Here is a 57,671-nt window from a genome sequence, read left to right as displayed (position 1 = left end):
AAATCGTCCTTACTTCTGATACGATGCCAAACGATATGGAGCAGTTCGAAGACCGTCTTCGTTCTCGTTTCCAAGCTGGCTATATTGCTACCATGGAAAATCCAGATTTAGAAACGCGCATTGCTATCTTTAGATCTTTGCTGGAACGAGAATATAAGAAAAATCGCGTTATCCGTATCGATAACGATTCCATCAACTATGTGGCGTTACAATTTAGCGAAAATGTCCGGGTGTTGCAAGGTGCGTTCACCAAATTAATCGGCACCGCATCCATCGATCAACGTCTTGAATCTATCGATCTAGAATACACTAAACAAGCCTTGGCTGGCCTCGTTCATACCGAAGAGGTGAACATGGTCACTATGGAAAGCATCCAGAATTTTGTAAGTTCTTATTTCAATATTAAAAAGCAAGACTTGCTCGGCAAGAAGCGTAAGGCACAGTTCGCATTCCCACGGCAAATTGCCATGTACCTATGCCGCGATATGATTAATGAAAGTTATCCGCAAATCGCAGCAGCCTTCTCTCGTGACCATACGACAATTCTCCATGCGTACGATAAAATTACGAAGGAAATTGAACGAAACGAAGAAACTAAGAACATGATTTCTGAAATTAAACAGAAATTAACAACCTGTGGATAACTCTGTGGATATATTGTGCGTAACTTTGTGGATATCCTAAAAACCGCACTCCGCTGTGAGTATGTGGATAAGTGGTTACAAACTATCAACATAGTTATACACAACCGAGAAATCGCACAGTTAGTAGCGCCAATTCACTTTTACACATATAAACAGGCCCCTACTATTACTACTACTAAAACTAACAAACAATCAAAAAACCAGTAGAAACAGATCTATCGCAGAATATCTATAGAGCATCTACGATAGCAAACATAGAATATTACGAACAAACAGACAAATCATAAAGGAGTTATAAATGCATATTACATTCCCAAAAGCAAATCTCCAAAAAGCAATCAACGTATTACAAAAGGTATCTCAAAATAAAACAAGTTCCAACTTACCAGGCGCTATCTACATGACAACAAAAAATGGTCAAGTAGAATTGCAAGGTAACGACTTTGAACTCGGTATTCGTTTAACCATCGATGGCGACATCAAAGAACCTGGTACATTAGTTGTAGGTTCTCGCTACTTCCAAGAATTAATTCGCAAATTGCCTGGCGATACTATCGAACTTTACAAACCAGAGGACGGTAATTCTTTAACAATCACATCTGGTTCTTCTGAATTTAACCTCGTAACATTGCATCCAGATGATTTCTCTTTAGTTGAACAAATTCACGACCAAGATCATGTGAACATCGATAGCTTTGCTATGAAAGAACTCATCGATTTAACAAACTACGCAGCTGCTACTGACGAAGATCGCCCTGTATTTACTGGTGCTCTTCTAGAAATCAAAGAAAACGAAGTCACTATGGTTGCTACTGATACACATCGCATGGCTGTTAAGAAAATTACTATCGATGAACCAGCAACTACGCCAATGCGCGCTATCATTCCAACAAAAACTTTGGCTGAAGTATCTCGTTTGTTGCCAACAGATAATCCAGCCATGATCAACATCATTTGGAATCGCACACAAATCGTGTTCAACTTTGAATCTATTTACATTATTTCTCGCTTGATCGAAGGCACATATCCTGAATATGAAAAGGTAATTCCTTCCCAATTCGACTCTAGTGCTGTTATCGACCGCCGTGAATTCGCTGGTGCTGTTGATCGCGTATCCTTATTAGCTAAAGACATCAGCTATAACGTAATTCGTTATGATTGGTCTGAAAGTAATGTAACATTGTCTACTCAAAATACTGAAATCGGTATGGCCAAAGAAGACTTAGCTGTTGAATTTAAAGGAACACCTTTCACAATCTCCTTTAACGGTCGCTACATCTCCGACATCTTGCGCCACAGTACAGGCGACAACATCCACTTGTTCTTAAAACAAAACGGTCCAGTTGTCATTCGCCAAGACAATAATCCGAACTATACATACGTAGTAACACCAGTTCGTACGAATAACTGATAATAAAATCACTACATTGTATATTTTACTGAATTAATATACATATTTTTATTAGGTAATGATGATTAAAAGTCATCGTTACCTAATTCCCATATAGTTATAAATTGTCCACTATAGGAGGACGTTATGAAAGAGCAACAGCAGGTACCCATTCATACGGAGTACATTCAAATTGATCAGTTGTTGAAGTTAGAAGGCATCATCGAAACAGGTGGTCAAATTAAATCCTTCATTGAAGAAGGTATTCTTACTTTGAATGGTCAAGTTGTGACAGAAAAGCGCAAGAAGTGTCGCGTTGGTGACGTGATTTCTTGCGAAGGTCTCGATGTAGATCTAGTGATTACTCAAGAGGAGGCATAATCAGTGAGAATTGACTCACTGCAATTATTCCAGTTTCGTAATTATAAGGATGTAACGATTCAGTTCAATCCGGAGATTATCGTTTTGCATGGTACTAATGGGGCTGGTAAGACGAATATCCTCGAATCCATTTATGTGGGTACCATTGGTAAAAGCCATCGAACAAACGATACATCGGATATGCTCATGTTCAATGTTGAGGAAGCAGGTATTGTAGTAAAGTTCGAGAAAAAGGATACGCCACAAAAGGTAAATATTAAGTTATTCCGTCAAGGCCCTAAGGATATTCGCTTAAACGATACTAAAATATCTCAAAAAGAACTGATTGGTACATTAAATACAGTTATATTCTGTCCTGAAGATTTACAACTCATCAAGGGGACGCCGTCGGGACGTAGACGTTTTCTCGATATGGAAATCTCTCAGACGAGTGCTACCTATTATCATCAGTTGATGCAGTACAATCGATTGTTACAGCAACGAAATGCAGTTCTTAAGGAATATAGAGGAAAGCAAAATATTCCTCTTGAAGAATGGGATTTACAGCTAGCAGATATGGCGAGCTTTATTGTAAAGAAACGACTAGAGAGCTTGAAGAAAATTAACCTTCTCATCGATTTGATGAATCGTAAATTGACGGGTGGACTCGAGAATTTAACCATCGGTTATGAACAGCCATATATGGACAATGGATCCTTAGAATATACAAAGGAAGGCTTTTACGAGCGCATTAAAGCAGCGTTGCCACAGGATCGTCATCGGATGACCACTAGCGTAGGTCCTCATCGCGATGATTTACGATTCTTTTCCGATGCGATGGATTTAAAGAAATTTGGATCCCAAGGGCAGCAACGAACCGCTGTACTATCCTTAAAGTTGAGTGAGCTTGAGTTTATCAAGTCCGAGGTTGGGGAATATCCAGTTCTGTTATTGGATGATGTATTGAGCGAACTTGATGAGTCGAGACGAGCGAATTTATTGCAGTTTATTCATAAACGTATTCAAACATTTATTACTACTACAGACATTCATGATTTTAAAGATTTGAAATCTGTTCAATTTATTTCTTGTGAAGGGGGAAAGGTTCAGTATGGACAGCCTTGATCTTTGTTTACCAAAGGCCTTATCAAAACTGAATTTACTGGAACAATATAAATTAAATACCCTCGTTCACAAGTGGCGTGATGTAGTGGGCGATGTCATTGCAGACCATACGAAAATTGTGTCTATTAAGCCTCCAGATATGGTTATCAGTGCAGATAATTCCATGTGGATGCAAGAATTGCAGATGCAAAAACGACGCATCATTGAGGCCATAAACAAGTATTACCATCAAGAGGTGATCAAAGATATTCGCTTTATTATGAAACGTCAGAGCTATGTGAAAGCAAATACTGATACATCGATTTCATTGCCTGATGAACAGATTATTACAAAACGTATTAATTTTTCAGATATTGTGCTTTCAAAAGAAGACGTAGACGCCATCGATAAATCATTAGAGAAAACAGATAACGAAGAATTACGAGCTGCTTTCAGAAAAGTACAAATTACGGCTCGAAAGCGTGAAATCTATTTAGAGCAGCATGGGTATCATCGTTGCGGTCGATGTGGCATGCACATGGAATCTAAAAAAGAAATCTGTCCCACTTGTGAATATGAATTGCATCGCGCTCATATTAAGGACATTAAGGCGGTTATTAGAAAGTATCCGTACTTTAAATATAGCGACTGTCAGCAGTTTATACAGTGTACCTTCCCAGATTTTGCAGAAGCCATGCGGGAATGTATATATTTTTATTTAGACAAAATTTACAAAGGATCTATCAATCGCCGTCATATGTATATGGTGGCTATGCTCATCACTCACAAGAAGCCTGATGAGCTAACAGATCAGCATGTTATTAATTTATGTAACAAATATCGGTCTAAGTTCCTTGCAGAAGAGGAACAGCGAAAAATCGATTCATTAAAGGGGACATTAGAAAAGTAGAGGGGGCATTCCTATGTACGTTCATATTGGGGATACCGTTTCCGTACCTATCGAATCCATCATTACCATGGTACACGCCAAGGGCGGAAAATCCCATAAAAGTCCTATTCATCACTATGAAACGCTAGAGTATATCGCTATGGTACCAGAGGAGCAAATCAAGACCTATGTGGTCACTGATGATTGCGTATATGGGTCTGGTATTAGCATTAAGACTTTAATGAGACGAATTGATGAGTTTTATAGTATAATAAAGAGATAAGATTTATTCTGTACATGTGTTGTACCAAATTTCAATCCAGTACAGTGTGATAGATTGTTAGGAGGAGTTTGTTTCATGCCTGAAGAAAATTATGGCGCTCAGAATATACAGGTTCTTGAGGGTCTTGACGCGGTACGTAAACGCCCTGGTATGTACATTGGTAGTACATCTATTCGCGGTTTACATCACCTCGTTTATGAAGTAGTAGATAACTCTGTTGACGAAGCGCTCGCAGGTTACGCTACACATATCGAAGTATCCATTAATAAAGATAACAGTATTACTGTTGTCGATGATGGTCGTGGTATCCCTACAGGGATGCATGAATCCGGTATGTCTGCGGTAGAGTTAGTATTAACAAAATTACATGCTGGCGGTAAATTTGGCGGTGGCGGCTACAAGGTTTCTGGTGGCCTTCACGGCGTAGGTATTTCCGTAGTAAATGCGTTGAGTGAATGGACTAAGGTTCAAGTATCTCAAAATGGTATCGTTCAAGAGATTTCCTTTGCTCGTGGTCATAAAACTTCCGAGTTACACGAAATCGGTAAAGCAGAAGGTACTGGTACTACTGTTATCTTTAAGCCAGATGCTGAAATCTTTGAAACTACTGTATTCAACTTTGATACATTGAAAATTCGTTTACAAGAATTGGCATTCCTTAATAAAGGCCTTCGCATTACATTGAGCGATTTGCGCCAAGAGGAACCTCGTGTTGAAAGCTTCCACTACGAAGGTGGTTTGAGTTCTTTCATTACCTTCTTGAACGAAAATAAAGAAGTAGTAAACCCAACTGTAATTTACATTGAAAATACAAAAGACGACGTAGTTGTAGACGTTGCATTGCAATATAACGATAGCTACAGCGAAAACTTGTTGTCCTTTGTAAATAACATTAATACTGTTGACGGTGGTACTCACCTTTCTGGTTTCCGTGCTGCTTTGACTCGTACCCTCAATGATTACGGCCGTAAATCTGGCTTGATCAAGGAAAATGAATCCAACCTTTCCGGTGAAGACGTACGTGAAGGTTTGACAGCTGTTGTTTCTGTAAAAGTATTGGAACCTCAGTTTGAAGGTCAAACAAAAACTAAACTTGGCAATAGCGAAGTTAAAGGTATTACAGATGTGATCGTATCTGATGGTCTAAGAACATTCTTTGAAGAACATCCACAAGATGCGAAGAAAATCATCGAAAAAGCAACGATGGCAAGCCGTGCTCGTGAGGCAGCTCGTAAAGCCCGCGACTTAACTCGTCGTAAAAATGCTTTAGAAGTATCCAGCCTTCCTGGTAAATTGGCAGATTGCTCCGAAAAAGATACATCTATGACTGAAATTTATTTAGTCGAAGGTGACTCTGCGGGTGGTTCTGCAAAACAAGGTCGCGACCGTCGTTACCAAGCGATTTTGCCTTTGCGTGGTAAGATCCTTAACGTAGAAAAAGCGCGCCTTGATAAGATTTTAGCGAATAACGAAATTCGCTCCATGATTACCGCTTTCGGTACTGGCATTGGGGAAGAGTTCGATATTACAAAATCCCGTTATAACAAGATTATTATCATGACAGATGCGGACGTTGACGGCGCTCATATCCGTACCTTGTTGTTAACATTCTTCTACCGCTATATGAAACCATTGGTAGAGGAAGGTCATATCTACATTGCACAACCACCGTTGTACCAAATCAAGAAGGGTAAATCCCACTGGTATGTATACTCTGATGCAGAGCTTACAGCTAAGCTTGATGAAGTAGGCCGCGATGGTATTACCATCCAACGTTACAAAGGTTTAGGTGAAATGAACCCTGAACAATTATGGGAAACTACAATGAACCCTGAAAACCGTACGATTTTACAAGTTAGCTTGGAAGATTCCATCGAAGCTGATAAAATCTTTACCGTTCTCATGGGCGATAAGGTAGAACCTCGTCGTAAATTTATTGAAGATAACGCAAAATATGTGCGTAATCTAGATTTGTAAGAGGTGACCCATGGCTGAAAATCAAAATAATAACGTAGAGTTTACCTCTAATAAAGATCAACATTTAAAACGTTCCCTAAAGGCGCGTCATATGAATATGATCGCTTTAGGTGGCGCTATTGGTACCGGCTTATTCGTAGCTGGCGGTGAAGTTGTAAGTACAGCAGGCCCTGGTGGTGCGCTTGTAGCTTACGGCCTCATCGGTATCATGGTGTACTTCCTCATGACATCTCTTGGTGAAATGGCGACGTACTTGCCGATTCCTGGTTCCTTCGGGACTTATGCAAAACGCTATGTAGACCCTGCCTTTGGTTTTGCCTTAGGTTGGAACTACTGGTTTAACTGGGCTATTACATTGGCCGCTGAAGTTTTAGCAGGGGCACTCATCATGAAATATTGGTTCCCTGATGTGCCTGCCATTGTATGGTCTGCTCTGTTCTTGCTCGTTTTATTCGGCTTGAACTATTTATCGACTCGCTCCTTTGGTGAAAGTGAATATGTATTCTCTAGCATCAAGGTTATTACTGTATTCGTATTCCTATTCTGTGGCTTTATGCTTATCTTAGGCATTGGAGGCACATCTCCAGGATTTGCGAACTGGACAGTAGGGGAAGCACCATTCGTAGGTGGTTGGGAATCTATCCTCGCTATCTTCATGGTGGCTGGTTTCTCCTTCCAAGGTACTGAACTTATCGGTGTAGCCGCTGGTGAAGCAGAAGACCCTGAAAAGAACGTGCCAAAAGCGATTAATACAATCTTCTGGCGTATCTTGTTGTTCTATATCGGTGCTTTCATAGTTATCGGTTTCTTAATTCCGTACACTGATCCAAACCTATTGAATTCTAGTGTAGAGAATGTATCTATTTCTCCATTTACACTCGTATTCGACCGCTTTGGTTTTGCCTTTGCTGCTAGCTTTATCAATGCTATCATCTTAACGGCAGTACTCAGTGCTGGTAACTCTGGTCTCTATTCTTCTACGCGTATGCTGTATGCACTTGCTAAAGAAGGGCAAGCACCAAAAATCTTCGGTAAGCTTAATAAACGTGGCGTTCCAGTGCCAGCATTAATCTTAACGACTGCAATAGGTTTATTTGCATTCCTTACAAGCTTTATTGGCGAAGGTACTGCCTATACTTGGATTGTTAATATTTCTGGTCTTTGCGGTTTCATTGCATGGGTTGGTATCGCTGTTTCTCACTATCGCTTCCGCCGTGCCTTCATTGCACAAGGCAGAGATCTTAGTGAATTGCCTTACAAAGCGTGGTTATTCCCAGTGGGTCCAATCTTGGCGTTTATTCTTTGCGTCATCATCATTGCTGGTCAAAACTACTCCGCTTTCACAGGCGATACAATCGACTGGTATGGCGTATCCGTTGCGTACATCGGATTGCCAATCTTCTTCGCAGTATACTTAGGTTACAAATACATCAAGAAAACAAAACTTGTTCCATTGAAAGAGGTTAACCTAGACCGCGATTTTGATAAATAATAACATAATTAGACCTGTTCATTATGAAATAGTGAACAGGTCTTTTTTTTGATTGTATTTATGTGAAAGCCTTGCTATAATTAATCAAAATATATTGTAGTCAATTAGAGAGGATACAATTATGATTATTACTACAACTATGCATATTGAAAACAAACCTGTACAAGAGTACAAAGGTATTGTATTTGGTGAGGTCGTAGAAGGCCGTAACTTTGTGAAAGATTTCATGTCCGGTATTCGCGACATCGTTGGTGGTCGTAGTGGTAGCTATGAAAACTCCTTGATGAATGCACGCCAAGCAGCTCTTGATGAAATGTCTCAACGGGCTTCTAAATTGGGTGCTAATGCTGTTATCGGCGTATCCTTCCAATACAGTACAGTAGGTGCAGAAAACGGTATGCTCATGGTTACATGCAATGGTACAGCCGTTGTAGTTTAATAAGTAATAGACTACGTCAGATATTACTATTAATATAATTCTAAGTAAAATAAGTAAGTTTCAATATATTCATGTAACTAAAAAAAACAGCAGGGTAAAACCCTGCTGTTTTTTATTTTATCTTATACCATGTTGCATACATAACTGGTAGTACGATGAGTGTTAGAATTGTTGCCACTAGTAGGCCGCCGCTAAAGGCGATGGCAAGTGGGCTCCAGAATACAGATTCCATGAGAGGAATCATGCCTAAAATCGCTGCGATAGCAGTTAGCATGATAGGGCGGAAACGAAGTGTAGCGGAGTTGATAATCGCTTCACGAGGTGTTTGTCCTTCTGCCTTGTGGATTTCGATTTGGTCTAACAAGATAATGGAGTTACGAATGATCATACCCGAAAGGGCGATAATACCTAGAATAGCCATAAAGCCCAATGGAGTTCTCGTAATATTCAGAGCTAATACAACGCCGATTAATCCGAGAGGCGCTGTTAGCAAGGCCATGAACATGAGGGCGATACGCTTTAATTGGAACATGAGGATTGTCATGATCACAAAGAGCATAATCGGCATTGGTTTTACTAGATTTTGTACAGCTGTTACGCTCTTTTCAGCGGCCCCATCAAGTTCAATGGTATATCCTGTAGGCAAGGAATCGCGAATGTCTTGTAAGAATTTATAAACTTCTTTAGTTTTCGCATTGCCTAAAACACCAGCATTTACATTAGCGTGAATGCTGATGGTTGGCATCATGTTGCGATGCCAGATGATACCATCCTCTTGAGTCATGGTGATGGTTGCAATTTGGCTAAGCGGTACGTAGGAACCATTGCCTGTTTGAATAGGTAAGGAGGATAGAGCACTTAAGTTGTGTTGTTCATTATCTCCTAAACGGAATGTAACAGGAATTGTTTGGTTACCTTCGTAATATTCCCCAGATTTTGTACCGGATAATAGGCTTTGCAAGTGTAAGGATACGGCATAGCTATCAATACCAAGTAAACGAGCCTTATTAGGATCGATATGAACATTGGCTACTGGTTCCGTATCTGGCCAGTCAAAGGCTATGTTATGCAAATCCTTGTCGCCTTGCATCTTGTCTTTAACCTTGTTGGCAATTTCTTTTACCACCTTTTGATCAGGTCCAGAAACGCGGAGCATAACTGGATATTTAGATGGTGGGCCAATTTGTACAAATTGAGTATTTACAAGGGCAGATGGGAATTCTTCATTTAAGTATGGCGTCAATTCTGCATATAATTTATCACGATCCTCTAAGGATTTAGTAACGATAACGTACTGCAAGAAATTGTTTCGTTGCAATTCCGGTTCCAAGGTGAGGACGAAACGTGGAGAACCTTGTCCGATGTAGGATGTAAATGTTGAAATATGTTCGTTACCTTGTAAGTGTTCGTCGATGATCTTCGCTTGATTTGCAGTATATTCGATGGACGAACTTTGAGGGAATTGCATGGATACGATGATTTCATTACGTGTTGATGATGGGAAAAATTCCTGTTTGATCAATGGTAGTGAAAGTAGGGATAACACAAAGGCACCTAAGGTGATGAGTAATACAACCTTATGATGGCCTAAAGCCCAATGTAATAGTTTTTCAAATTTATCATAGAATGTAACACTGAGCTTGTGCATGATACGGTCTCGTTTGGTCCATTCTGATTCAGGTTTTGGAGCCTTATTTTCGATGATTTTATAACCGAGAACAGGGCTGACGAGAACAGAGGCGAACCAAGATAGGATGAGCGCCATAAATACAACGATGGATAGAGATTTTGTAAACTCTGCTACCATGCCTTCTGCGAGTGCTAATGGTAAGAAACCAGCACATGTAATGAGCGTACCAGATAGCATAGGGAACGCTGTCGATTGGTAAGCAAAGGTTGCAGATCTAAAGTGACCCCAACCTTCTTCGAGCTTAACGCTCATCATTTCTACAACGATGATGGCATCATCTACGAGGAGGCCTAGAGCCAGTATTAACGCACCTAGACTAACCTTGTGCAGATAAATGCCACTTTCATACATCAAAATGAATGTGGTAGACACAACGACAGGAATAGTGAGGGCTACGACCACACCTGTACGCAAGCCAAGGGATGCAAAGCTTACGAGCAATACGATGGCGATAGCTTCAAATAGAGATTGAGAGAAATCGCCAATGGATTCTTTAACAATATGTGGCTGATTTGATACTTGATCGAGCTCAAGGCCTGCAGGAATAGTTTTCTTCAATTCTGCTAGCTTTTTATCGATAGCTTCACCAAATTCTATATTATTGCCACCTGCATCCATGGAGATAGCAATACCGATAGCTGGCTTGCCTTCATAGTAGAATTGAGGATTGCTAGGGTCTTGGTAGGTCATGGTTACATCAGCCATGTCGCCAAGGCGCAAGGTTTGATTATTGATGCGAATTGGCATGTCTTGTACGGCTTGTGGACTATCGAATAGGCCGTTCACGCGGAGATATACATTATTCGTATCCGTTGTAATCATACCAGCTGGAACCATCATACTTTGCTGTTTGATAGCCGTTAAAAGCTGTTGTGTACTGATTTTATAGGATGCTAATTTATCCTTATTAATCGTTACATTAAGGGTTTGTTGTTGCACCCCAATGAGGCTGATTTTCTTAACATTTGGAACAGATAACAACTGACGTTTTAAGTCTTCTGCTTGTTGACGCTTTTCTTCGTACGAGAATTCATCGCCGCTAATGGCGTAGATAATGCCGTATACATCATCGAATCTGTCGTTGATGGTTGGTCCTTGAACGCCTTGTGGTAATGACTTCCATTCATCGTTGATCATGTTCCGCGCTTCTTCCCACGCGGGACGGATTTTATCGGATGGTAGATTTTCTTTTAGATTAATAAAAATAACTGATTTGCTGCCATCTGTGAAAGATTTCGTATAATCGACGCCAGGTAGGTCACGCAGTTTTTCTTCTAATTTGTCCGTTACCTGATCAGACATTTCTTGTGGAGAAGCCCCCGGCCAAGCAACGCCGACCACCATGGTGCGCATCGTAAAGTCTGGGTCTTCCATACGTCCCATATGGTTGTATGAGAAGATACCAAAGGTGAGGAGCACAGCCATGAAGTAGTAGATAATGGACTTATGTTTGAGGGCCCATTCGGCTAAGTTAAATTGTTTCATTGACTCACCGCCGTCCCTTCTTGTAATTGTTGAGTACCTGCGGTGATGACAATGTCACCCTTAGCTAAACCAGATGTGACGATGACGGAGTTCTTACCAAATTCACCTGTCTTAATTGGCACGAGATGAGCTTTTTTGTCTCGAATGATATACACTGCATTATTGCCGTTAGAGTCTTTCACAAGAGCCGTCAATGGAATGGAAATATTGGTGCTATCTGTAGTAGATAGATTAGCATTGATCGTCATGCCTAGTTGTACCTCTTTTGGAGGATTTTGTAAGGTAATTTTTACGGTATACGTTCTCGCCACAGGGTCAGGAACTGGTGAAATTTCACGGACCACACCTTGCACGGTTACATCAGGTAGAGCCCAGAATGTAATAGTGGCAGGGCTACCCACATGAACCTTAGTTAATTCTTGCTCAGGAAGGGCGATGACTGCTTCTGGGTCGCGACCAGCTGCTAAGGTACCGACGCTTTGACCGGCTGCTACGACTTGGCCTGCTTCAATATTGAAAGCTGTAATAATACCTGTATCAGGAGCAGTCAAAGTAGTATAGCTATTTTGATTGCTACTCAAATTGAGGCTAGCCTGTGCTTGTTGTAATTGAGCAGAGGTAGCATTCAATTGGTTTTCTGCTTGGTCTAATTGCAATTTACTAATCGCTTGTTGTGCATAGAGCTCGCGATATCGTTTAGCATTAGTTTCCGCTAATTCATAAGCCGATTGAGCAGCTTTTACAGCACCCTCAGCATTTTGTACTTGCGCTGATGTATCTGAACCATTGATTTGCGCGATAACTTGGCCTGCTTGCACCACATCACCAACATTGACGAATTTATTGATGACGCGACCTCCAATTTGAAAGGCTAAGTTTGTTTCCGTTTTATTATGGATGGTGCCTGCATAGCCAGCGCCTGTAGTACCAGATTCTTCACCGATGGTGATAGTACGCACCTTGAGGCTCGTATCCTCAGGTTGCTTTTCAGATCCACAACCACTTATGACGGCAGTCCCGATTAAGAGGGCTCCTATGGTTGCTATGACTCGTTGATTCATAGAATCTCTCCTTTATACCACACATAAGCCCTATGACACACAACTACATAGATGTAGCATTCATAGGACTCCATATTATGAGAGTAGATCTAAATTAGCCATTAAAATTATAGTAATTAATAGCTCTATTAGGTCTGATTATATATTTTATACAATTTAATAATACTATATTTATATGTAAACGGCTAGGGGGATATACAAAAAAGTGAGTCCTCCGTAGGAGAACTCACTCTTTATAAACTTATGAATCTCATATATTTATGAGATAGTAACTTTTAACTATTAACTATTAATCTTTTTCTTCTGTTTCTTGTACTACAATAGGTTCTTCATAGGTTACAAGAATCTTGTCGATACGAGTATTATCCATATCTACCACTTCAAAGGTATAGCCATTCCATTTTGCTTTGTCTAATTCTTTTGGAATGCGGCCAAAGAGAACGTTTAATAGACCGCCCATTGTTTTGTACAAGTCTTTTTCTTCGCCTGGTAATTCTTCATCGATGTGGAAGAATTCTTTAAATTCATCTACGTCGAGAAGGCCATCTACAAGCCAGGAGCCATCTTCACGTTCCACGATTTTATTTTCTTCTTCTTTGATTTCTTCTTCACCGGAAGGCATGAGACCTACAATTTCTTCCATAATATCATGTAAGGTTACAAGACCGCTGAAACCGCCGTACTCGTCAAGAACGATCGTTTCATGGACGCCTTCTGTACGAAGAACGTTCAACAATTTCATTAGGGTAATGGATTCTGGAATGAGTAATGGTTCTTTCAAACAAGACTCAATAATATCATGAATAGAGCGTTCGCTAGGACGTTGCATGATCTGTACCAATACGTCAGATACAGTTACGAGACCCTTTAGTTCGTCCAAGGAATCGGTACCTACAGGAATGCGGTAATGGTTAGCATTTTTGAGGACTTCCATAATTTCATCCTCTGTGCCATTAAGGTCAATCCATTTGAGCTGCGTACGAGGTGTCATGATGTCGCCAGCATTCATATCTGCTAGGTGGAAGATATTTTCTACGAGGATAGGTTCCTCTTCTTCATAAGCACCCATGGCAACGCCTTCGGTGAGCATTTTGTTAATTTCAGACTCTGTAACAGGAGCCTCTTCTTTCACAGTAACGCCTAATAATTTTAAGAGGAATTCTGTGGAAACGCCTAGAAAGCTAACAATAGGTTTTAATGCTACAGATAACCAGTAAATCGGTTTAGATACAACAACAGCAATGCTTTCAGGACTATTTAAAGCCAATCGTTTTGGTACGAGCTCGCCAATAACGAGGGATAAATAGGTGATAATAGCAACGATGAGTAAGGAGCTAATGGATGCTGCATAGGGCTCAATACTTGGAATATTAGCTGCTAAAATTTCTTCTAATGGACCAGAGAAGGTCGCACCAGAATATAAACCAGTTAAAATACCAACGAGGGTAATACCAATTTGAATAGTAGAAAACATATTATTAGGATTCTCTGCTAATTCAAAGGCCTTTTTAGCACGCTCATTGCCTGCCTCTGCCATTTCTTCGAGTTTACGTTTTTTAGCATTGACGATGGCTAACTCCGTCATGGAGAATAAGCCATTGGCGATGATTAATACGACGATAATTATAAAATCTAAGGTCAGATCACTGTCCATGTAAATAGATTCTCCTTTTATATTCTGCACATGAGAAAAATAGATATATTACACATAGTATACCATATTAGCATCGATACGTGTTTAGATACAACAAAAGCACCTAAGATAGGTGCTTTTGTTGTATACTATAGGTGTTACTGCCCCAGACTGGTAACAGAAAGGGGGTGAAAACGTGTTTGACACTTTGATTTCCTTAATAGTATCCATCGTAGCAGGTGTAACCTGTCACTACATCTGCAAGTGGCTAGATGGTTACTTCCGTCAGTAACTAGCACAAAAAAAGGAGGGCCACCACCCTCCTTTTTTGTTTGCGTGAAAACGTGTCTCACATTGACTTCCTTTGTCATATATTATGATACATGATTACCTTTAATTTGTAAATATTGCTCTAATAAGGGTATAGTATATATAAATATCAATTTAGTATTAAAAATAGGTCATACAATTGGGAATTCATGATGGGATTAGATATATGACAAGTGAACAGGAATGGGAACAGGTTTTACAAATAAAAACAGCAGGCCGCGATGATAGTCGGTCTGATACGGAGCATCATCCTTATGAGCCGACGGATTATTGTGTGCTAGAACGCTTGGCAAATAGTGGTCATATTCGCAAGAAAAATACCCTCATCGATTACGGCAGTGGCAAGGGTCGTGTCAGCATTTTTATGGCGTACCAAACGGGTTGTCACTCCATCGGCATTGAATACGATGAACGACTCTATGAAAAGGCTCTTATCAATAGTGAAAGCCCAGCAGCTCGCAATCGTGTAAGCTTTGTGCATGGTGATGCGGCGCTCTATGAATTGCCAGATCAAGCAGATCGTTGTTTTTTCTTTAATCCCTTTGCGCTCCATACGATTAAGCGGGTCTTAGGAAATATCTTTGATTCCCTGTATCATCATCCTCGGGAGATTAAACTATTTTTCTACTACGTTAACGAAGAGGTAGAAAACTTCTTGAATAACCATGTCCGTTTAGAACAGGAAGAGCCTATTGATTGTAGTGATCTCTTTGAAGTAAATGATGTAAAAGAACGAATTTTAGTGTATTCTGTTAACTTGTTTTAGTATATTCTGTCAGATTATTTTGTCAGCTTATTTTAATGTTTTCATTCCATTTATTTTAGTATGTAAGAAGTATGTAAGAAACCTCAATGTTGAAGGCTTGTTTTAGTGGTTCTAAATTTGTACGACTAGGACATCATTCAAATTGAGGTTTTATTCTATTTTTAAGGAACTTTCACCTAGATTATTAAGGAAAAAGCAGATAAATTCTGATATAATAATATATTAGAGATTATAAAATCAAATTATTTTTTATGGTTCTATACATTGATTCGTATGCACTAAGTTAGTGGATAGGGCTGAGTGTATTGAAGACTGGAGGTACCCGTGGAAATCATCGATACAGCATTGATTGAACGTATTCGCAAGGCCTTAATTAAACGTTATGATCGAGATCAACAGATCCAACAAATGATAGAAGAAATCGGTGCCGAAGAGGGACTCAATGAGTCTGAATTGGCTATCGTTTACCAAGCTTATTTAGAGGTTAAGGAACGCCTTTACTACACATCCTCTCTCGTAGATTTGTGGAATCAAATTGAAGAGGTTCAAAAACGAATGTCCATGTTGCATACCTATGATTCTCTTGAAGAGGATTTATTTGGCAATGTGTTAGGCGACGATCAAGAGGATATTATCATTGCTGATAAATCGTATCTTGGTAAGGGTGCTAGCCATAATAACGATGTGTACGCTATGGAACAGGTTCAATTATCCGATATTCCTGCACAGCACGATTCTACAGTGGGCATGAATCATATTAAATTGAACGAATTACATTCTATGGGTGGTCTTTTTACAGGATCTGGTGAAAGCTCCCAACATGAGATATCGGACCTTGATGAAGACATTGTAGAGCATATGGATGTAAATCCACTAGATGGCGTGGAAAGCTTAGAAGTCCATCACTTAGATGAAGAAAACCATGCAGAAACTTCTGAAGAACAAAATGATATGTCCTCTATTGATCCCTATACAGCAGTAAATGCTTTGTTGTTCGGCAAAGCTGGCCTAGATTCCGATAAAGCCAATAAAAAGATGGAAAAGCTTCTTAAAAAGCAATTGAAACGCGTAGATGATGAATGGGCGCGTATCAATGGGACTGACGAAAAGTCTAAAAAATCTAAGGACCACAAAAAATCCAAAGACGAAAAGATATCTAAAAAAGACAAGAAATCTAAGGATGACAAGAAGTCTAAAGAGGATAAAAAGGACAAAAAACATAAAAAGTCCAAGGAAGATAAACATTCTAAATCCGAAGATAAATTAAAGAAAAAGAAAGACAAGGCTGAAAAGAAGCTTAAAGTCTTAAATGACAAGTTAAAAACAGTCTTTTTAGCTGATACTTTCAGTAAAAAAGATAAGAAAAAAGACAAGAAAAAAGATAAAAAATCCAAAAAGGATGGATCTGAAAAAAAGTAGAAACGATAGTTCCCGTATGGAATAGTAAGGCCCATAAAAAGGCTCAGGAGAGTACTAGTGCTGAGAAATCAGCCAGTGCTGGGACTATCGACCGCGGATGCGGTAAATGCAAGCGATGTAAAGGACCTAAATGTAAGAAATATCCAACATAATTACAGTTAGGTAGTATAGAGTAGTTACGTTATATGAACGAACAGTAAGGGGTTAATGATGAACCGATGGCAACGATTATTTGAAGGCATAAAGACAGAGATTAAGGTATTTATCTTCTTCTCTGCCTTGTTGACTGCATTTAGAATCGTGTTTCTTGCAGTATTCCAATCACAGCTAGCATCTGTGACGATGGAAAATATCCTTACGTCCTTATGGCTAGGCTTTAGATTGAGTCTCAAGACCGTTGGTTCTTTGTGTTTATTGGGCTTTTTGGGAGGCACATTGGTGCATACCTTTGTACCAAAATGGCCATCCTTGCGCATTAAACAGGTTATCTATTCTATTGCAACGGTACTGTTAACCTTCTTATTCTTGGGACGCATTCCGTTCTATAAGATTTTCAATTCCTCTTATAATGCGATGCTCATCAATGGTAAAAACGATGATATCAGCGCCATTGTAAATACGGCCATCAATGAATATAACGCCCTCATGTACATCATTGGGGCCGTTGTGTTGAGCGCAGCCCTATGTTATTTCCTCGTTAAATTCTTGGCGTGGGGTACAAAGAAATATAGAGATTACGCTGATACTCAATTAGTTTGTCCTACTTGGTATCCAAAGACGAAGAAAACGCAGTGGATGACGGGCATTGGGCTCACCGTTGTTATCGGTATACTAGGTCTGTTCTTTAGATTTGGTGGTGCTTTTAACTATACAAATTCCATCAACTGGGAAAGTGCGGCGCGCCTCAGTTCTAATTTGTTAAACGAGACCATCCTCGACGATGTGCAGGCTCTTTATCGTGTTAAAAGCATTGCAAAACGCGCGGAGGAGTTAGAGGTTATCAACTTAACCCCTCAAGAATTGAGTGAGAAAATCAGTGCCATTGGTGGAACATTTAATGGTAAGGATTTTGATGGTTCTTTCACAAGAACTATTACGACAGAGCGTTTAGCGGAGCAACCACAGTCCATCAATATCGTTCTCGGTGAATCTTATGGTTTGTGGCCATTCCTCGCAGAATACAACGAACCTGGTGCGTACCTCGTTGAACAAGGTCGTAAATACGCTGCCAGTCCTCAAGCGATGAGCACGCAGCTCGCTCTTGCCCAAGGTACAGGCACGATGCCTGCTATCAATGGTTTACTCACAGGTATGCCTGACACAGGTCTATATCCTAACTATGAAGGTGAAAGTTTCAAACAACCGTATGGCTTAGGAATTGGTTCTGTTATGAAAAAGCTAGGCTATAAAACTGTATTCTGGTACGGCGGATTTAGTACATGGCAAAATGTGAAGAACTTCGTCTTGTCTCAAGGTTTTGATGAATTCCATGATGCGTCTGAAATGCCAAGTGATGAAGGCAATGCATGGGGTGTAGCGGATAAGTATATGTTTAAAGCCATTTCCGCTTACATGGATCAACATAGAGGGGAAAAAATCCTCAATGTTATTATGACCACATCGAATCATCCTCCATATAGCGTTAATGTCGCTAAAGAAGGCTATGATGTGAACAAGGTAAAAGGCCATTTGCCTGATACAATCGCAGAAAATGACAAGCAATTGAACGAAATGGGTCATATTTGGTATGCGGACCATGTGATGGGCGAGTTCATCGCCAGTGAAGAAAAAGCAGATCCTTCGGCACTCTTTGTCATTACGGGGGACCATAGTGAACGCTTTACCTTTGCTCGTGAAGTAGGTCCTAATGTGGCGTCTACGATTCCGATTATCTTCTACGGTCGCGGCATTCATAAAGACTGGCTCGCTCCTAATGCGTTCGGCATGAGCATTCAAATCATTCCAACCTTGGCAGAACTAGCGGGGCGACCTGGTCAAACCTATGAATCCATGGTACCAAGCTTGTTTACACAAGAGGAATTCGTCTTTAACCATAGACTATATCTCGATAACAGTGGAAAAGTTATGGAACAAGGCACAAATATGCCTCAATCCTATGGGGATATGATTAAAAACATGCGCGAACTCGCAGCATGGCGTATCAAACATGGGGATAGTATTCAATAATTTTTGTATACGATACATATGGTAGATATCATATTTGTATCTACCATATTATCTACATAGTAAATTAAAGGGATTTGTAAGTTAAAGGATGATCTATGAGCACTGTGACGGCTATTATCTTAGCTCGCAACGAAGAAAAACATATTGTAGATTGTATTAAAAGTATTCAATTTGCTGATGAAATATTAGTTATTGATGATGGAAGTACAGATCAAACGATACCTCTTGCTACTAACTTGGGGGCTAAAGTTATACCACATCCTCTGAATGGAGATTGGTCACAACAACGACGCTTTGGTATTTCACAAGCCCAGAGTGAATGGATTTTATTTGTTGACTCTGATGAGCGTGTATCACCAGAGTTAGCAAAGTCTATTCAACGAGCTATCCAAGGTGAACCAAAGGCTTATTGGCTACGAAGATATAATTTGTTCCATCACAATCCAGCTACTCATGGTGTGGTGAGACCTGATAAGGTGTTACGATTGATGCCTCGAGAGGGAGCCACTGTAGAAGGTGCTGTTCATGAAGCTTTTATCAGTCCGTATCCACAAGATACATTAGAAGGCAAATTGTATCATTATACTTATGATAACTGGCATCAGTTCTTTGAAAAGTTCAATAAATATACTACAGCAGCGGCCAATAAGTACAAGGAACAAGGGAAATCTTGTAGTTTTTTAGGGGATATTATATTGCGTCCAACATGGGCATTTTTTAAGATATATATTTTGCAAGGCGGCATATTAGATGGAAAAATAGGTTTTCTATTATCTATCTACCATATGATGTATACCATGACGAAATATGTAAAATTATATTATTTAAACAAATCTAATGGGCAATTATAATCAGTAATTTAGTATAGTAGATTGCTATGGGGAATTATTGTTCTTGAAGTAGATATGGAAGTATGAATGAGTGAACAATTTTTTCTATCCCTACAACAAAATATAAAACTAATGCTTTGGGCTCCTATATTGAGCACCATCTTTCGAATCATATTCATGATTGTGTATAATCCTTACCCCACATGGAAGGGACGCTGGAAATCTGTAGTAGGTTCATTGCGTTATGGCTTTTGGTGGGGCATGGATTTTGATGCTTATGTATTCTTATTACCCTTAGTATTGGTGACGCTCCCTGCATTATTATTTGATGGGTATCACCAAATAGAAGATACTGTACGGTTAGTGGGATTAACTATTTATTCCTGCATACTTTACGCAGCTTTTGCAGGAAAAATGATTTTTTATAAGCATTTCCATGATACGTATAACTATATGGTTCATTATGGAAATCATGCAGAGAAACGTAATTTGATTGATGTATTCTTTAATCAAGATCGAGGAATTCTCGTCATTTTAGGATTGATTCCTATTACGTTTATATCCTGGTACATGGGAGATTTCTTCTTATCCTTGCCATCTATACCTTATCCATCTATTGAAGGAATTTGGCCTACTGTAGCTTGGAATATAGGTCTTGTGGCTGCCTCCGTTTTGGGGTTTTATTGGTTCCGCTATGGTGGAACCTTATCTCACGATGATAAACCAGAATGGGATACGATTCCTACAGTGGTAAAAGAGGATATATTCTTTGCTCGTGCTACAGTGCCAGATCTATGTGCCTTAGAAACGGTGCTAAAACATCCACTTCGTGATGAATATACCGCATCTACTGAGGACATTGATGACGCCATACACCGTATTGTTCCTAAGGAATATAAAGATTCTTGGCAGGATTTGAATACACCGCTTCATGCATTCAAGCGCGTTGCATCAGGTCCTCGTATTGATAAACCGCAGCATATTTTCTTTATTGTTGGTGAAAGTATCCCTCAATGGTCTCTTGATGAACCTTATAAGGATCTCAATATATGTCCTGGTTTATGGGATTTTAAAGATGATCCTCATACGGCACAAGTACCTAATTTCTTGCCTGCTGGTAATGTATCTCGTCCATCCATTGTAAGTCTATTATCCGGCGTCTATGATGCGGGTATGGAAATCAATGAACGGGAAGCCTTTTGGCATGAGCCGTTGCCAACCTCTTTGGCATCTCAAATGAAGCGTTTAGGTTATGATACGATTTATTGGTATGGTGGTAATGCGTCGTACGGTAACTTTAATCACTTTGGTAAGGCTCAAGGCTTTGACCGCGTGGAAAGCGCTTCTGTGTTCTGTGGTCCCGATGCTCCTAAAACTTGGGTAGGCGTCTATGACCATGTCTTTTTAGAACATATTGAACAGGAAATCAAATCGTTAGAACATCCTACATTCCATTTTATTTACACTACATCCAATCATGGTCCTTATAAAATGGAGGATTCCTTATTAGATTATGATCCTGAAAAGGTCATGCCGAACCTTGGAGATGATATAAAATCCAATAAGAAACGGAATAAAGAATTGGCTACCTATCGCTATAGTGATAAGGCGATTTTTAACTTTGTTAATGCTATGAAAGAGACATTTCCTGATAGTTTATTCGTTGTTACCGGTGACCACTCTAATCTATTTGGCTCTTTGAATAATACATCCTTAATTCAACGAGACTATACGTTGCGCGATACATTCTGTACGGTAGGGCTATTACAACATTTTGCTTTCACAAAGGATATGATTACGGCACCCATTGGCACGCATATGAGCCTCATGCCTACCATTATTGAAGCCATTGCACCAAAGGGTTTCGAATATTACTCCATCGTACCGTCCTTATTTGATGAACAGCCAGATACATTAGTTACACCGTATCAATGGATTACGCCTCATATGATGGGCGATGTTCGTATGGATTATGGTGAAAGTAACATACCGTCCTATAAACCGGTTGAACCAATTCGGCCTATTGATAATCACGGAGATGATGCGCGTGATTGGACATTGTTGACCATGTGGCTTATTAATCATGAGGACAGTATGAATAAGTCGTAGTATAATTAAACGATGATAGTCTATTGATGTATATGTAATCAGTATTTCGTATACATCAATAGATGCTACTATATGTGTATTGATCTGTGTATGATAGGAGGAACCTATGTCTATAATCAATGTTGTAGGCGCCAAAATTTGGGGTGGCGGTGAACAATATGTATATGATATTTGTAAGCAATTACAACAACGACATAGGACTGCGTACATCTTAGTGGACCAATCGAATGAAGATATGCAATCTCGCTATGCTCAAGTGGGCCATGTGATGACTGCCAATCTCTATACCTTGAAGGGTTTTCTATCTGTTAATGCGGTGGCTAAACAGATGAAAGAACAGGGGATTAATACGATTGTATGCCACTCCGGTAAATATATCTTATTCTGTATTGCTCTTAAGCAGTTAACAGGTGCTAAATTGGTGTTTATAAAGCATAATCTTGTACCTGGTAAAACAGATATATATCATAGATGGATCAATGCACAAGTAGATGCCTTTGTTTGTGTGTCTAAACTTGTTTATGACGATCTTATGACGCCTGCTATTAAGGATACTAGCAAATACCATGTTGTATATAATGGTATTGATCCGAACCGATTCCAGTCCTTTTCAGATGCTGTTCCCATGAAATATAAGGTTAGAACCTTTGGATATAGTGCGCGTATAACAGAACGAAAAGGTTTGTATCTGATTTTAAGTGCTCTGGAACAGATTCATCAAAACAATCCCGATGTTCGATTGATTATATCGGGGGCTGGTACAGAGGATCAAATTAAGAAATTAAAAGATTATATACATGCACATCAAATGCATTCTTATGTTGAATTTATAGGCTTTACACGAGATATTGAAGGTTTATATAGATCCATAGATTGCTTACTATTGCCAACGATAACGCGTGAAGCCTTTGGTCTCGTTATTTGTGAGGCTATGTATTGCGGTGTACCAGTCATTACAAGTGGCTCTGGGGCTCAGCGAGAAATCATAGACGATGGTGAATCTGGATTTATTGTAGATCCGCTGAACGAACACAACTTACAACAAGCTATGGAACATGTGATGAGTGATGCTGTAGACTTGCCAAATATCATCACAAAGGCACGACAAGTTGTGGAACAACGATTCATTGTTAATCGTGTGGCAGATGAATTAGTTGCGATTATAGATAATTTACACTCCACTGATAAGTAATGATACGGTTTGGTAGTTTTTTAGTGGATAGGAGTTTGAGATGGGATATTTAGAAACACAATGGCAGCGAGGTCGTAAGATTTACGGAAAACGTAGTTGGAGGGAAACGCGACGCACTTTCCTTCATACAATGCGCTCTATCCGCAATAAACGAGAAATAGAGGCACTAGAGAACTATTTTGCAAGCTACACGCCAGATCCAACATTATTAGACCGTCAAGTTGGTCTATTTGAGTTAATGACGCGATATTTCTTGTTTAAAAGCTCAACACCACAGGAACGATTAGAGGCTATTATTAATCATTTTGATTATTTGAAAGATGTATTTACAGATGAAGCCATTCGCGAAATGTACTCTGTAGATCCAGATAATATTTATGACGATGTAAGTCGTATGAATCGTGGTTTTATCGTATGGGAATCAGAAGACCTTGATATGGTGGCCCGTTTATATTATGGACCGGGTCAACGAAAAGAAGGTTTTTTAACCTTGTTGTTAACCTTGGGTAAACAAGGCGTATACCATGCTAACTTCCGCTTTGGTAAAGGTTTTAATGGGGAACCCGCTATGTGGATTGGCACGATTCAAGGATATAAAGATGGCCTTGATAATGCTAAAACAGTTACTAAAAAGATGTTTGGGTATCGACCAAAAAACTTTATTATGTTCCTATTACGCCATATTGCGGTCCTTTGTAAGGTCGAATCTATTTATGCCGTATCTGATGAAGGCTTCTATGCAAATACCCATTTAGTTCGCGGTCATCGCGCTAAGGTAGCTGAGCTAGATCCATTGTGGGAGGAATCTGGTGGTGTTGTATGTAGTGATGACCGTTTCTTCAACATTCCATTAGAGGAATATCGTAAACCTATTGAAGAAATTAAATCACAAAAACGTAGTCAATACAGAAAACGCTATGAATTACTCGATCAATATGAGCAAGAGATTCAAGATTATCTGAAACCATTGTTACGAGTAAAATAAATATCTATACAGTAAATAGATATCTATACAGTAAATAGATATCTATAAAGTATAGATGTTAATATGATGAAAATTAGATTGTAACTATGTAGGTGAAAAGGGGTTAGTATGCAATCTTGGATAATTAAGCATTCTGAAATGATGCTGACCGTACTCATTTCACTGATGATATGTACGACGCGGTCATCTATGGCACTAGGAAATTTAATATATAGCCTTATTATATTGATGACCTTAGTAACTTGTTGGTATAGACGACATGAAATCTCCGTACCACGGTCCATACGCCAATATGGATGGGCCTATGTAGGCATGCTACTATGCGTATTGCCGTCCGCATTAATCAGCAATGATATAGCGGTGACCACAAAATATTTCTTTAATATTTGGGTTTGGAAGGTATTAGTCATCGTACCAATTCTGTTATTTATTAAAAGTTCTGGCAAGTTATACGCCATATTATCAGTATTCTTTGTATATATGGGTATCGATGCTTTATCTGCCTTCGCACAGTATCTATTGGGCTATAATTTAGGTCCAGGAGGTCGTGCAGGTGGTGTCATTCATGGCTCTATGATGGGGCTAGCCATGTTGTTAACATTAGCCTTTCCATTGGCTTTAATTGCCGCTTATGATAAAGCATATCCTTCATATGTAAGAAAATCAGCTGTATTTTCTTTATTTGGTATGTTATTGGGAATGTGGGGCAATCAAAGCCGTGGTTCTTGGTTATTTAATGGTATTAACGGTGTACTCATAACATTACGCTATTGCTTTGTTAATATTCGCTATATATTGGTACTATTTGTAGCCGTTGTAGGTATAGGATATGCATTTAGTAGTAATCAAGCCTATGTAGCTCGTTTTGAAAGTACCTTTAATACGACCACTAATGGTTCTAATTTAGGTCGTATCTATGTATGGGAAGCAGATAAGCAAATGATTATGGACCATCCTGTAACTGGTGTTGGTCCTGGATTATGGCAAAAAACATATCGAGATCACTATAAGTTAAAACAAGAAACACAAGATTTGGGCCATTCTCATAATAATTTATTGCAAATAGCCTCTGAATCTGGCATTTTAGGGCTCGTTGGTTTCTTAGGATTCTCAATTTTTATGTTCTACAAATCGTTGAAACACTATGTGAAGACACGAAACCCTTATGATTTATCAATCCTTGTAGGTTTAATTAGTTACTTATTCCTATTTGGATCTATTGATTATACATGGGGGAATTCATCTGGAATTCGTATGTTTTGGATTGTTATGGGAATTATGCTTCAATTGCGAAGTAATTGAGAATTACATGAGTATTATATTGGAATTTAAGAATGTATTTAATTAAATTTTATGAGGAGTTTATTCCTCATTTAAGTAATAATAAAAAATATATAAAACTACATAAAAGATAGCTAAAATCTATGTTTTTTCATAGTTTTAGACATTTGAATATGATACAATATAAGTAATTATTAGTACATTGTATTCGGATGATAGAAAGGTTGTTTTCTTAAATATTGTATTGAGAAAACAACCTTTTTTTTACAATTTGGGGTATTTGTTTATTTGGGGTATTAGTATGAATAATTGTAATAATAAGCTTTTTATTAGCAAAATTATAGTGCTTATAGCAGATTATGTTTCTATTGTGTTAGGTACATTAGCAGCTTATCATTTGCGTTTAAACTTGCCATTATTACAGGTAAGTTCAAATTTTAAGGTAGATGAAATCTATGTATATGGCATTATACCTTTTGTATTTTTAGCCATATTATTGCTCAATAATGCTTATTCTGTAGTATCTCCTTATTGGGATACGATGAAGAATTTATTCCGCAGTATTACTATTGGTGTCGTTGTATCCATTGTACTAATGTACACAGGTCATGTAATCAACGATGTATCTAGACTCTTTGTTATCTTTGCTTATCTATTTATGCTGCTCTTTATCTTTAGTAGTCGTTTTATTGTAGGTAAGATCCTTTCAAAAGCAGGATATTTAAATATACCAGTTCTTCTCGTTGGGGCAGGTAAAACAGCAGAGCTCGTAAAGAAATCCTTAGATCGCATGCCAATTGCAACCTATAAGATTATTGGTTATGTAGATGATAATCCTAAATCCTCTACCATTGCTAAAGAATATTCATGTTTAGGTGCTTTTTCTGATGTAGAAAAAGTTATTAAAGATACAGGTGTACAAACTGTTCTTATTTGTGCACCAGGCCTTGAGTCTAAAAAATTAGTAGCCTTAATTAATCGACTTCAATTATTGGTAAAACGGGTAGCCTTTGTGCCTGAGTTATTTGGTTTACCAGCAAGTAATATTACGGCTCGTGGCATGATGGAAGAGCAAGCTGTTGTATTGCGTGTACAAAACAACTTGGCTCGCAAATCTAACCGTATTATGAAACGCATTTTTGATATTGTAGCTACAGTATGTGGTGGTATCTTGATATTGCCAATTCTCGCCATCGTAGCTGTATTGATTTATCTAGATTCTCCAGGTCCTATCGTATTTGGCCACAAGCGCGTTGGCCAAGGTGGTAAAGAGTTCCCATGCTATAAATTCCGCTCCATGGTGCCAAATGCACAAGAGGCATTGGAGGTATATTTGAAAGAAAATCCTGCAGCTCGTGAAGAATGGGAACGAGATTTCAAATTAAAAGATGATCCTCGTGTTACAAGAATTGGTAAATTCCTTCGTAAAACGAGTCTTGATGAATTGCCACAATTATGGAATGTTCTCGTTGGCGATATGAGCCTCGTAGGTCCACGTCCTATCGTGCGTGATGAAATCGTGAAATACGGCGACTATATTAATGACTTTTACCTTGTACCACCAGGGATTACTGGTGTATGGCAAGTGAGCGGTCGTAGCGATACTACCTATGAAGAACGGGTGTTAATGGACTCTTGGTATGTGCATAACTGGTCTGTGTGGATTGATATTGTATATTTATTAAAAACTGTATTGGCTGTCGTTAAATCTAAAGGGGCTTATTAATTTTATTATTTTAATAGTAGGAGGATAAAAATATGTATATAAACCCATTAATAAAAAATTTAGAACGTAAATATCCTGATAACAATAGAAAAAATATAGTTAGATTAGATATGAATGAAAATCCTGGAGGTTTACCAGTTGATATTGTTGAAGTAATTAAATCTAGAATAACTCCAGAATTTCTAGCTACTTATCCTAATAAAATTCCATTAATTGAATCTTTGTCAAAATATCATAATTTATCTATGGATAATATAGCAATTACAGATGGATCAGAAATGGCTTTGAAATATATTTTTGAAGTATTTGGTAAACCAAACTCAAATTTTATTAGTATTTCACCTACCTTTGAAATGTATGGTGTATATGCAAAAATGTATGGTTTAAATCATGTAAAAATTGATATAGATAAAAATTTTGAAATAGATTTTGATTTACTTTTAGATAGTATTGATACTAATACTAGCATAGTATCTTTACTAAATCCTAATAATCCAATTGGTAGACCATATAATAATAATGAATTTATAAAAATTGCAGACAAAACGAAATCTGTAGGTGCTTTATTAATTATAGATGAGGCTTATCATTATTTTTATAAACAAACACAAGCGCATTTGTTAAATCAATATGATCATATTATAATTTTGAGAACTTTCTCAAAATTATTTTCTATAGCAGCATGTAGAATTGGTTATGCATTAGCATCTAGCGATATTATTACTATGATCAATAATGCACGGCCAACTTTTGATACAAACTCAATTGCATTATTGTTTGCAAATGAGTTGATAAATAATGAAGATTTAATAAGTAAATTAATAAACGATGAGTTACAAGGAAGAGATTACCTTATAAGCTGGTTAAAAGACAATAACTATGAGTATATATATGATGGTGGGAATTTTATAACAATAAAAACCAATCGTGATGCAGAAGCACTCGCATCCCTTTTATTGAATGAGAAAAATATAGCTATAAAAACTTCTAGTTATGATATTTTAAAAGGTTATATTCGGGTTTCTACTGGCGATATTAAATTCATGAAACTTTTTATTGATGCATTATCTGAATTAGATAGCTAGGTTATACATATTATAAGAATAATTAATTAAGGTCTTTTTGAGGAGTTTATAATGAAGTTGGTATGTCATGTTCATACTAAATTTTCTCATGATAGTATGTTGCCTTTTTGGCTTTTATATAGCTGTTGTCTTTACCATGGTATTACCCATATAACAATAACAGAACATAATAATATAGATGGTGCTATTGCCTTTAAAAAATATTGTGAAAAAAAAGGAAATAAAGTATATGTGATTTTAGGTGAAGAGATTATGACAACCCATGGTGAGATAATAGGGTTGTTTTTAAATAACAATATAAAAGCGGGTTTATCACCTAAAGAGACTATTTTTGAAATTAAAAAGCAAGGTGGAATTGTGTATATTCCACATCCATATGATGAGAAAAGATATAAAACTGTATTAGATGAATGTTATATACAAGAATTTAAGGACTCTATTGATTGTATAGAGGTTCATAATGGTAGAAATATTGACATTAAATATGATAGAAAACAGAATGAAATAGCAGATAAGTATAATTTACGAAAGGTAATTGGTGGTGATATACATACATGGATTGAAATAGGTAAAGATTACATAGAATCTGATATAAATCCAGAGACGCCAACCAAATTTATTAAGGCTATAGAGCAGTCTCACTTTATTTGTTCCCCGGTTGTTCCAATAGCTCATAAGTTTACTGTTATTGATAGATTATTATCATTTATTCAACGGAGAGATATTAATGGATTATATAGAACTATCGTTACACGACTTAAAAAAAATAAGCTATGAGTTGGCTAGTATTGTGGATGAAACATATAAACCAGATTTAGTTCTGTTTATTGCAAAGGGTGGATATTTGATTGGTAAACATATAGGGGATAGATTAAATATACCAATTGTTCCCGTATATGCAGAGAGAAAGACTAATTCCATGAAGACAATGATTTCTCCTATACTAAAACTCTTACCTAAACCAATAAAATTATTATTACGAAAATTAGAATTAAAATCTGGTGTTCATAGTACGATTAAGGAAAGAAATATATCATTTCCTGATTCATCTATTATTAATATATTAAGTAAATCAAATCACTTATTAATTGTTGATGACTCTATAGATACGGGTGGATCTATAATTTCTATTCTGAATGAAATTGATAAATTAGGTTTATCATTTATTGATATTAGAGTTGCTGTATTGAATCTTTTTGAAGAAGCAAAAGATAAAGTACCAAAGTGTTACTATTTATTTAATGATTCAATTATAATGACACCTATGTCAAATGATTCAAAAGAACATAGTAAGTTTATTAATTTATATACTGAATATTTTAATGAGAATTGGACAAAAAATGAAAGAATTAACTATAGAAGAGTTAAAAGAAGTTGAATTAAATATTCTAAAGGATGTAGCTAAATTTTGTGAAATAAATAAAATTCAGTATTTTTTATGTGGTGGGACTTTATTAGGTGCTATTAGGCACAAAGGATTTATTCCTTGGGATGATGATATTGATATTGCTATGCCAAGAGCAGATTATGAAAGGTTTTTCAAGCTTTATAATGGAAATAATAGTAGATATAAGGCTGATTCATTAGAAAATAATAATAACTGGCATATGTCATTTGGAAGAGTTGGTGACATAAACACTGTTTTATATGAACACACATTAAAAAATAAATATAAAAAATATCATGCATTTATTGATATTTTTCCTGTAGATGGACTTCCTAATAATACTATTAAGAAAAAATTATTATTATTAACTCAGAAATTTTTAGGTATCATAGGAAACTCATCAGCTTTTTCATATACACCAAGTAAACACTTTTCAGATTCAAAAGAGAATAATATAGAGTTAAAAAATAAAATTAGAACTTACGTAAAATATATTCTTATAACATTGTGTAAAGGACTAAATACGCAAAAGATTTTTTCTCTTGTAAATAGTATATCTAAAAGGTATAAGATCGATACTTCTGATATTATTGGATTGACAGTTTATGTTTGGAACTGGAAATTTGAAATATTGAATAAATCATCAATTCATTCATATGTTGAATTGCCTTTTGAAGATACTTATTTTTTAGGACCAAAAGGTTATGCAGAATATTTAGAGAATACCTTTGGCGACTATATGATACCACCGCCTGAGGAGCGAAGAGTAAGTCATCATAACTTTAATGTTTATTGGAAAGAGTAGTAGATATTTGGGGTTTTGAGGGAATGTTATGAAAAAAGTAATAACATATGGAACATATGATTTATTTCATGAGGGACATTACAATCTTTTAAAAAATGCAAAAGCATTAGGTGACTACCTTATTGTAGGAGTTACATCTGATTATTTTGATAAATCTAGAGGCAAATTTAATGTTCGTGATTCCTTGATGACGCGCATTGATAATGTGCGTGCTACAGGTTTTGCAGATGAAATTGTAGTAGAAGAATATTTTGGCCAAAAAATAGATGATATCAAACGATTTAATGCAGATATATTTACTGTTGGATCTGATTGGGAAGGATATTTCGATTATTTAAATGAGTATTGTAAGGTAGTTTATTTACCAAGAACACAAGGTATTTCTAGTACTCAAATCAGAAATTCCGAGAATGTTAAATTGGGGATTATTGGTAATGAAGTTATTTTAGATAGATTTTTAGATGAATCTAAATTTGTTAGTGGTATTGATATTATAGGTGGGTATACAGAGGCAGATGATGTTGATACTATCTATAAATCACATCAGTTTAATAATTTACATCAATTTAGTTCCTATGAAACATTGTTAGATAAGGTAGATTCGGTATACATTAACATGCCTTTATCTAAACGTGGAACTTATATCGAAAAAGCACTACAAGCTAAAAAACATGTATTAACAGAATTTCCATTTAGTAGTGACCTTGATGAAACATTACGCTTGATGGACTTGGCAAAATCTTCCAATTTAGTATTGATGGAAGGATTGAAAACAGCGTATAGTCCCGCCTTTAATAAGTTAATTGCTCTGGCTCGTAGTGGGAAGATTGGTAAAATCTTTAATGTAGAAGCTAATTTTACACAAGTTTTAGGTGATGATTTGGCTAATCAAGTTAGAATAGCGGGTGGTAGTATTTTATCCTTAGCCTCCTATCCATTGTTGGCCATCTTTAAACTCTTAGGCTTTAATTATAATCGTGTTGATTTTATAAGTCATAAGGTTGATGATATCGATATTTTATCGAAGATTAATTTCCTTTATGATGATGCGATGGCGTCTGCTACAGTGGCTATCAATGCTAAAGCTGAGGGGGATTTAGTTATATCCGGCTCTAAAGGCTATATCTATGTACCAGCGCCTTGGTGGAAAACAGAATATTTTGAATTGCGCTTTGAAGATGTAAATTTGAATCAAAAATACTTCTATAAATTTGAAGGTGAAGGATTACGATATGAAATTGTTGAGTTCTTGAAATGTATTAGAGAGGACTCTGAAAGCTTTTTGATGAGCCGTCAAGATATGATTGAAGAAGTAAAAGTACTTAATAAATTTATATTTAATGATAGTGTTATTACAATTTAGTGGAGTAATATATGAGTCCTAATTTTTATCAAAAGGAAAATACAAAAAAATATGATAAATTAGCTTTAATTTTTATTTTTTGTATTATTTTATTTATAGGTTTTGGTAATGTAGCGCATCCTAGATTTATTAACATTATTGGAACAAACTTTGCTGGAATGCTTTCTTGGTATTTCCTTGTTGGATTAGGTGTATATACATTATTTTTACAATATATAAAAAAGATACCTATAGTAGATAACTCAAAGTATTTTATTTTTAGATATCTGATGATTTATATTAGTGCTATTATTTTATCACTATTTATTGGGATATATACATATCCATATTTTGATACTAATTATTTTGTTAATACAAGTTCAGAATCTTTTGGATTTATTAATAGTGTTTCAAATAAACTTGGATTGGTAGTTAATAATCAGTTGAGCACAATTATTTCTTTTGTTTTTCGTAATCTAAAAAACTCTATATTAACAATTATATATACCTTTGGTGGTTCATATATTATGTATTTATATATAAAGCGTGATTTTGATAAATACTGGAAGTATGTTAATCTAGCTGTGATAATATCGAGTCTTATAGTTATTATAGTGACAATTATAGAAATTTTATATTATTACGGAAACTCATATGCAAAGGATTTATTAGTTACGATTACCCCGTATTTTCATGTGATTAAGATTAGTGATGGATGGTGGCCTCCATTATTATGGGACAAACAACAAATTAGAAGTATTTTTCCAGAACCTTCTCATATTGGTAATTATATGGCTTTTGTAATACCTTTTATATGGGGAAAGTATTTAGCATCTAATTCAAAAAAATATACGATTTTTTATGGATTCTATAGCCTCAGTTTAGCAGTGATTGTTTTTTTATCACAGGCAAGAACTGCTAATGCTGTGTATTTTGTACTTTTGGTACTACTATTATTTTGGTCTATATTTATCCATAGAATATTTATAAAAAAAGTTTTATCTATTATTGCAGTATCTATTATCGCATTATTTATTTCTATTTCTCTTATTAATGGAATGACAGTAGATGTTAATAATAGTCATGTTAATAATTTACATGTAGAAAAATATTTAGATAGTAATTTGAACTCATTAAATAAAAAGGATACACGTAGTAATGGTGCTAGATTTGGTTTAATTAAAGCTAGTCTCCAAGTATCTAAAGATCATATTCTTCTAGGTGTGGGACCTGGATTAAGTACATTATATATGGTTGATGTATTTGAAAATGAAGATAATGATAATGGAGAAATTAATATGTGGATGGATACTGTAAAATCAAAAGGTGTTTTATCTAAAAATATTAATGCAATGAATGATTATTTGACTAGACTTATGGAACAAGGTGTTATTGGTAGTATTATATTTATAATCCCCTTTATTATTGCTTTATATCGATTATTTTCTAATAGACGAAATTTAAATAAAAGTGATCAAATAAAATTCTCCGTAACACTGTTAACTTTATTAGGTTGTTTGATATCTAATATTAATGAGTCTTCTACTGTAGTTTATTGTACTTGGGTAAGTTTAGCCATAGCATATGCTTTTACTTATAAATTTTCTAAGTTAAATATGTAAAAAGAAGGGATTAATAAATCTAAAATGAATTATTTTAGTATTATCATTCCTGTATTTAATAATACAAGTGAAGAAATAGATCGTTGTTTACAAAGCATATTTAATCAAACATATAATCATTATGAGATTATTATAGTTGATGATGGAAGTAATAAAGAGTGTGCAGCATATTTAGATAATTATAAAAGAAATAATATAAGTATATATCATAAAACTAATGAAGGTGTATCTAATGCGCGTAATTATGGTTTAAAATTTAGTCATGGAAACTATATAACATTTGTAGATATAGATGATATAATCTCTAAAACTATGTTAGAGGAAGCTGATAAAATATTATCTGAAAATGATGTAGATATTTTGTATGGTTTGGTTGAATATGTACATGATATTTCATCTATTGAATTAAATAGGGATTTACTTAATAATTTTAAGCTATTATCTTTAGAAGATAAAAAGATGCTTCATACACATATGTATCATTTGGGTATGAAGCAATTTTGGAGAGGTAATTCTTATGTATCTCGTGGTCCAGTTGCTAAAATCTTGAAAAAAAGTGTTATGGACAATAATCTTTTTAATGCTTCTCTCATTTTTGGTGAAGATGAAGAGTGGAATTTTAGAATATTAGAATCTCAGAACTATAATATGGCAATAGCATATAATACTTGGTATTATTATATATTCACACCATCATCTACATTACATAGATTTAGATTAAATTTTATTGAATTATCTGAGCAACGTTTGAAAACAATGCAGTCATTTATCTGGAATACTAATGACCAAGTTGAACTTATGAAAGAAGGCTTTAGTGTAATAAAAGAAATTTTTTATAGATACTACTTTAGTAAAGAAAATAAACAATCTTTCTTTTCTATAAACGAAGACTTTAATCAATTATTACGTCGTGAAATATGGAAATCAATTTTTAGATTTGATCTAGTAAATAAATTTGATATAGCTCTTATGATAAAATATCTTTTATTACAATTGCGGATATTACCTCTAATATTGTATTTGTATAATATTACAAATAAGAAGGTGCGGTAATATGAATCAAACTCTTTCTACACAAAGAAAACTAGGAACATTATTATCATATGCTATGTTGCTTTGTAATACCATTATCAATTTAGCGTATGTCCCAATTTTATTAACTTTTATAGGCATTTCTGAATTTGGCTTATATAGATTATTAGGATCTATAATTGCATATTTTAATGTTTTGGATTTTGGCTTATCTACTACCATTATTAGATTTTTAGTAAAATACAGAGTTGAAAATAATCAGAAATGTATTGATAAATTAATAACCATGTCATTAATCTTATATATGATAATAGGATTAATACTATGTTTGATAGGTTTGGTATTCTACTATTTTATTCCTACTATTTTTAGTGATAGTTTGACTCCAGGTATGATAAATAGTGCTAAAACTATTTTTATACTATTATTAATAAATCTTCTTATGTTGTTTTCATCAAAAGTTTTTGATGCAATAATTATTTCAAAAGAGCGTTTCGTTTTTCATAGGCTTATAAGTTTATTACAAATTATTCTTCAACCATTCGTTATAGTTGCTACTGTATATTTCTATCCAACAGCATTAAGTGTTGTTATAGTACAAACTTTATTTAATTTAGTCTTAGCAATTGTAAAAATCATATATTGTAAATATAAATTGAATACAGTATTTAGATATTATGGTTGGGATAACAGTATTATTATTTCAATTCGTAATTTATCAATTAGTTTATTTGTTGTTTCTGTAGTTGATCAAATTTTTTGGCAAAGTAGTCAGTTATTAATAGGCATGAAAATAAGTGCAGCTGCAGTAGCTGTTTATGCAATAGCTAGTCAAATTTATATTAATTATATGAATATATCTTTAGCTATATCCGGAACATTATTACCAAAAGTTACAACAATGGTAGCTGAGAATTATGATAATGAATCATTTCAAGAGTTATTTTTACGTATAGGTCGACTACAATTTTATTTGCTTTCTTTTATTACAAGTTGTTTCATTATATTCGGTCATGGATTTCTTCACTATTGGGTTGGTGATGAATTTAGTATAGTATATTCAATTACACTATTAATAATTATTCCATTTACAATAGATTTAATACAAAATGTAGGATTAGCAATTATGCAAGCTAGAAATGTTTTCCATATCAGAGCTATGATATATACATTTGTAGGGATATTAAATATTGTTTTGTCGTATTATTGGATTGATTTATATGGTGTTATTGGCGGAGCACTTGCTACAGGTTTATGTATGTTAATAGGTAATGGACTTTTAATGAACATATATTATCAAAAATATTTAAAGTTAGATATTTTTAATTTTTGGAAAAAAATTTTTCCTATCTTATTTGTATGTATATTAACAACTTTTTTTGGCAATATAATCTTGTCTCAAATAGATTTACAGAAATCAATTTATTTATTTATAAGTAGTATTGTTTTTTATTCTTTGATTTATTTTATCATTCAATGGAAACTTAATTTTAATTCTTATGAGAAAGGAATTTTTTACAGTATTGTATCTAAATTTAATAGATAAGTTCTAACGTTTTTCTAATAAACTTATTATTTAAAATATAATATTCAGATTTTATTTAAAATGAACTGCACCCCAAAAATTGGAAATAATTTTTGGAGGTGCAATTTTTTATATCAAAACATTCAAAAGAAGTAAAAGAAAAATAGTGTTTTATTTTACATGATGAATTGTAAAATATATTGCGACAGATAAAAAACTCATATTGGAGATCTCGTGTAAAATGTAAATAACCACAAATACATGACACAGAGGTCTCTAATATGAGCTATATACATCTTACCTTAGAAAAACGAAGTCAAATAGAAGTTTTAAGAAAAGAAGGATACTCTATTCGTAGAATTGCTAGTTTAATTGGTGTCCATCATTCTAGTGTAGCGAGAGAATTAAATCGAGTTGACGGCGAATATTCTGCGATTAAAGCACAGTAGTTAGCAATTAGTAAGTCTGCTAATAAAGGCAGACCAACAAAGTTAATACCTCAATTAGCAGCTTTAATTGAATCCAGGTTACAATAAACTTGGTCTCCAGATAAATAGTTGGTGCTCTAAGCTTTAAGACAATTTACTCTTGGATTCATCTTGGATTTTTTGCTGTAACAGAAAAAGTGCTTCGCCGAAAAGGTAAAAAGCCTGCTACAAAAGAATAGCGTGGACGCTTCAATGTTAAAAGGTCCTTTAAGGAGCGAACTCAAGAAGTTGAAAACCGAAAAATTTTTGGTCATTGGGAATTAGATACAATGGTTTCTTCCAGAGGTCAAAGTAAAGGTTGATTAACTACATTTGTTGAACGTAAAACTCGATTCTATGTAGCAATTAAAATGGATGACCGAACTAAAGATTACATGTTTTTAGCTATTAGTTTGATATACAACACATTAACAAGTAAAGTACTTAAAACCTTTATAGTAGACCGTGGTAAAGAATTTGCATGCTATGAACAGCTTGAAACTGATTGGGGGATACCAATGTATTTTGCTGATGCCTATGCAGCATAGCAACGTGGATCTAATGAAAATAGTAATGGTTTATTTCGAGAGTTTTTCCCTAAGAAAACCGATTTAGCTAAAGTAACACTAGATAAACTAACAGAAGCCCTAATGCTGATTAATAATCGACCTAGAAAATGTCTTGGATTTAAAATACCATTTGACATGTTAAAACATGAGATTAGAAAATTGATTTAATTTTGTCGTATTACTTATTGTAATTCATCACTTATTAAAACTAAGTATTTAAAGTATACTTTATACTTATTTTATTGCTCTATAACTGTAGAATTTTGTATAATTTATTTATGAATGAAAAATTCATGAATGATTTATATAAATGAATTTAATTATATTACATTACATGTTAGTGGAGCATTGGTATGAAAAAATATGTCTTATCTGTAGGGGACAGAAAGCCTGTACATATTGAAATTATGAATGTTGACGATAATGTGCTAGTTAGTGGTGAATTACGTACATATCGACTTGATTATGATATGGAAACGAGTGCGGTTATTTTGCGTTTTTCATTGCAAGAGTCAGATATGATATATTCTTTACAGCTAGGTGAAGCTGAGGATGTACTGGCAACAGACTTTATGACTCCCCAAGAAATATTCTTTACAATCGTAGGATTCTTGGGTGAGGTTATTCATAGTGCGAAATCATTTGGACATACATTAGCTATGAAGTTTGATCATAATGCGTCTCGTGTGTATGTGAAAGATTTGTTACAATCTAATGATAGCTATCGTGTATTTATGGGGACACTAACATATTAATATAAACATATTTCACTTATTTATAGAACTTATAGAAAGAGTTTAATTGAAGACAGTAGTTGTAAGAAGTAAGATTCATTCAACTATTGTCTTTTTTGTTTGACTTTTTATAGAATAGAACAATGAAACATCTCTCGTTAATTTCCTAGATTTTATCGCCATCTTAATGATTATTAATATTTATATGCTATACTGACGATGTTTAGTATGAAAGTACGAATTCCATGGTGTGTAAAAGGTATTTGATAGGGAGTAATCTCAATTTTCATGTGTATAAGTAGAGAGGTAGTATTAATGAAAAAACAATTTGCTGCAATCTTTGCAGCTACAGCAGTTTTAGGTGTAACAACAGCGTTTGCTGCGAATCCATTTTCTGATGTAACGCCAGATTCTTGGGCATATCAAGCGGTGTCTCAATTAGCTGAGGCAGGTATTGTAAATGGCTACCCAGATGGCACTTTCAAAGGCCAAAATAACATTACACGTTACGAAATGGCGCAAATGATCGCAAAAGCTATGGCGAACCAAGATCGTGCAAATGCAGAGCAACAGGCTATGATTAATCGCTTGGCTGATGAATTCTCTAATGAATTGAACAATTTGGGCGTTCGTGTGGCTCGTTTAGAAGACCGCGTAGGTAACGTGAAGGTAACTGGCGATGTACGTCTTCGTTATCTTGGCTCCCAAGAAAAAGATGGTAAATTCGTAAACGATGGTACGAATATGCGTGGTCTAGACTATAGTAAAGGTTCCCAATTCGATGTGCGCGCTCGCTTGCAATTCAATGCAAAGGTTAATAATCGCACCGACGTTGTAGTCCGTACTACAACAGGAAATATGGAACTAGGTGATTCTTTCCAAACATCCTCTTCTGGTTCATCCCTTCGCGATAGACCAACAAATATTCATTTCGACCGTGCTTATGTAAATCATAAATTTGGTGAACGCGTATCTGTGAAAGCAGGTCGTTTTAATCAAATGATCGGCAATGGCTTGATTTATGACGATGGTTTTGACGGTGTTCAATTCAACGCAGGCAATCATAAGCTTAATTTCCAAGCAGCATATGGTTATGGTATTGAAGGCGGTTTTGCTACCGATATGTATGGTCAAAACTCCATCGATAAAAATGGAAACTTTACCATGGTCTATACAGGCTTAAAAGGTCAACTTAACGACCATGTAAACCTTGGTGGTTTCTATACACGTGTAAATAAACGCGTAAATGGAGAAGCTAAAAATATGTACGGTTTCAGCTCTGACTTGAACTTTGATAAAGTTTGGGTTGGTGGCGAATGGGTGAAAGCAGCTAGCGTATCTAATGGTACAGCTTGGTCTGCTGGCCTTGGCTATGGTGATTATAAAATCTCCAAACGCGGTACATGGGATGTAAAAGCGCAATACTTCAACTTTGGCGATAACATTGCTCTTCAATCCTCCCGTTGGGAAGTACCATATGATGCGACAAATCGTTATTATGATCCTAACTTCCATGGTGGTCCAGCTTATGTTACTAGCTACCGTGGTTATAGAGGTTGGTTGGCAACAGCTCACTATGCATTGCAAGACAATGTAGGCGTAACAGGCTACTATGGCTTCAATAATAAAACAAATAAGAGCATCGGTGACAACGATAAACTTCCTAACTACTACCGTGTAGACCTTAACTACCAATTCTAATACATAAGTAAGTAGAAAGTGCCATTTTAATGCGAATTTCACCGTTTTTTGGTATAATAAACAAGTATTCCAACGATAAAACGGAGGTAATTCTAATGCGTAAATTCTTATATATGTTAGCGGCTTTGCTCGTATTGATTGGTATTAATACATATGATGTAGAAGCTCGTACGGATGTATATGCCACAACTTATAACGGTAATAGCTGGTATGTAGACCAAGACTCTGTGAAGAGAGTAGGGGATGTACTCAATTTTACGGTGTACACTACATCTGGCCTTAGCTATAAGGTATCATCTAGCGATAGTAACTATTACAATGCAGATGTATTCTACTATAACAATAAACTCGTTTCAGACAATGGCCAATCCGTCTGGAAATCTCCAGGCATGATGGCGGCTATGCGCGTAGCGCGTAAATAAAAAATAAAGGCAGCGATTCGATCGCTGCCTTTTGGTCTGTATAAGTGTACTATAGTATCGTTTATCCGTATTTGACGATATATAAGATTAACCCTATAATATAAATAGATAGCCAAGCGAGTAGATCCGTCGGGCTCATCTCAAGAGAATAAATAATTGATGAAATGGCCTTTCAGTTACCTAATTATCTAGGGATAACGAAGGGCTATTTGTCTTTTCCAAGACAAATAAGCGCCACGAGTGCACCAAAAGCAATGACTACAGTCATTACCTCTAGGATTAGCATGATTAACTCATAATCACTCATAGACAACCCTCCCTTCATAGACGAAGAGAGGCCCAACCTCGCTTAACTATCCTATATCAATTATAGGGCGAACATATAAGCGAATCAATAAGAATCTATTTATAGAAATATACAAAAATATATATACGTATACGTTAGCAGTAACTATAATTACTGCTTTTTTTACTTGTGATAATTTTATAGTTATGTGGCAAATTTCCCTCATATTTACAAGAATATAATTATTAAATATAATTAAATTATTTAATAATAGTTTATAGTGTGTAAATGAGAGAGGGTTTTTATGAAACGTATGTATAAAGCAAACCTATCTTTAGCGATTGCTCTGACGATTGCTAGCTCTGTGGTGCCTTATGTGATGGCAGAGGGGATGACGATTACTGCTACTAATGGTGGGTCATTCAAGGCTGGCGAAATGACAAACTACATATCTACCATTGAGGCAGATAATGGTAGTACAGTTAGTATTGATAAAGCTGTTGCTAATACTGGCTATAATAACAAGCCTTTCATTAGCAGTAAAGGTGGTAGTATAGTTAGCCTTAAGGAAGGCGTTTATGATGTTCAAAATGTAAGCACTCCTGTTGCAGTGGCTCAAGGTGGCACCGTTAATATTGGTGTAGACGGCAATAAAGGTAATTTTACTGGTAAGGACTTGTCTTTGGTAGGTGATGTTATCGTTAAAAGCGACCCAAATCATGCGTCTGAGATCAATATTGGTATCATTGGCAAAGAATCTCTTTGGGATGGTTTAGCCTTTAACTTAGCAGACAAAGACGCAAAGCATCCAAGTCATATCAATGTATTCCTTGGCGACTATGGTTCTTGGGAGCTTTTCTATCAAGGCGGCTTGCATGAAGGAACATTAGATGGTGGTACACAACCTAGCCATGTACATCGACTTGTAGGCTCTAAGAATCGCAACTATGCGAATATGGTAACCCAAAGTGAGCATAATAAGCTATATGTAGATAAGCTTGAAGGGCATGTAAACTTTATTTACGATCCTAATGATGAAGGTGGCGATACTGAGGATCCAAGCTATCAACCACCAACGAAAACCTATAATGGTTTAACTCCAGATTCCTTCTGGGGTGGTGATATTCATATTACAAGTGCGGCTCCTGGTGCAGCAGCTCATGTGTACACTACTCAACGAGGTCTAGACCTGTCCTCTGAGGCCAATGTGAACAAGATTTTAGATAACTTGGCTCACAAGATGTACTATCATAACTATGTTAATGGTGAAAGAAACCTTCAAGGTACAGTAGCCATTGCATCTAATGGTTCTGAATCTGGTCGTTTTAAAGTGCTTACATCTGGTCATGCTAAAGAAGGCGATATTACATGGCAAGCAGATAAAGATGGTCAAGGTAAATACGTATATGGTGAAAATAAACCAGTACCAAAACCTCAACCTAAGCCAATACCAAAACCAGAAGTAAAACCAACGCCAACACCTGAGGTTAAGCCGGCACCAACTCCGACTCCTAAACCAGAGGTAAAACCTACTCCAAAACCAGAGGTTAAGCCAGCACCAAAACCAACTCCTAAACCAGAAGTGAAACCAGCTCCAGTGCCAGAGCGTAATTCTCATATTCATGTTATTATGGGTGATTTTGATACACCTCATATGCGCGGTGCCCGTTCTGCTATTATGAGCAATATTAATGGTTGGAGAACATTGACAGATAATATGTATCGTCCACGCGTATTGCAACAAGGCGAACCAATAGGTATTTGGGCTCGCGTTGGGGGCGGTAAATATAGCTATGACGCAAAAGGTATTGATACAGATACAACATATACACGTATTCAAGGCGGTTATGACGCTAAAACAGGTAGCGGCTGGACTGTAGGTGGTCAAGTATCCTACCTTCGTGGTAACGATGACTATGTATTCAACGGTTCTGGTAAGGAAAAAGCCTTTGCTGTAGGTGCTTACGGTGTGAAAGATCTTGGTAAAGATCAATATATTCACATCGAATCTCAAGTAGGCCGCGTTTCTAATGCTTTCACAGCTCGCAATGAAATTGGTGAAAGCCTTTCTGGCGAAACGAAAGCAAATGCTTATACAATTGGTGCACGATATGGTAAAACTGTGAAATTCCAAAACGGCACGTATATCGAGCCACAAGCACAATTGAGCTACACTCACTTCGGTGGGGATAGCTTTGATGCAGGTCGTATGCATGTCAACGAATCTGGTGTGAGCAGCACAGCAGGTGGCCTTGGCCTTGAAATCGGTAAAACATTCGGCGCAGGTAACATCTATACTCGCGTTGGTGTAAACCATGCCTTCTCTGGCACTGTAAATACAGCGTACACAACTGGCAATACTACAAAATATACAAAACAAGACCTTAAAGGCACTTGGACCGATCTAGCATTCGGTGGTCGCTATGGCTTCAATGCTAATAACAGCATCTTTGCTGATCTTAGCACAGGTCTATCTGGTGACTATAAAGCAGGCTGGTCTGTAAATGCAGGATTTACACATAAATTCTAAGGATCAATTTAATAAATTATTCTTTGTAATATAGCCAATATATAAAGCCTCCTAATAATAAAGTTATTACTCTACTATTAGGAGGCTTTTATAATATATTTCGTATATTTCTATTAATAGATTCTTATTGATTCGCCCATATGTTCTCTATATAATTGACTTAGGATAGTCAGGCGAGGTTGGGCCTCTCTTCGTTAATGAAGGGAGGGTTGTCTATGAGTGATTATGAGTTAATCATGTTAATCCTAGAGGTAATGAGTGTAATTATTGCCTTTGGTGCACTCGTGGCGCTTATTTGTCTTGGAAAAGACAAATAGCCCTTCGTTACCAGTAACTGGATAACTGAAAGGCCATTTCATCATGTTTTTTATCCTTTTGAGATGAGCCCGACGGTTCTACTCGTTTGGCTATCTGTTTATATTATAGGGTTTATATCATATATCGTCAAATACGGATAAACAAGTGTATATTAAACAATTTTATATGGTTATTATTTACTAAGAGGCAGCGAATTAATCGTTGCCTCTTTTTGTATGCTTCCATCTAATAGATACTAATTTTCCAACAGATGACAATTTTTAAATATTTTTAAAATAAATGCGTATAATTCATTTACAATTCACTAAAAATGATGTAATATTTTAAATATATTTTAAAAGTATTAGAAAAAAGTTTCTTTATTATGAGAGTGTATATCTGTCTTTTACCGTATATAAAGGCTAATAAATCAACTCATAGATATATATTCAAGTATGAAGGAGCTTTCACAAATGTGATTGTATTGTAAGTGAAATATTGATTGAGGTATAAGAGGATGAAAGGTAGTAATAAGATTTTATTGTCTGCTGTTATGATGACCTTATTGTCATCTACGATGGCTATGCCTGTTACATGGGCTGCAGCAGGTATTAATTCTGATGGACGTATTTTTGCAACTACTGCTGATAGTAAATTTGAAAGTACAGGTAATACGACTGCGAATGGTGTAGTCGCATCTGATGGTGGTCAAGTTACAATTGGCTCTTTGGACACTCCTGATGCATCTCAATTGCCTAAACGCTATCGTCAACCAGCTTTCATTACAGGCATGCTAAATAACAGTTCCATCCAAGTAGATGGCGGTGTTATGGACGTGACTACTGCGCCATGGAAGTCTCCATATCCAGTGGCATTTGCTTATAATAGTAAAATTAATCTTGGTGTCGATGATGCGGGTACTGTAAAGCACAAAGTATTTAATATGCAAGGCGATGTGCTTGTATCTGATAAAATGATGCCTCCTCATCAAGAACAGCAACCATCTGTGATTAATATTGGCCTAGGCCGCGCACACAATAGTCCTAACCAATTTTCTGGTAAGGCAGTGAACACCTTAGAGGATAAGGGTGGCGAAATCAACATGACCTTTGATGGTGGCATGTGGAGCCATGATTACATGGGTGGCTTGGAATCTTTCAAAATTGATGGTAAAACGGAACGCAGTAGTATTAATAACCTCACAGGTACTCGTACGCGTGAAGGTTTCAGCCGTATTGCGCAAGATTCTCGCAGCGACATTCATGTAAATAAATTGGACGGCCATATCAATGTTATTTATGACATGAGTGATAGCACGGGCTTGAACTTCGCTAAACAAGGCTCCAAGAAAAATGGTCTTGATCCGGCTGATATCGAGGGTGGTAACTTCATCGTGAAATCCGCTGCAGCTGGCTCCGGCGTGCATGGCTATGTAACAGGCGATCATCTTGATACTTCTTCTGAAAGCAATGTAAACAAGATTTTAGATAACTTGGCCCACAAATTCTATTATGAAAACTATGTAAAGGGTGAAAGAAACCTTTCTGGTACAGCATCTATTGCTTCTAAAGGTATTGTGTCTAGCTACAAAAAAGCGTTGACTACAGACCAAAAAGAAGGGGATATTACTTGGAAAGACAGCAATGGTCAAGGGTCCTATGTGGTGCCAGAACCAAAACCTACACCAACTCCTGAGCCTAAACCTATTACACCTGTAACTCCAGATCCTAAACCTGTTACACCGGTAACTCCAGATCCTAAGCCAGTTACACCTGTAACTCCGGATCCTAAACCAGTTACACCTGTAACTCCAGATCCAAAACCTGTTACACCTGTTACACCAGTAACTCCGGATCCTAAGCCAGTTACACCTGTAACTCCAGATCCTAAACCAGTTACACCAGTAACTCCTAATCCTGTTGTTCGTGGTGCTTACGATACACCTCATATGCGTGGTATTCGCTCTGCTGTAGTAGGTAATATCAACGCTTGGCGTACATTAGCTGACGATATGTATCGTCCTCGTGTATTGCAACAAGGTGAACCAACTGGTATTTGGGCTCGCATCGGTGGTGGTAAATACAGCTACGCTGGTAGCGGTATCGATACAGCTACAGATTATACACGCATCCAAGGCGGTTATGATGCTAAAATCAGCCGTGGCTGGACTGTAGGTGGTCAAGTTTCCTACCTTCGTGGTTCTGAAGATTATGTATTCGATGGTTCCGGCAAGGTTAAATCCTTCTCCGTTGGTGCTTATGGTTTGAAAGACCTTGGCAAAAATCAATATGTACATGTAGAAACTCAAGTTGGTCGCGTATCTAATGACTTTACAGCTCGTAATGAAATTGGTGAAGCTATGTCTGGCGATACAAAATCTAATGCGTACAGCATCGGTGTTCGCTACGGTAAAACATTGAAACATGCTAACGGTTTCTATGTAGAACCACAAGCACAATTGAACTTTACACACTTCGGTGGCCGTAACTTCAATGTAGATAATGTATCTGTTAACCAATCTGGTGTAAATAGCACTTCTGGTAAAATCGGCCTTGAATTGGGCAAACAGTTCGGCAATGGCAACCTATATACACGCTTTGCAGCAGGTCATGCTTTCACAGGCAATGTAAAAACTGCATTCTCTAGTGGCAGCGTTGTGAAATTAACAGAACAAGACCTCAAAGGTACTTGGACTGAATTGGCATTCGGCGGCCGTTATGGCTTTAATAGCAACAATAGTGTATTCGCTGACGTTGCTACTGGTTTGTCTGGTGATCTCCAAGCAGACTGGGGCGTAAATGCAGGATTTACGCATAAGTTCTAAGTGTAGATTTATTAAATAATCTTTTTGTACAATAGCTAACATATATAGCCTCCTAATAATAGAGTCATGACTTTATTATTAGGAGGCTTTTATTGTATGGAGCATAGAACTAGCTATATAGCCACTTATGCATTTTTCTTCTAACCTTAAGGAAAAACTATATAGACGAAATACGATATATTGTGTATACTAATGAAATTAGTAAGCATACTAGGATCATGATTGATGCTTACTGTATTAATATATTTACCATGCTTAGTATGGGGATCTCTATGGGGATAACAGTTCCTAAAGAGATAATATCTAGTGTATGATAAATGAAGTAGCTCTGGGGAGGGCGGCTTCTAATGAGGAGAACTTATGAAATTAACAAAATTATTACCAGTTATGGCAATTGCTTCTGTATTTGTTGCTGGCCAAGTACATGCGGCTCAAGATCCTTTGATGATGCCTGAGCAACCTGCGGCTCCTTTGACTGCAGAACAACAAGAAATCTCTCTTGCTGTTCCTAGCGAAGAAGTAAAAGCTGTAGTATCTGAATTTGCAGCATTCCAATTGGGGATGAGCAATGCGTTGATTAAAGACGACAATCGCGTAATGTCTGGTCAACAACGTTATACTAATAACGTGTTGTACTACATGAATGTTCGTCGTGACTGGTACATCACAAGCCATCGTTATAAAAAAGATAGCTATGCTCGCGTAGCATTAGATCGTTTGTACTTAGATTACAAAGAATTCTTTACAAACCATACTAATGTATCTAGCATGAACCAAGCTGAATATGAACGTCAAATTTTAGCTATTCTTGAAAAGAATACTGAAAACATGAATAACGACGAATTGCGTTTTTACATGAATGAAATGGTAATCTACAGCTTGAAACAAGCTATGCGCGATGGTAACAACCGCGTTAAACGCATCCGCTAATCAGCAGACATAATTATTCGCTAAATAGCAGACATAATTGTAAAAGCATATAAAGAGGTAATGGCATTAGCTATTACCTCTTTATTTTTTACAAAGGAGTGTGCAGAAAATCACATAATAGTAGTATCATTAGGTCTATACTATACTCCATGACCGTATAGCAGTTTATATATAGATAACCCTTACGTACTATAGATAAATTTACACACAGGTATCCAAATACATGCAATTACTCCTAGGTACAAAGCAATTACAATCCTTTTGGATACCGTATTCTCTCTCTCTTTTAGCTATATGGTTGTTGTTAAACAAATAGCCCCCGTAGGTTTTCCTACGGGGGCTTGTTTGTTATCTAGCTGACTAGTACTATTTGTCTAATTTAGACATGAGCTGACGTACTGTTTCTTGGAGTTCTCTATTTTGTGTTTCCAACGCTTGTACGCGAGCTTCAAGGTTTTGAGGGTGGCTCATCATGTTAGACTTACCAGGTTTATAGGTAATACCTACATTAGCCATAAGGTGACTATTGAGTGTTACACCTGTAGTGAACAATAGATTATCTCGATGGTAATAACCAACACCGAGGGCAAGGGCATTGGCATTTTTATAATGGCCATAGCCAGCCATGTATTGAATGCGGTTGTCTGGATCGTATCCCATTGGATGCAAAGCAGCTAGTGCAGCGGCGCGAGCATCGCCCTTATTGGATTCCGACTCAACTCGATTTAGATTTTGCTCTACGCGATTGATGGAGTCGTGTAGCTGTGCATTTGTACTTTGATTAAGGGTGTCAATCATTTGATGCACGCCGTATAGTTGGGAACCATTGATAGCATCTGTAGAGGTAGCGCTTACGCGACCTGCCGCTAAATTAGTTATAGTCCGTTCTTTATCTTTAGCGCCTACAGATACGGTAGAAACAGGTGTAGTACCTGCATAATTTACAGTTTTACCATTGTTAAAGGTATAGCTAGATGTGCCTACAACGTCTCCATCTGCAGAGTCATTGCCTAGGATTACTGCATTTTCCAAGGAGGTAGTCACATTGTTACCCATAACGAAGGTGTTGTTTCCAGAAATATGGTTGTAGTTACCAATGCTATAGGAGCCGCTCGCGTCGATAGCACTCTTGCCGTACTCACCTTGACCGAACACACCGGATTCGGTGGCGTTGCTAGTTAAGGTGTTATAAGAACCAATAGCAAGACCCTTATTGGCATTAATATTGGTGTAGTGACCAATACCGAGGGTGAAGTTCCCCTTTACAGAGGATCCAGAACCGATAAGAACAGAATTGGTAGCCTTACTGTTGGCCCCTTGGTAATGACCGAGCCATACATTTTTTTCCCCTTCAGATTTCTCACCTGATTGGGTACCCATGATAATGGACGTCGATAGTTTTGCATTGTTTGCTGCCATTGCACCGGCAATGACATTTAAATCACCCGTGCCTTTTTGGAAGCTTTTACCACCTAAGGTAATATTGCCGCCCCCTTTAGATTGGTTACCGGCGAAGGCACCGATGGCTATATTGTTGCCGTTGGCATTAGCATTGTTTACTACTTGGTGGTTACTAGTTGTGGCACCGGCACCTCTACCGAGCGTAATATTGCCATCATTAGTGAACGTGGTTCCTACAGCTCCTACGTTGCCGTTGTTTTCTACAATGTTTACAGGTGCTACAGGTGCCGCCGATACAATCCCCATAGATAATGCAGAAAACACAATACCTGTTAATACAAAATGTTTCTTACTCATCGCAATACACTCCTTTGCATATTATGACTTCACAAAACTTTCATAAAAACTTACAAATTCATAATAATACATGAAAATCATGTTGTAAATGAATATTTTGCATATTATGGGTCAAAAATATACCATAAATGCATATTTTAGAGAATGTTTATGCAATGGTATAAAAGCTTTTAACTCGAAATGGAAAAGGTTAATCTACATAGAAAAATTTCTTTATAGTTCTGCCTATTTATGGCTCTGATTTCTTGACAGTAGTACCCATTATTCGTTACACTAATATATATTTCATTTATTGTTCATGAATTTTATGTGTAGAGAGTAATAAACGTTGTAGAGAGTCATGAAACGTATTGTATGTATTGCCTTGAGTGCCCTTTTGTGTTGTGTGGGCTCTGCAGAGGCAGAAAAACAACAATTACATACAGGGGCAGACCAGTCTATCCAAAGGGAGCATACCCTTGAGGTGACTACTAGCTCGCGTGAGGACCGTGTAAAGGCTACCGCTGAGCACTTTCATATTACGCCTGCGGCTACGCCAGACCATGTGATCGGTGAAGGTGGACCTCTCGTGATGGATCGACAAGAGACCAAGACAGTGCAGTACAGTGACGTGGATGCAGTAAACCGTGCTATCAATGCTGTGGCTATGTCCAATGTATCCAATGCGATGTATGGTGCCAAAGGTAAACCGTGGATGCGACGCACTACGCTGAGCTTCCAATTCCAAGAGGGATGGAAACCATTGTACTCTATTGAGACTGTTCAGCCCCTAGGTCATTACGATGATACGTCTCGCCATGTATGGTTTACACAGCCGCGTATTTCTCGGGCCTCTGATATTGGGACAACCCTCAACGTAGGTGTTGGGTATCGATGTATCTCGAAGGATGATCGTCGCCTCTATGGTGCGCATCTCTTCTATGACCATCGCTTCTTGCGGCATCACAATCGTCTCAATGCGGGCCTTGAATATATGTCTGGTGAAAGCGAGTTCCGCTTCAACTGGTACGGTTCTGCTTCTGATGAGCGTGTACTCGATGCGAACCTTCATACCTTTGAGCGTGTAGCAAATGGTTATACCCTCGAATATGGTAAGACTTTCAAAAATGCTCGTTGGGCGAGAGTCTATGTAGAAGGGTACCATTGGAATCAAGAACGTCAAGCCGATAAGAATGGTTTGCGCGTTGGTTCTGAGTTGCAGCTCACACCGCGTGTGTCTGTCGATATGGGCTATAATAAACCAGAACATAGCTCTGGTGGAGCATATGGCAAGATTACATTCCGCTTAGCTGGAGCTCCTGTAGCTTGGTATGGTGGTAAGCACAGCGTAGAGGGCTCTATGAGTGTTCGTTCCAAAATGCTAAGTCTTGTAAGACGTCATAATACGATTTGGGTTGAGTAATAATTTTAAATCTCTCTCTCAATAACAAACTTAGATCATACGGCAAGTATCAGAAAACACCTTATCTCCAAATTAAAAGTGGGTAGTTAATATCTATTGATTAACTACCCACTTTTTAGATATTCATGTTACGATGTTCATACAATACTCATGAAAATACTGTGAATTATTTAGATATTATTTGTAAGAGAGCTGGTAATACTCCTATAGGGAAGTATTTTGTAAGGAGAGAAGATAATTATGAAAGCAACTAAAATCTTACTAACTACTATGGTGCTAACTTCTATTGCTACCTCAGCATTCGCATCTAATCCTGTAAATATTATTTCAGGGGATGGTATAAAAGTTGAAGACATTTCTGAAAATTATAGTGAATTTAATCACTTAACATCTATCCCTACGATGTCTCATTTAGATAAACGTGGTGAAACTAAGATTGATGGTAGTGTTATTGAGCTTCATAATACAGCAGTAAATGGTGAAGCTGAGCAATTGACTGCTATCGACGGTAAGCACATCAGTTTTAATAGATCGGGTGACTATAAAACTTCTGTGGATGTAGATGGTATTTCTACATTGCATTATGATCAGGGGATGAGCGCGTATGCTGGTGGTATTGATGTATGGGGTCACGAAAATAATGATGATACTACTGAACTAAGAGAAATGTCATTCTCTGTTAGTAAAGTTGATGTAGGAGGCCAGCAAATTCATGGCGTATCTAACGGTGAAGCTGATACTGATGCAGTAAACGTATCTCAACTTAAACGTTTACAAGATCAAATCACAGCATCTACTAGTGTTACAACTGTAACAGCTGGCGACCACATTAAGGTAACACCAACTGTTATTGGTAATACTCGCGATTACAAAGTATCTCTAGCTGATGATATTGCTAACCAAATTAATAACAATACGACTAACATCACTAATAATACAACTAATATCAATAAAAATGCTGCAGATATCAAGAACATTAAGGGCGACCTTTCCAAGATGGATAAACGTATCGACAAATCTGTAGCAGGTGCGGCAGCATTGGCGGCTTTACATCCACTTGATTTCGATCCAGATGCTAAATGGGACTTTGCTGCAGGTTATGGTCATTACCGTAGTGGTGATGCGGCAGCTATCGGTGCTTTCTACCGTCCTAACGAAGATGTACAGCTTAGCATTGGTTCCACAGTAGGCAGTGATGAAACAGTATTCAATGCTGGTTTATCTGTGAAAGTAGGAGCTCATAGTGGTGTATCTCGTTCTCGTGTAGCAATTGGTAAAGAAGTATTAGCTCTTAAGAAAACAGTAGCTGAACAAAATGCTCAAATTCAAAAATTGACTGCATTGTTGAACGGCGTAGCTGGTACTAAGATGAAAGCTGACCACACAACATTGTTCCCAGATATCCCTACAAACCATTGGGCATATGAAGCGGTAAGTGCTTTATCTCGCCGTGGTTTAGTAGAAGGCTATCCAGATGGCACATTCGGTGGTGACTGTATGTTAACACGTTATGAATTTGCTCAAATCGTATACCGTGCAATTCAAGACGGTGTAACAGTTAATGATCGCCTCGTTACTGAATTCAGCCCAGAAATGGCATTGTTCCGCGTGGACACAGTAGCGAAAAATGCTCAAGGTGAACCAACAATTGAACGCGTTCGTGTAAACAGAAAATAGAATAGGTTATTACATTACTATTGGCTACTACACAGATTGCCTCACTTCTAAATATAATTAAGTAGTAGCTAAATCAAAAAGGGGTTATAGGACAAAAAGCGTAACTGATATAGACGGCACTCTATACCAGTTACGCTTTCTTTTTTTGTGATTAAGTCTATGTGGTTAAGTTTATGTAATTAAGTCTATATGATTAATCTTGGTGTCTAAAATAGCCCAGTTCCACTAAATGTTTAATAGACTCATCGAGGTATTGTTCACTTGGCACAATAAACTTTTCACCATCTGCTTTCGTACGAGTGATGGTTAGCATTTCATTTAAAATCTTAATGAGTTTGTCACGATTTGTTGGCTGCGCCATTTGTTTCATGACATATAATAGACCTTCGTCTACAGTAGGATCCTCTTGGTTAAACATATTGCCTAAGGTCATATATTGTTTACCATTGCCTTCGATGAGGGTAGCCACATATCTAATGAATCGATCAGGGATGTAACTTACATTTTCTACAAATGGTAGTTTTTCATATTTCTCACTATACGCATTGAGATGGCCCAAAATGGTTAGCAAAAATAGCTGTACATATAATGTATCCTTATTGTATTCCTCGTTTGGATGATGTTTAGCCATATAGTCCACAATATCTTGAACATTAAATTGCTGGAACGTGCGCATAAATTGTTTGAGCGTAATGCGTAGCGCATCTGTCCAATTCGGAGGCATGCCTAAGCGGTCTTCAAAAGGCGCTGCAAAGTACAATGTGTCGAGAATATTTTTTTGAACTGTTTCGTCTCGCACAATTTTGTCTTTGTTACATGGTTTCGTTAATAAAGCCATGCGGAACTGTGTATCATAGACAAAGTCGTAATACTGTTCTTTGTCTTTGTGGTTACCGTTGGCAAGGGCTTTAATATTATCTACTACCTTATTATCTAGCCACGTAATAAAAGATTTTTCGATGCTTTTATCACCGATATACACGCACCCTTGCTGCTCGGCGCGCTCGATAAACTCAGACACATACACAGGGTCGTTAAACGTTTCCAAATATTCGTGGCCCACATAATAATCGTTAGCCGCTAAGACGCGATTGATGTTGTCGATTTTGTAACCCGATTGCTTCTGGGAACGCTCGTCCATCTTCATCGTTTCGCCAATCAGCTTTAACACATTTTTAGTATATGCAGTACGTTCTTGCAATGATTGAGATTTAAATTGCTTTTCAGAGTAGAGCATAATATCGCGCATTTGCTCTAATCTCTTCCAACCAGGATACGTATTGTAGGATACATAAGCAATGCCGCGATCAGATAGATTGCGATTACAAATGCTGAGGATTTTATCCTTTACTATGTCGGGTACCCAAGACCAAATGCCGTGAACGATAATGTAATCGAAGGTGCCAAAGTCATCATCGACGTCCATGATATCTTTTTCTAACAAGGTTACATTGGTGAGCCCCATGGATTCGATTAACTCATTGCCGTGTTTGATTTGTACAGATGACAGGTCGATGCCTGTGAAAGTTGCCTCTGGATAGTACAGTGCTTGTGGAATGATATTGCCCCCACAAGAGGAGCCTAGCTCAAGGACACGAGCACCCTTAATTGGCGCTGGATCAAGACCGTAGATGCGTGCCGTTGCAATTAATGAATTAATAGAACAAGTAGCAAAGGCTTTGGATACATAAAGGAAATCATCATACGAGTCCTTTAATGCCTCAATGTCCGCTTGGTCAGTAGACGCTTGATGCGGTGGGGGGCTGATGGATTGGACTACTGTATTGTTTTGTTCCAATCCTTCCTTATATATATCTTTATATGTATCTTTTGGTTGCTTATCCATGGTAATCCCTCGTTGTTAATGTATGGTCTAATTTTACCTCATTATGATTAAGTATATCATAATTTTTATTATATATAGGCTATAAATAGACAGATATTTCATAACTACTTCATATATAAATTGATACATGAAAAAATAGTGAAATAGTCTGTAAAAAACTATAAGACTCTAAAATAGAAATTCTTCGATCATCTATATTTTAAAGATAATATATAAATACATTTTGAAATCGATAAAAATCAATGAGATTAAATCTATTAATCGTTTATTTATAACTTACGTTAATGTGAATATTGAAAAAAACTGTACCGCATAGAGAAAAATAGATTAAGCTTTATAAAATAGGATTAAAACACACAAAAAATGAGTAAAAATTCACCCGTATATTAAATTTTGTTTAACAAAATAAAGGTTATGACAATAAATCTTACGAATTATGATAAAAACATGAAGTAAACTATTTACAACATTTTCGATATATGATATTCTGTTCATGACACAAAATGAAAATTATATGAAAGACACTCAGAAAGCCATTAAGTATGGGATATTTGGTCTTTCAGTCTTTTGTATTTATTGATTATTATTTATAAGGATTGTAATTGTGTCTAGTTTAAGAAAGGGGTTCATAGAAATATGAATAAGATTTTCAAAGTAGTTTGGAGCAAATCTAAAGAATGCTACGTAGTAGTATCTGAAGTTGCTAAAAACAATGGTGGTAAGAAAAAAGTTCTTGCTAGCGTATTAGCTGGTTTGGCTATGGTTGGTGCTGGTGCAGTTGGAACAGGTGTTCAGGCAGCTGATTCGAATTCAGCAACGACAATGAATTCATCTAATCAAATTAATGTTTGGGCTACAACACCTGAAAATAATGCTACAGCTCGTGGATCGGGTTCTGGTACTGCAAATGCTAATGATGTAAGACCATCCCAATATGGTGATGAAATTAGCGTTGCCATTGGTGCAAAAAATGTTGTTAGAAGTACTGATACTGCTAACCAAGGTGGCGGTAGTTCTGTAGCTCTTGGTAATAAAAATACTTTGAAGGGTAACCGTAATGTTGCTGTAGGTACTGGTAATAAAACTTATGGCGAAGATAGTATCGCGGTTGGTAGTAATGTAACAGTTGCTACAGGTCGTGGTATTGCGATTGGTAATGATTTTAACAGTACTACTCATACAATTGCATATGGCTCTTCTGAACCAAGTGAAACTGGTGTCACAGGCAATGCGTTTGCACTTGCAATTGGTAATGGTGCACAAGCTGACGGTCGAGCTAATAATGCTTCCGGTGGTATTGCTATTGGTCAACTAGTTAAAGCTACAAACACTAATACTATTGCAATGGGTGTTCAAGCTACAGCTAGTGGTAAGCAATCTATGGCATTTGGTCAGGCTGCAACTGCATCTGGAGCAGGTTCTATTGCGCTAGGTCAGTCAACAGGAGCAACTGAACATGGTTCTATTGCAATGGGGAATGGTACAAAATCTACTGGTGTGGGTTCCACAGCCGTTGGCCGTACAGCTAAAGCTCAAAGTAATGGTGCTGTAGCATTAGGTTTTAATGCTGAAGCTACTAGTGATGGTGCAATTGCTATCGGTGGTGATGGTAAAGGTACTGCATTTACAGATTCTCCAAATACATATGCTGGTTTAAATGAAAAAACAACTGCAACTGCTAAAAATGCTGTTGCTTTAGGTCACCAAGCTACTGCAAATATTGAAGGCGGTATAGCTCTTGGTTCTGAATCTGTAACAACTACTGCAGCTGGTGTACAAGGTTACAACCCAGCAGATAGCCGTACTAATAAATATAGCACTCAAGCTGGTGCAATTGGTACATCCACATTAGCAGCAGTTTCTATCGGTAAGGGTGCAACTGCAACTACACCTGCAACTGCAACTCGTCAATTGACAGGTCTTGCTGCAGGTACTGCAGATACTGATGCTGTTAACGTAGCTCAATTGAAAAACGTTAACTTGAAATATGCTGCTGATACTGGTAACAGTGATCTATTGTTGAAAGATGGTACATTAACTGTAAATGGTGATAACGACATTATCTCTACTTCTGTAGAATCTAATGGCGCTATCAAAGTTGCAGCTAAAAAAGGTGGTAACATCACTACTAATGATGATGGTAAAGCTGTAGCTCCTACTACAAACGGCATTGCTACAACTGACAATGTAACTCAAGCGATTAACAACTCTGGTTGGAAGGCAAATGCATCTGCTAATGGTGGTACCTTAACTGGCTCTGCTACTGCAACTAAAGTAGTTCCTGGTGATACAGTAACTTTCAGTGCAGGTAAAAACCTCACAGTAGCGCAAACATTAGGCACTAATACTCAACAGTATACATATGCTTTGAGCTCTACGCTTAAAGATATTGAAAGTATTCAAAACGGTACTACTAAAATCACGTTGAACAATGGTGGTGGTACAACTATTTCTGGCGGTAACTTGAGCGTAGATGGTAATAAAATCACTAACGTAGCTCCTGGTACTGATGATACTGACGCAGTTAACTACAGCCAAATTAAAGGTTTAAGAACTGAAGTTAAAGCTGGCACTGGTGTAACTGTAACTCCAAGCAAAGGCACAGATGGTCATGATATCTACACAGTATCTGCTAATGCAACAGGTGGTACAGCTTCTACTGAAAGCGTAGTTAAAAAAGCTGACGCAGCTGGCGATAAAAACATTGCTGATGTTTCTGTTGCAGGCGGTAAAAATGTAAATGATCCTGGTGCTCAATACGAAGTATCCGTTTCTAAAAATGCTGTTAAAGATGCAGCTCGTGAAGCAGTGACAGTAAATAATGGTGGCAATACTGATAATCCTATTACTGTAACACCTACTGATGATGCAACTAACCATAATACTACTTATGCAGTAACATTCGATGGTAATAAAGCAGCTAAACAAATTCCATTGACTTACAAAGCTAATGGCTCTGGTGATAAAACAGTTACATTAGATAAAGGTTTGAACTTCACTAATGGTACAAACACAACAGCAGCAATCGATAATGATGGCGTTGTTAAATTCAACTTGAATGACAATGTAACTCTTACTAATGCTGGTTCCTTGACTGTTGGTGATACTAAAGTTAACAACGATGGTCTTACAATTACTGGTGGCCCATCTGTTACAAAAAATGGCATTGATGCAGGTAGCCAAAAAATTACTAACGTAGCTCCTGGTACTATTAGCAGCACATCTACAGATGCTGTAAATGGTAGCCAATTGTACGCAGTAGATCAAAAATTCAATAATACTGTTAAATTAACTGGTAACGCTGGTGCTACAGATGGTCAAGCATTGAACAAAGCTAATGGTTTAAGCTTTGGTGTAATTGGTGCTGATAATGGTAAATACATCTCCACATCTGCAAATGGCTCTGACGTAACTGTTGATTTATCTACAGATGCGAAAAAATTGTTGAATAACACAGTTGAAGTAAAAGGTACAAATGCTGCAACAGTAACAAGTACTACTGTAGCAACAGCAGATGGTGGCACTAAAACTATCTACACTGTTGATGTTGCTAGCACAGGTGCTGTAGCAAAATCCTCTTGGAACATTAAATCCTCTGCAGATACTGCTAACGGCGGTGCTGAAGCAACTGGCCATGAAGCAGCAGCGAAAAACATTGCTGATACTAATACAGTAGAAATGATTGCTGGTAAAAACTTAACAGTTAAACAAACTAGCGAGACTGATGGTGCTAAAGTTGAATTCGCATTGAATAAAGATCTTAAAGATCTTACAAGCGTAACTACTGAAAAAGTAACTACAAAAGAAATCGGCTTACAAGATGCAGCTGGTAACACTACTACAATCAAGAAAGATGGCGACCGCATTACATACACTAATGACGGTGGTACAACTGTAAACAAAGTAGCTAACCTTAAAGATGAAAAACATATCGCACCAGGTAGCTATGCTGTACAAAATGATGGCAGCGTAACAATGACTTACGTTGATGGCAATGGTGATCCAGTAGCTAACGATGAAGCTAAAATCACTGGCATTGCTAAACAAGATCTTTCCAACATCACTGATGCAGGTAAAAAAGTAATCACTGGTCTTGGCACAGTTGTTAAAGCTGGTGACAATGTAACTGTATCTGAAGCATCTGATGCTACAACAGGC

General features: G+C 36.9%; 39 protein-coding genes and 2 pseudogenes (1 of these 41 running past the window's edge). 36 read left to right on the top strand and 5 right to left on the bottom strand.

Annotation, left to right across the window (positions count from 1 at the left end):
- From dnaA to KH109_RS07230, 9 genes are all read left to right on the top strand, one after another.
- Positions 1–644, top strand: the end of a protein-coding gene (gene dnaA / locus KH109_RS07270; RefSeq protein WP_295217408.1) for a chromosomal replication initiator protein DnaA. 934 nt of this gene lie to the left of the window's left edge; 644 of the gene's 1,578 nt are visible here — the last part of the coding sequence; its start codon lies off the left edge, out of view; it ends in the stop codon at positions 642–644.
- Positions 645–942: 298 nt separating this feature from the next.
- Positions 943–2,055: a DNA polymerase III subunit beta gene (gene dnaN, locus KH109_RS07265; RefSeq protein WP_295217396.1), complete on the top strand. Its 1,113-nt coding sequence runs from the start codon at positions 943–945 to the stop codon at positions 2,053–2,055.
- A 126-nt stretch (positions 2,056–2,181) separates the two neighbouring features.
- Positions 2,182–2,415, top strand: a complete 234-nt coding sequence (locus KH109_RS07260; protein ID WP_119206598.1) for an RNA-binding S4 domain-containing protein — start codon at positions 2,182–2,184, stop codon at positions 2,413–2,415.
- Between the two features lie 3 nt (positions 2,416–2,418).
- The gene (recF, locus tag KH109_RS07255; RefSeq protein ID WP_295217369.1) at positions 2,419–3,519 is read left to right on the top strand and encodes a DNA replication/repair protein RecF; all 1,101 of its coding nucleotides are present in this window, start codon (positions 2,419–2,421) and stop codon (positions 3,517–3,519) included.
- Entirely contained in the window at positions 3,506–4,408 is a 903-nt protein-coding gene (locus tag KH109_RS07250) for a DUF721 domain-containing protein (RefSeq protein ID WP_295217356.1), read from the top strand. The genes recF and KH109_RS07250 overlap by 14 nt, the downstream gene beginning before the upstream one ends.
- 13 nt (positions 4,409–4,421) lie before the next feature.
- Positions 4,422–4,670, top strand: a complete 249-nt coding sequence (locus KH109_RS07245; RefSeq protein WP_105086251.1) for a DUF370 domain-containing protein — start codon at positions 4,422–4,424, stop codon at positions 4,668–4,670.
- 75 nt (positions 4,671–4,745) lie between these two features.
- Positions 4,746–6,647 (top strand): DNA topoisomerase (ATP-hydrolyzing) subunit B, encoded by a 1,902-nt coding sequence (gene gyrB, locus KH109_RS07240; protein WP_295217335.1) that lies wholly within the window; start codon positions 4,746–4,748, stop codon positions 6,645–6,647.
- Between the two features lie 10 nt (positions 6,648–6,657).
- Positions 6,658–8,139, top strand: a complete 1,482-nt coding sequence (locus KH109_RS07235) for an amino acid permease (RefSeq protein WP_295217324.1) — start codon at positions 6,658–6,660, stop codon at positions 8,137–8,139.
- A 121-nt stretch (positions 8,140–8,260) separates the two neighbouring features.
- On the top strand, positions 8,261–8,578 hold the full coding sequence (locus KH109_RS07230) for a YbjQ family protein (RefSeq protein WP_105094815.1): 318 nt from the start codon (positions 8,261–8,263) through the stop codon (positions 8,576–8,578).
- 112 nt (positions 8,579–8,690) lie between these two features.
- Here KH109_RS07230 and KH109_RS07225 read toward each other — a convergent pair whose 3' ends face one another.
- The 3 genes from KH109_RS07225 to KH109_RS07215 form a co-directional block, all read right to left on the bottom strand.
- On the bottom strand, positions 8,691–11,753 hold the full coding sequence (locus tag KH109_RS07225; protein ID WP_295217304.1) for an efflux RND transporter permease subunit: 3,063 nt from the start codon (positions 11,751–11,753) through the stop codon (positions 8,691–8,693).
- Positions 11,750–12,814, bottom strand: coding sequence for an efflux RND transporter periplasmic adaptor subunit (locus KH109_RS07220; protein WP_295217289.1), 1,065 nt, complete (start codon positions 12,812–12,814; stop codon positions 11,750–11,752). Before KH109_RS07220 ends, KH109_RS07225 begins: the two co-directional genes overlap by 4 nt.
- A gap of 289 nt (positions 12,815–13,103) precedes the next feature.
- Positions 13,104–14,468 (bottom strand): hemolysin family protein, encoded by a 1,365-nt coding sequence (locus tag KH109_RS07215; RefSeq protein WP_295217278.1) that lies wholly within the window; start codon positions 14,466–14,468, stop codon positions 13,104–13,106.
- A gap of 475 nt (positions 14,469–14,943) precedes the next feature.
- Here KH109_RS07215 and KH109_RS07210 point away from each other — a divergent pair, with 475 nt between their 5' ends.
- From KH109_RS07210 to KH109_RS07095, 24 genes and pseudogenes are all read left to right on the top strand, one after another.
- Positions 14,944–15,543 carry a methyltransferase domain-containing protein gene (locus KH109_RS07210; RefSeq protein WP_295217267.1) on the top strand — a complete coding sequence of 200 codons (600 nt, stop codon included), beginning with the start codon at positions 14,944–14,946 and terminating at the stop codon, positions 15,541–15,543.
- Positions 15,544–15,867: 324 nt separating this feature from the next.
- On the top strand, positions 15,868–16,962 hold the full coding sequence (locus tag KH109_RS07205; RefSeq protein WP_295217258.1) for a transcriptional regulator: 1,095 nt from the start codon (positions 15,868–15,870) through the stop codon (positions 16,960–16,962).
- 207 nt (positions 16,963–17,169) lie between these two features.
- Entirely contained in the window at positions 17,170–19,149 is a 1,980-nt protein-coding gene (locus KH109_RS07200; RefSeq protein ID WP_295217248.1) for an alkaline phosphatase family protein, read from the top strand.
- A gap of 95 nt (positions 19,150–19,244) precedes the next feature.
- Positions 19,245–20,000 (top strand): glycosyltransferase family 2 protein, encoded by a 756-nt coding sequence (locus tag KH109_RS07195; protein WP_295217239.1) that lies wholly within the window; start codon positions 19,245–19,247, stop codon positions 19,998–20,000.
- Positions 20,001–20,066: 66 nt separating this feature from the next.
- Positions 20,067–22,088 (top strand): LTA synthase family protein, encoded by a 2,022-nt coding sequence (locus tag KH109_RS07190; RefSeq protein WP_295217227.1) that lies wholly within the window; start codon positions 20,067–20,069, stop codon positions 22,086–22,088.
- A gap of 106 nt (positions 22,089–22,194) precedes the next feature.
- Complete coding sequence (locus KH109_RS07185) at positions 22,195–23,280, top strand: glycosyltransferase family 4 protein (RefSeq protein ID WP_295217224.1); 1,086 nt, start codon at positions 22,195–22,197, stop codon at positions 23,278–23,280.
- 40 nt (positions 23,281–23,320) lie between these two features.
- On the top strand, positions 23,321–24,265 hold the full coding sequence (locus KH109_RS07180; RefSeq protein WP_295217221.1) for a DUF535 family protein: 945 nt from the start codon (positions 23,321–23,323) through the stop codon (positions 24,263–24,265).
- Positions 24,266–24,373: 108 nt separating this feature from the next.
- The gene (locus KH109_RS07175) at positions 24,374–25,567 is read left to right on the top strand and encodes an O-antigen ligase family protein (protein ID WP_295217218.1); all 1,194 of its coding nucleotides are present in this window, start codon (positions 24,374–24,376) and stop codon (positions 25,565–25,567) included.
- Between the two features lie 280 nt (positions 25,568–25,847).
- Entirely contained in the window at positions 25,848–27,272 is a 1,425-nt protein-coding gene (gene wbaP / locus KH109_RS07170) for an undecaprenyl-phosphate galactose phosphotransferase WbaP (RefSeq protein WP_156719467.1), read from the top strand.
- Positions 27,273–27,304: 32 nt separating this feature from the next.
- Positions 27,305–28,357: a histidinol-phosphate transaminase gene (locus KH109_RS07165; RefSeq protein WP_156719466.1), complete on the top strand. Its 1,053-nt coding sequence runs from the start codon at positions 27,305–27,307 to the stop codon at positions 28,355–28,357.
- Positions 28,358–28,408: 51 nt separating this feature from the next.
- Positions 28,409–29,134: a PHP domain-containing protein gene (locus KH109_RS07160; RefSeq protein WP_295217213.1), complete on the top strand. Its 726-nt coding sequence runs from the start codon at positions 28,409–28,411 to the stop codon at positions 29,132–29,134.
- Positions 29,085–29,735 (top strand): phosphoribosyltransferase, encoded by a 651-nt coding sequence (locus tag KH109_RS07155; RefSeq protein WP_156719464.1) that lies wholly within the window; start codon positions 29,085–29,087, stop codon positions 29,733–29,735. Before KH109_RS07160 ends, KH109_RS07155 begins: the two co-directional genes overlap by 50 nt.
- Positions 29,698–30,549, top strand: coding sequence for a LicD family protein (locus tag KH109_RS07150; protein ID WP_285365492.1), 852 nt, complete (start codon positions 29,698–29,700; stop codon positions 30,547–30,549). Before KH109_RS07155 ends, KH109_RS07150 begins: the two co-directional genes overlap by 38 nt.
- A gap of 28 nt (positions 30,550–30,577) precedes the next feature.
- The gene (locus tag KH109_RS07145; RefSeq protein ID WP_156719462.1) at positions 30,578–31,912 is read left to right on the top strand and encodes an adenylyltransferase/cytidyltransferase family protein; all 1,335 of its coding nucleotides are present in this window, start codon (positions 30,578–30,580) and stop codon (positions 31,910–31,912) included.
- 11 nt (positions 31,913–31,923) lie between these two features.
- Entirely contained in the window at positions 31,924–33,513 is a 1,590-nt protein-coding gene (locus tag KH109_RS07140; RefSeq protein WP_156719461.1) for an O-antigen ligase family protein, read from the top strand.
- Positions 33,514–33,537: 24 nt separating this feature from the next.
- Positions 33,538–34,566 (top strand): glycosyltransferase family 2 protein, encoded by a 1,029-nt coding sequence (locus tag KH109_RS07135; protein WP_156719460.1) that lies wholly within the window; start codon positions 33,538–33,540, stop codon positions 34,564–34,566.
- Position 34,567: 1 nt separating this feature from the next.
- Positions 34,568–36,091: a polysaccharide biosynthesis C-terminal domain-containing protein gene (locus tag KH109_RS07130; protein WP_156719459.1), complete on the top strand. Its 1,524-nt coding sequence runs from the start codon at positions 34,568–34,570 to the stop codon at positions 36,089–36,091.
- A gap of 260 nt (positions 36,092–36,351) precedes the next feature.
- Positions 36,352–37,274, top strand: a pseudogene (locus tag KH109_RS07125) (IS30 family transposase).
- Between the two features lie 185 nt (positions 37,275–37,459).
- Positions 37,460–37,861: a hypothetical protein gene (locus tag KH109_RS07120; protein ID WP_295217205.1), complete on the top strand. Its 402-nt coding sequence runs from the start codon at positions 37,460–37,462 to the stop codon at positions 37,859–37,861.
- A gap of 294 nt (positions 37,862–38,155) precedes the next feature.
- Positions 38,156–39,541, top strand: a complete 1,386-nt coding sequence (locus tag KH109_RS07115) for a putative porin (protein WP_295217202.1) — start codon at positions 38,156–38,158, stop codon at positions 39,539–39,541.
- A 95-nt stretch (positions 39,542–39,636) separates the two neighbouring features.
- Positions 39,637–39,963 carry a Tat pathway signal protein gene (locus tag KH109_RS07110; protein WP_295217192.1) on the top strand — a complete coding sequence of 109 codons (327 nt, stop codon included), beginning with the start codon at positions 39,637–39,639 and terminating at the stop codon, positions 39,961–39,963.
- A gap of 590 nt (positions 39,964–40,553) precedes the next feature.
- On the top strand, positions 40,554–42,779 hold the full coding sequence (locus tag KH109_RS07105; protein WP_295217182.1) for an autotransporter outer membrane beta-barrel domain-containing protein: 2,226 nt from the start codon (positions 40,554–40,556) through the stop codon (positions 42,777–42,779).
- 814 nt (positions 42,780–43,593) lie between these two features.
- A complete protein-coding gene (locus tag KH109_RS07100) occupies positions 43,594–45,900 on the top strand; it encodes an autotransporter outer membrane beta-barrel domain-containing protein (RefSeq protein ID WP_295217179.1) in 2,307 nt (768 codons plus the stop codon).
- 360 nt (positions 45,901–46,260) lie between these two features.
- Positions 46,261–46,830 carry a hypothetical protein gene (locus KH109_RS07095; RefSeq protein WP_295217176.1) on the top strand — a complete coding sequence of 190 codons (570 nt, stop codon included), beginning with the start codon at positions 46,261–46,263 and terminating at the stop codon, positions 46,828–46,830.
- A gap of 366 nt (positions 46,831–47,196) precedes the next feature.
- On the opposite strand, the gene KH109_RS07090 is transcribed toward KH109_RS07095, so the two are convergent.
- Positions 47,197–48,588, bottom strand: a complete 1,392-nt coding sequence (locus KH109_RS07090) for a YadA-like family protein (protein WP_295217173.1) — start codon at positions 48,586–48,588, stop codon at positions 47,197–47,199.
- A 340-nt stretch (positions 48,589–48,928) separates the two neighbouring features.
- On the opposite strand from KH109_RS07090, the gene KH109_RS07085 reads away from it, so the two are divergent.
- Both KH109_RS07085 and KH109_RS07080 read left to right on the top strand, forming a co-directional pair.
- The gene (locus tag KH109_RS07085; RefSeq protein WP_295217170.1) at positions 48,929–49,990 is read left to right on the top strand and encodes an inverse autotransporter beta domain-containing protein; all 1,062 of its coding nucleotides are present in this window, start codon (positions 48,929–48,931) and stop codon (positions 49,988–49,990) included.
- A gap of 702 nt (positions 49,991–50,692) precedes the next feature.
- Positions 50,693–51,667 (top strand): annotated as a pseudogene (locus KH109_RS07080) (S-layer homology domain-containing protein); the annotation flags it as partial.
- 193 nt (positions 51,668–51,860) lie between these two features.
- Here KH109_RS07080 and KH109_RS07075 read toward each other — a convergent pair.
- Positions 51,861–53,513, bottom strand: a complete 1,653-nt coding sequence (locus KH109_RS07075; RefSeq protein ID WP_295217164.1) for a class I SAM-dependent methyltransferase — start codon at positions 53,511–53,513, stop codon at positions 51,861–51,863.
- 636 nt (positions 53,514–54,149) lie between these two features.
- Between KH109_RS07075 and KH109_RS07070 the strand changes: the two genes are divergently transcribed.
- Positions 54,150–57,671: ESPR-type extended signal peptide-containing protein (locus KH109_RS07070; RefSeq protein WP_295217162.1), on the top strand; the 3,522-nt coding region annotated here is incomplete at its 3' end.

Origin of the sequence: Veillonella sp. (assembly GCF_018381775.1) — a bacterium.
Lineage (GTDB): Bacteria > Bacillota > Negativicutes > Veillonellales > Veillonellaceae > Veillonella.
Note: the sequence above shows the minus strand (reverse complement) of the source record. Positions and strands in the feature narration are given on the sequence as shown.

Excerpts from the sequence above, each read along its gene's own strand:
- dnaN (WP_295217396.1), top strand. The coding sequence starts at position 943 with ATGCATATTACATTCCCAAAAGCAAATCTCCAAAAAGCAATCAACGTA.
- KH109_RS07260 (WP_119206598.1), top strand. The coding sequence starts at position 2,182 with ATGAAAGAGCAACAGCAGGTACCCATTCATACGGAGTACATTCAAATT.
- KH109_RS07250 (WP_295217356.1), top strand. The coding sequence starts at position 3,506 with ATGGACAGCCTTGATCTTTGTTTACCAAAGGCCTTATCAAAACTGAAT.
- KH109_RS07245 (WP_105086251.1), top strand. The coding sequence starts at position 4,422 with ATGTACGTTCATATTGGGGATACCGTTTCCGTACCTATCGAATCCATC.
- gyrB (WP_295217335.1), top strand. The coding sequence starts at position 4,746 with ATGCCTGAAGAAAATTATGGCGCTCAGAATATACAGGTTCTTGAGGGT.
- KH109_RS07235 (WP_295217324.1), top strand. The coding sequence starts at position 6,658 with ATGGCTGAAAATCAAAATAATAACGTAGAGTTTACCTCTAATAAAGAT.
- KH109_RS07230 (WP_105094815.1), top strand. The coding sequence starts at position 8,261 with ATGATTATTACTACAACTATGCATATTGAAAACAAACCTGTACAAGAG.
- KH109_RS07225 (WP_295217304.1), bottom strand. The coding sequence starts at position 11,753 with ATGAAACAATTTAACTTAGCCGAATGGGCCCTCAAACATAAGTCCATT.
- KH109_RS07220 (WP_295217289.1), bottom strand. The coding sequence starts at position 12,814 with ATGAATCAACGAGTCATAGCAACCATAGGAGCCCTCTTAATCGGGACT.
- KH109_RS07215 (WP_295217278.1), bottom strand. The coding sequence starts at position 14,468 with ATGGACAGTGATCTGACCTTAGATTTTATAATTATCGTCGTATTAATC.
- KH109_RS07210 (WP_295217267.1), top strand. The coding sequence starts at position 14,944 with ATGACAAGTGAACAGGAATGGGAACAGGTTTTACAAATAAAAACAGCA.
- KH109_RS07200 (WP_295217248.1), top strand. The coding sequence starts at position 17,170 with ATGATGAACCGATGGCAACGATTATTTGAAGGCATAAAGACAGAGATT.
- KH109_RS07195 (WP_295217239.1), top strand. The coding sequence starts at position 19,245 with ATGAGCACTGTGACGGCTATTATCTTAGCTCGCAACGAAGAAAAACAT.
- KH109_RS07190 (WP_295217227.1), top strand. The coding sequence starts at position 20,067 with ATGAGTGAACAATTTTTTCTATCCCTACAACAAAATATAAAACTAATG.
- KH109_RS07185 (WP_295217224.1), top strand. The coding sequence starts at position 22,195 with ATGTCTATAATCAATGTTGTAGGCGCCAAAATTTGGGGTGGCGGTGAA.
- KH109_RS07180 (WP_295217221.1), top strand. The coding sequence starts at position 23,321 with ATGGGATATTTAGAAACACAATGGCAGCGAGGTCGTAAGATTTACGGA.
- KH109_RS07175 (WP_295217218.1), top strand. The coding sequence starts at position 24,374 with ATGCAATCTTGGATAATTAAGCATTCTGAAATGATGCTGACCGTACTC.
- wbaP (WP_156719467.1), top strand. The coding sequence starts at position 25,848 with ATGAATAATTGTAATAATAAGCTTTTTATTAGCAAAATTATAGTGCTT.
- KH109_RS07165 (WP_156719466.1), top strand. The coding sequence starts at position 27,305 with ATGTATATAAACCCATTAATAAAAAATTTAGAACGTAAATATCCTGAT.
- KH109_RS07160 (WP_295217213.1), top strand. The coding sequence starts at position 28,409 with ATGAAGTTGGTATGTCATGTTCATACTAAATTTTCTCATGATAGTATG.
- KH109_RS07155 (WP_156719464.1), top strand. The coding sequence starts at position 29,085 with ATGGATTATATAGAACTATCGTTACACGACTTAAAAAAAATAAGCTAT.
- KH109_RS07150 (WP_285365492.1), top strand. The coding sequence starts at position 29,698 with ATGAAAGAATTAACTATAGAAGAGTTAAAAGAAGTTGAATTAAATATT.
- KH109_RS07145 (WP_156719462.1), top strand. The coding sequence starts at position 30,578 with ATGAAAAAAGTAATAACATATGGAACATATGATTTATTTCATGAGGGA.
- KH109_RS07140 (WP_156719461.1), top strand. The coding sequence starts at position 31,924 with ATGAGTCCTAATTTTTATCAAAAGGAAAATACAAAAAAATATGATAAA.
- KH109_RS07135 (WP_156719460.1), top strand. The coding sequence starts at position 33,538 with ATGAATTATTTTAGTATTATCATTCCTGTATTTAATAATACAAGTGAA.
- KH109_RS07130 (WP_156719459.1), top strand. The coding sequence starts at position 34,568 with ATGAATCAAACTCTTTCTACACAAAGAAAACTAGGAACATTATTATCA.
- KH109_RS07120 (WP_295217205.1), top strand. The coding sequence starts at position 37,460 with ATGAAAAAATATGTCTTATCTGTAGGGGACAGAAAGCCTGTACATATT.
- KH109_RS07115 (WP_295217202.1), top strand. The coding sequence starts at position 38,156 with ATGAAAAAACAATTTGCTGCAATCTTTGCAGCTACAGCAGTTTTAGGT.
- KH109_RS07110 (WP_295217192.1), top strand. The coding sequence starts at position 39,637 with ATGCGTAAATTCTTATATATGTTAGCGGCTTTGCTCGTATTGATTGGT.
- KH109_RS07105 (WP_295217182.1), top strand. The coding sequence starts at position 40,554 with ATGAAACGTATGTATAAAGCAAACCTATCTTTAGCGATTGCTCTGACG.
- KH109_RS07100 (WP_295217179.1), top strand. The coding sequence starts at position 43,594 with ATGAAAGGTAGTAATAAGATTTTATTGTCTGCTGTTATGATGACCTTA.
- KH109_RS07095 (WP_295217176.1), top strand. The coding sequence starts at position 46,261 with ATGAAATTAACAAAATTATTACCAGTTATGGCAATTGCTTCTGTATTT.
- KH109_RS07090 (WP_295217173.1), bottom strand. The coding sequence starts at position 48,588 with ATGAGTAAGAAACATTTTGTATTAACAGGTATTGTGTTTTCTGCATTA.
- KH109_RS07085 (WP_295217170.1), top strand. The coding sequence starts at position 48,929 with ATGAAACGTATTGTATGTATTGCCTTGAGTGCCCTTTTGTGTTGTGTG.
- KH109_RS07075 (WP_295217164.1), bottom strand. The coding sequence starts at position 53,513 with ATGGATAAGCAACCAAAAGATACATATAAAGATATATATAAGGAAGGA.